The sequence below is a fragment of the Amycolatopsis sp. NPDC051373 genome, assembly GCF_040689465.1.
Lineage (GTDB): Bacteria > Actinomycetota > Actinomycetes > Mycobacteriales > Pseudonocardiaceae > Amycolatopsis.
The window spans coordinates 1-57,208 of record NZ_JBFBAE010000009.1 but is presented as its reverse complement, the minus strand read 5'-3'; the positions used below and the strand labels follow the sequence as shown (position 1 = coordinate 57,208).

Here is a 57,208-nt window from a genome sequence, read left to right as displayed (position 1 = left end):
CCCAGCTCGCGCCCGACGCGGTGTTGACCAGCGCGTTGAGCAGCGGCCAGTCGGCGATCGCGTCGGACCCGTCGGCCATGGCCTCGGTCTCCCGGTACGGCGAGGCGACGCTGCCGGAGTCGAGGTGGTCGCGCCCGATCACCACGGGCGCCTTGACCTCGCCGCTGGCCACCATCTCGTTGAACCGCAGGCCCGCCAGGTGACGCTCGCCGTAGCCGAGCCAGCAGATCCGCGCCGGCAGGCCCTGGAACGCCACGCGCTCGCCGGCCAGCTTGATCCAGCGGGCCAGGGACTCGTTCTCCGGGAACAGCTCCAGCATCGCGCGGTCCGTGGCCGCGATGTCCTCGGGGTCGCCCGAGAGCGCCGCCCAGCGGAACGGGCCGTTGCCCTCGCAGAACAGCGGGCGGATGTAGGCGGGCACGAAGCCGGGGAAGTCGAACGCACGCTCGCAGCCGCCGAGTTTGGCCTCGCCGCGCAGGGAGTTGCCGTAGTCGAAGACCTCGGCGCCGGCGTCGAGGAAGCCGAGCATCGCGTTCACGTGGTCGGCCATGGACTCGCGCGAACGGTCGGTGAACTCGTCGGGCTTCTTGGCCGCGTAGTCGTGCCAGTCGTCCACGCTGACGCCCTTGGGCAGGTACGACAGCGGATCGTGCGCGGAGGTCTGGTCGGTGACGATGTCGACCTCGACGCCGCGGCGCAGCAGCTCCGGCAGCACCTCCGCGGCGTTGCCGACCACGGCCACCGACAGCGGCCGGCGCTCCTTCTTCGCCGCGGTGACCCGTTTGATGGCGTCGTCGAGGTGGTCGGCCACCTCGTCGAGGTAGCGCGTCTCGACGCGGCGGTGCGCGCGCTGCGGGTCGCACTCGACGACGAGCGCCACGCCGTCGTTCATGGTCACCGCGAGCGGCTGCGCGCCACCCATTCCGCCGAGGCCCGCGGTCACGGTGAGCGTGCCGCGCAGGGTACCTCCGAACTTCTTCTTCGCCACGGCGGCGAACGTCTCGTAGGTGCCCTGCAGGATGCCCTGCGTGCCGATGTAGATCCACGAACCGGCCGTCATCTGGCCGTACATCGTGAGGCCCTGCTGCTCCAGGCGGCGGAACTCGGGCCAAGTCGCCCAGTCGCCCACCAGGTTCGAGTTCGCGATCAGCACACGCGGCGCCCACTCGTGCGTGCGGAACACGCCGACCGGCTTGCCCGACTGCACGAGCAGCGTCTCGTCATTGTCCAAAATGGTCAGTTCACGCGTGATCGCGTCGAAGCTCGCCCAGTTGCGCGCGGCCTTGCCCGTGCCGCCGTAGACGACCAAATCCTGGGGCCGCTCGGCAACCTCAGGGTCGAGGTTGTTGTGGAACATCCGCAGCGCGGCTTCGGTCTGCCACGACTTCGCGGTGAGCTGGGTGCCGCGGGCGGCACGGACGATGCGAGACATTCTCAGACCTCCAGACGGGCGGCGGCCAGGACAGCGCCGGAGCGGACGAGTTCTTCGGCGGCCGCGATCTCGGGCGCCAGGTGCCGGTCGGGGCCCGGGCCCGCGACCTTCGTGCGGAGCAGGTCGCGCACCGCGCCGGTGATCGGCGACGGTTCCAGCGGCGCGCGGAAGTCGAGCGCGCGAGCGGCGGTGAGCAGCTCGATCGCCAGCACCGTGTTCAGGCCTTCGACGGCCTTGCGCAGCTTGCGCGCCGCGGACCAGCCCATGGAGACGTGGTCCTCCTGCATCGCGCTGCTCGGGATGGAGTCGACCGACGCCGGCACCGCGAGCCGCTTCAGCTCGCTGACCACCGCGGCCTGGGTGTACTGCGCGATCATGTGCCCGGAGTCGACGCCCGGGTCGTGCGCGAGGAACGGCGGCAGGCCGGCCGAACGCGCCTTGTCGAGCATCCGGTCGGTGCGCCGTTCGGCGATGCCGGCGACGTCGGCGACCGGAATCGCGAGGAAGTCGAGTACATACGCCACGGGCGCGCCGTGGAAGTTGCCGTTGGACTCGACGCGGCCGTCGGCCAGCACCACGGGATTGTCCACAGCGGACCGCAGCTCGCGGTCGGCCACGAGCTCGGCGTGCGTGAGCGTGTCGCGCGCGGCGCCGTGGACCTGCGGTGCGCAGCGCAGCGAGTACGCGTCCTGCACGCGGTTGCAATCGGGCCCGCGGTGGCTTTCGACGATCTTCGAGCCCTGCAGCGCCGCGAACATCCGCGCCGCGCTGACCGCCTGACCGGGGTGCGGCCGCAGCGCCTGCAGGTCTGCGGCGAAGGCCCGGTCGGTGCCCAGCAGCGCCTCGACGCTCATCGCCGCGGTGAGGTCCGCGACGTCGAGCAGGTTGTGCAGGTCGGCGGCCGCGAGCAGCAGCATGCCGAGCATGCCGTCGGTGCCGTTGGTGAGCGCCAGGCCTTCCTTCTCGGCCAGCACGACGGGCGTGAGGCCGGCCGCGCGCAGGGCGTCGGCGGCGGGTTTGCGCTCACCTTCGTGGTCCACTTCGCCTTCGCCCATCAGCGCGAGCGCGATCGCCGCCAACGGCGCGAGGTCACCCGAGCAGCCGAGCGAGCCGTACTCGTGGACGACGGGCGTGATCCCCGCGTTGAGCAGGCCCGCAAGCGCTTGCGCGGTCTCCGGCCGCACGCCGGTGTAACCGCTCGCGAGCGTGCGCAGGCGCAGCAGCATCAGCGAGCGCACGACCTCCGCCTCCACCGCCGGCCCCGCGCCCGCGGCGTGCGAGCGGATGAGGCTGCGTTGCAGCGCGGTGCGGCTCTCCAGGGGGATGTGGCGCGTCGCGAGCGCGCCGAAGCCCGTCGAGACGCCATACGTGGGCGAGGTCGCGTGCGCGAGGTCCTCGATGTGCTGGCGGGTGGCGGCGAGGTTCTTCTCGGTCGCCTCGGTGAGCCCGACGTGCGCGTGTCCGCGGACGACGTCGACGACGTCGGACGCGGTCATCGGCTTCGAGCCCAAGAGCACTGGTTCCGGCATGTTTGCCATTGAAACAACGATCAGCGCCCGGGCGGGAGAGCCGAGTTGGCGCTAGTGTCTGGTATCCAAGACACAGCGAGGTTGGAGCTTCGCTGCGTGGCACGAGCGTCCCGCTCGTGCACCCTTCCGGAAGGTGGGTCCAGTGGAAACGTCTTCGCTCGGTGACACCGGGGTCGAGGTAACCAGGTTCGTCTACGGCGCCGGTTCCATCGGGGGCATCGGCAGCGCGGCGGCCACTCGGGGGCTGGGGATCGACGGCGTGGACGGGCTGCGCCGGCTCAGCGAGGCCTACGACCTGGGGATTCGCACCATCGACACCGCCGACAGCTACGGAGGTGGCGAGAGCGAGCGCACGGTCGGGCGCTGGCTGGCGGAGGAACCGCACGACGACGTGGTCGTGCTGACCAAGGTGGGCGGCCGCGTGCGCCCCGATCAGCCGGACATCGACCTGTCCGGGCCACACGTCGAACGGCAGCTGGCGGAGAGCATCCGGCGCCTGGGCCGCGTCGACCTCTACCTGTCCCACGCTCCCGATCCGCGCACGCCGATCGAGGAGACGCTCACCGCGTTCGCCGTCGCGCGGGAAGCGGGGCTGATCCGCGCTTACGGCGTCAGCAACGTCGATGCAGCGCTCCTGGACGCCATCCTGGACGTCGCCGCCAAGAGGTCGCTGCCTCGCCCGGTGTGCGTCCAGAATGGACTCAGCCTGCTCAATCGCGCTGACGAACGCGACCTGCTGCCGCTGGCCGCGGCGGAGGGCATCGGGTACCTGGCCTACTCACCCCTCGCGGGCGGCGTGCTCTCCGACCGGTACCTCGACGGAGCCGCGCCCGCGCCCGGGAGCCGCATCGCCCTCGCCGGGGATCGGTACTACGCGGGCATGCACTCGGCAGACAACCTCACCCGGGTCGGCGCGCTGCGGGATCTCGCACGGGACAACGGAATCAGCACGGCCGGGTTGGCGCTCGCCTGGCTGCTGGCACACCCTGCGGTGACCGCGCCGGTCGTCTCGCCCAGCACCGAGGCCCAGTGGCAGGCGGTCCGCGAGGCCGCCGGCGCGGACCTCGACGACACCCTGTTCGCCGCGGTCTCGGCCGTCTTCCGCTGACCCCCGCACCGACCGGAAGGAGCGACGTGAGCAGTTCGGACGTTCCGGCCCTGCGCAACGGCCTCGCTGTGCTGCGGCTGCTCGCGGGCCACGCCGGTCCCGTGTCCGCGGCGACCGTCGCCAGGGACCTGTATTTGCCGCGGTCGACGACGTACCACCTGCTCAACGAGCTCGTCGCCGCCGGTTTCGTCGCCCACCTCCCGGCCGAACGCCGCTACGGCCTCGGGATCGCCGCGTTCGAGCTCGGGTCGGCGTACCTGCGCCACGACCCGCTCGAACGGCTGGCCGCGCCGTTGCTGCGCAAGCTCGTGGACCGCGTCGGCCACACCGCGCACCTGGGTGTGCTGCACGGGAACGAGTCGCTGTACCTGATCAAGGAACGCCCGGCGCGACCGGAAACGTTGGTCACCGACGTCGGCGTGCGGCTGCCCGGGCAACTCACGGCGTCGGGGCGGGCGATCCTGAACCACCTGCCCGCCGCCCACGTCCGCGCGCTGTTCCCGATGGCGGCTTCGTTCGTGCTCAGGACTCAGCGTGGGCCGGATTCGCTGGCCGCGCTGCGCCGGACGTTGGCCGCGGAACGACGGCTGGGCTGGGCCGTCGAGGATGGACACGTGACGGACGGGTTCGCCTCGGTCGCGGCGCCTGTGTTCGACCACGGAGCGCGGCCGATGGCGTCGATTTCGGTGACACTGCGGCATCTTTGCCCTGACGACGGGCCGTGCGGCGAGACGTTTCCTGAGTACGCGGCGGCGGTTGCCGAGACGGCCGCGGAGCTGACGAGCCGGATCGGGGGCACGACGCCGCAGTGAAAAGGCCCGCTTCGCCGCCCCCGGAATCCAAGAGCGGCGAAGCGGGCCTTTCGTCGGGCGAATCAGCGGTGCGAAGAGATCACCATCGCCGAGGTGCCACCCCGGCGGACGGGTTCACCGGCCGCGAGGATCTTGCCGCCCGGCTTGAACTCCAGCCCGGCCGCGACACCGATGGAGCTGACCTGGCTGAAGCTCTGCCCCAGCGCTTCGAGCCCCTTCGTGGTGGGCAACGCGAGGAACGCCGGCTCCGCGTCGGACGTCTTCGCGTTGCGCTGCGACGCACGCGGCGCGGCGATCGCGTCCGGCAGGCTCATGCCGAGGTCGAGGCGGTTGACCAGGACCTGCAGCACGGTCGTGATGATCGTGGCGCCGCCCGGGGAACCGACGGCGAGCACGGGCTTGCCGTCCTTGAGCACGATCGTCGGCGACATGCTGGACCGCGGGCGCTTGCCGCCGGCCGGCAGGTTGGGGTCGGCCGCGGTGCCCTGGGTGGGCGTGAAGTTGAAGTCCGTGAGCTCGTTGTTGAGCAGGAAGCCGCGGCCCGAGACCGTGATGCCGCTGCCGGCGAGCTGCTCGATCGTGTTGGTGTAGGAGACGACGTTGCCCCACTTGTCGCTGACGACGAAGTGGTTGGTGTGCTGCTCGTTGCCGTCGGACGAAGCGGCGGGCGCGGTGGTGCAGCCGCCCTTGTGGGAGTACGGGTCACCGGGCGCGACGGGGCTCTGCCCGGCCTTGTTCGGGTCGATCTGGCACGCGCGCGTGGCCGCGAACTGCTTCGACAGGAGCTGCTGCTGCGGGACCTTCACGTACCGGGAGTCGCCGATGTAGCGGTTGCGGTCGGCGAACGCGAGGCGGCTGGCCTCCAGGTAGTGGTGCAGCGCCTGCGTGCGGTCCATCTTCGACAGGTTGTAGTTGCCCAGGATGTTCAGCGACTCCCCGACGGTGATGCCACCGCTGGAGGACGGGGCCATGCCGTAGACGTCGTAGCCGCGGTAGTTCACGCGCGTCGGCGAGCCGTCCAGTGCGCGGTAGGCGCGCAGGTCCGACAGCTGCATCGGGCCGGACATCGGCTTGATCGGCGCACCGTCGGCGACCGGCGGCTTCTGCACGGTCTTCACCAGGTCACGGCCGACGGAACCGCCGTAGAACACGCCCGTGCCCTCGCGGCTGATCTGGCGGTAGGTGTCGGCGAGCTCCGGGTTGCGGAACACCGTGCCGACCTTCGGCGCCTCGCCGCCGGGCAGGAACAGCTTGGCACTGGGCGCGAAGTGCGACAGCTTGTCCTTCAGCGACGCCGTCTCGGAGGAGAACTCGGGGTTCACCACGAATCCGCGCTCCGCGACCTGCACAGCGGGCTTGAGGTTGTCGGCGAGGCTGAACTTGCCCCAGCGCTGCAGCGCGCGCTGCCACGTGGCGAGCATGCCGGGCACGCCGACGGACCGGCCGCTCTCCACGGCGGTCTCGAAGTCGTAGGCCTTGCCGGTGGCCGGGTCGACGAACATGTCCGACCCGTCGGCGGCCGGCGTGGCCTCGCGGCCGTCGATGGTGGAGACGCGCTTGGTCTTGGCGTCGTAGTAGACGAAGTAGCCACCCCCGCCCAGCCCCGCGACGTACGGGTCGGTCACGCCGAGCGTCGACGCCACGGCGACCGCGGCGTCGGCCGCCGTGCCCCCCTTGCGCAACACGTCGATGCCCGCCTGGGTGGACTCGACGGTGTCCGAGACGACCGCGCCGCCGTACCCCTCGGCGACCGGCTGCTTGCCCCCTTGCTGCGCCTGGGCCGCGGGCACCGCGGTCCCCACGGCGACCCCCGCGGCCAGCAGAACGGTAAGTATTCGACGACGGCGCATGGCACTCCCTTTCTCAGACCACCCAGGGCCTTCCGGGACTCCCGACGAGATACGGACCACACCACGCACTCGCCGGTGAGCTTCGTGGTCGGAGGTTTACCACCCGTTGGGGTTCGACAGGAAGCTGACTTGAGGCGGATTTAGGGTGGTTGCTCCGTACGCCCACTCTCGTCCCGTCTGCCCCACGCCGCACGCTGGGCTCACTCCGCTTGAGCAGCCACCTCCTTGATGCCCTCAGCCAGAGCGAGAACGAGATCCGAACCGCGGGCACGGCGAACCTCAGTGGCCAATCGAGCCAATGCATCGTCATCGCCGACGATGTCGAGCAGCACGGCGACGCCCTCGTGGTCGAGCAGGCCAGGCATGTGTGAACCCAGAAGCCAGGCTCCCGCGAACTGGGGATCGAAGCCGTTCCGCTCGAGAACTTCGAGTTCCTCGTCGTATATGCGATCCAGGTATGGCCCGCACGAGTACCAGCCGATCATCATTCCGAGGTCGATGGCATCGTGCGTAGTCGTGAGGCGTCGATCCCACCAGGTCAGGAGCTTGAGCAAAGCCAAGGCCGGTACTGCGGGAACCTTGATGACGAGCTCGCCGGGCAGGCGCACCTGCTCGGCTGTTGCCACAGCTTCGCTCAGGCCGCGGACATTCATCCGGTGGTCGTCGGGCCAGAGGATGGTCCGATCTGCCTCCTCGATGCCGCCGTAAGGCACCACATCAACCTCGACGCCCTCCACGAGGAACGAATGGAAGCTCCGGTCACGCCGTTCGAGTTGGCTCACGAACCGTTCGAAGTCGTCCCAGGTGCCTATCGCAGCGGCGATGTCGATGTCCCGGGTGGCCCGTTCGGGTGGGCCACCGACCAGCCCGATCGACAGGATCGTGCGCGCTGTCGCCCCGACCACGAGATAGTCGACTTCTTCCCCGCGGGCGACGACATCCACCCGGGCCAGCACTCTCGCGGCGAGGAGAAGATCAGGTTCGGTCGATGCGCTTAAGTCGATCATCGCCCCTCCTGATCCGGTCTCCGTGCTCACGCTGGCGGGGGTCGCCGGACGCCAGCAGGTCTGCGTAAATCAACGGGGCCGGCACAATCCAGGACTCCGGCTCGGGCGACTGCCAGAATCGCGTCCGGATATGTACGTTTGCGTCGTTTTCCGCCCGAGCCAGACGGTGCCGGCCGATGAGCTTGACCGGCAGCCGGTCGGCGTAGAGCGTGAGTGAGGCGGGCCGCAGATGCCGATCGATGAGGCTCGCTCCCGCTTCCCCGCCGACCTGGACTCCCAGGGAGAGCATCTCCACTTTCGCCTTGCTCCACCACGAAAGGTCAGCCGTGACGAACTCGGCCAGGACGAGCGAGGAGTCCAGGGTGGTCGAGTAGGCCTCCGACCAACGATCGAGAAGCTCGGCTCCGTGAGCGAGCCGCCGCTCGTTCCGAGCCTCATACAGGTAGCCGGCATCGGAGAGCTCATCGATCACCGTCTTGACCGTGCCGAGCGAAACACCGCTTGTCTCAGCCAGCCGACGGTACGGAAAGGCGATCGCCTCCGGCCAGCTGAGCAGGGCAAAAAGGACCTGAAGTCCGGCCCGGCCAAACGCCCCCGCACCTCGCAACGAGGTTCGTCCGGCAGACTTGGCGGGCTTGCGGCGGCCCCGGACGTCGATCAGGACGTCGTCCCAAGCGAGGTGGGCATTGCCCGCGGTGTCCGCATAGTCGATCCCCCGGGAACGCAGCACCTCGGCGACCGGTTCGCCGAGGTGCGTGGTGAACAGCAGAGGCGGAAGGACCGGCGGAAAATGGACTGCCGTGGCCAGCTCCGCGGTCACCCGCTGCTTGGCCTCGACGACGTACGTCCGGGTGGCACCGGATGCCGTACTGAGCTTCACGACGGCATCCATCCGATGCCCTCGCAGCGCATCGGTCTCCCGCGCCTCGGTGTTCAGCACTTCGACCCGGAGACCCAGTTCCTTGAGTCGGGAACACACCTCGGCGGGCCAGCCCATCGCGTTCAGTAAGCCTTCATGTTCATTCGAATTGAACATGCTCATATTTTGAACGCGCCCGCGCCTTCCCGCAACCTGCCACGCCGGACAGACGCCCACCCGCACACAGCAACCAGCCCGCGGGCCAACGACGAAGCCCCCACCCCTGCCACCCGCACCCGCACCCGGCAACGCAACACAACCCACCACGATGGGGGTCCAGGGGGCGCAGCCCCTTGGCGGGGGTTTGGGGGTCCGACCCCCAAAAGACACCCGACACAAGAAAACCGGCTCACGCTCCCAGTGAGCATGAGCCGGCCATTCTTGTGGAGGTGCCGGGAATTGAACCCGGGTCCTCTAGCGTCTTGACAGGGCTTCTCCGTGTGCAGTCCACTCTGTCTCTACTTGGCCCCTTCAGTCACGTGAACAAGCTGAAGTGACGAGCCCAGCCACTGTTTGCTTCCCAACCAGGCCCCGTGACCGGGTCTGGCGGTAAGCCTCCTAGCTGATGCCGGCTACCGGGTCGGAGGCGATCCCGGGCCGACAGACTCACTCTGCTACTTAGGCAGCAAGAGCGAAGTCGCGCTGGCTATTGGCCTTGGCGCTTATTGGTTTGCGATGACGCTTGCGGTGGTCTCTCGCCTGCACCGACACGCTTCCCCTGACTCAACGTCCAGAGTCGAAACCGTTCACCCCCTTGTAGGTGCTACATAACCTGACCATCATAACGCGTCCGGCAACCTGGTTGATTCCCGGAGGCATGGGGCGGGGTGGGGTTGGCCCTACCCGGAACATGCCCGCGCGCCCCATTCAGGTGAGGGCCCGGCGAAGCGATGCTGAGCAGGTCGTTCGCTTGGAGAAGGAGCCCCGCCATGGTCACCGTGTCCGCCGCGAGGAGGCGCCACCCGCCGTTGGGTCGGGCGCTGGCGTTTCTGCTGCTCAACCTGCCCTTGGGCATCGTCTCGTTCACCCTCATCACGGTGCTGCTGTCGGCCGGCGCCGGGACGCTCGTGGTGTGGCTGGGAGTGCCGCTGCTGGGACTGCTCGTCCTCCTGGCCCGTGGGGCCGGCCGGATGGAGCGCGCGCGGGTGTTTTCGCTGCTCGACACGTACGTGGACAGCCCGTATCTGCCGCTGCCGCCCACCGGCCCGCGCGCTCGCTGGACCACGCGGCTGAAGGACGGCGCCACGTGGCGGGACCTGTCGTACTTCTTCCTGCTCTTCCCCGTCGGTCTCGTCGAGTTCGTGCTGGTCGTGACGTTCTGGGCGACGAGCCTGGGCCTGGTCGCGCTGCCGATCTACTACCGCTTCCTGCCCGAGGGCGCCTGGTACTTCCCGGGATACGATGTGCGGTGGCTCACCGTCGACTCGACGGTGAGCGCGCTGCCCTGGGCGGCGCTGGGGGTGCTGTTCGCCGCCCTGTCCGTGGCGCTGACCAGGGGCCTGGCGGCGCTGCACGGCGGGCTCGCCGTGGCTCTGCTGCGGCCCACCGTGTCCCAGCGCCGGCGCATGGAGCGCTCGTGGCTGGAACTCGACGAGACGAGCACGGTGACCGGATGAGCACGGAGCAGCAGCTGCCGGAGCATCCCCGGCCGAACCCCGCGCGCACGATCGTCTACATGATCACGAGCTTCGTGTTCCGCCTGGTCCAGTTCGTGCTCATCGTGGTGGGCGCGACGGTGGGCGTGGGCACGGTCGTGGTCTGGGTCGGATTCCCGATCCTGCTCGCGACCACGGCGTTCGTCCGCTGGTCAGGCGACGCGGAGCGCCGGTGGGCGCACACGATGCTGCGGACGCCGCTCACGAAGGTCGAGCGGCTGCCGCTCGAGGGCCAGTCGATGACGCGCCGCTGGCTTACCCGCCTCACCGACCCGACGACGTGGCGTGACCTCGCGTACCTGATGATCGCGTTCCCCCTGGCCTGCGTGGAGCTACCGGTGGCGATCGCGTCGATCGTGCTGCTCCCGATGGCGATCTGGGTGACGCCGTGGCTGGGCTGGCTCCACGGCACCCTCGCCCTGTCCCTCCTGGGCCCGAACCGCACGAAGAAGCTCGAGGAAAAGGCCGAGCACCTGCAAGCCTCCCGAGCCCGCGGCGTCGACGCGGCGGAGGCCGAGCGGCGACGCATCGAGCGCGACCTGCACGACGGCGCCCAGCAGCGGCTCGTCGCTGTCGCCATGAGCCTCGGACGTGCGAAGTCGAAGTTCGACAACGACCCCGCCGCCGTGCGCGACCTCATCGACGAGGCCCATGCCGACGCCAAACTCGCCGTCTCCGAGCTGCGCGACCTCGCGCGCGGCATCTACCCCGCCGTGCTCGGCGACCGCGGCCTCGACGCCGCGCTTTCGGCCCAGGCCGCGAAGTCGCCGATCCCGGTCGACGTGAGCGTGGACGTCGAGCCCCGCCCGCCGGCCGCGGTGGAGACCACCGCGTACTTCATCGTCGGCGAGACGCTCACCAACATCGCCAAGCACTCCGGTGCCACCGAGGCGGTCGTGAAGGTGTGGCGCAGCGAGACGCACGTGATCGTCGAGATCACCGACAACGGGCACGGCGGCGCTGAGGTGCGTCCCGGCGGCGGGCTCGCCGGCCTGGCCGACCGCGCCGCGACCATCGACGGCGTGATCACCGTGGTCAGCCCCGTCGGCGGACCGACCGTGATCCGGGCGGACCTGCCGTGCCAATGGTGACCCGCTCGTGAGTGAATAGCCCCGGAGCTTTTCTCTCACGAGCCTGGGGGCCTGATGCGAGTAGTGATCGCCGAAGACGCCGTGCTGCTGCGGGCGGGGGTCACGCGCCTGCTCGCCGACGAGGGCATCGAGACCGTCGCCGCCGTCGACAACGGTGACGACCTCCTCGGCGCGGTCACCGAACACCGGCCCGACCTCGCGATCGTCGACGTGCGCATGCCGCCGACGTTCACCGACGAAGGCCTGCGCGCGGCCCTCGCCGCGCGCACCGCTGTGCCCGGCTTGCCCGTGCTGGTGCTTTCGCAGTACGTCGAGGAGAGCTACGCCGTGGAGCTGCTCTCCGGTGGCGCCGGCGGGGTCGGTTACCTGCTCAAGGAACGCGTCGCCGACGTCGCCGACTTCCTCGACGCCGTGCGCCGCGTCGCAGGAGGCGGCACCGCGATCGACCCGGACGTGATCGCGCAGCTGATGGCCCGCGGGCGCCGCAACCCGCTCGACGCGCTCACCGCGCGCGAATCGGAAGTGCTGGGCCTGATGGCGCAAGGGTTGTCGAACACGGCGATCGCCAACCGGCTCGTGGTGTCGCACGGTGCCGTCGAAAAGCACATCGGCAACATCTTCTCCAAGCTCGGTCTCGAAGCCAGCTCGGAAGAACACCGGCGGGTGCGAGCGGTCCTGACGTACCTGGGCCGCTGACTGCCGTCACCCGTATTGGCGGCAGCACGCGCGTAAGCGCCTCGCTTACCATGGACCAATGTCTGGTGAGGAGTTCCCGGTGACCGACCGTAGCGTCCGCTTCTTCGGCGGTCCGCTCGACGGCCGTGTCCAGGAGCTCACCGACGAGGAACCGGTCCCAGGCACGATCGTGCGCCACATCCACCTCCACGGCGGCCCGAAGATCGAGACGCTGTACGAGCTCGGCATGACCGATCACGGCTGGGAGTACCGCGTGAGCGCCACCACGCACTCGGAACCCACGCACTCCGAACCCGAGTCCGACGGCCTGAGGTAGGGACAACCCCCGTATCGACCACGGGCTGGCCGGAGGTCGAACTCGGCGGCTCACCCCGCTGTCTCAAAAGCCCGCGGCGACCAGCCTTAGAGCCATGACGACGAGCCTGCTGCGGGTCAGCACACCGGTCGCTCCCGGCGGCCGCGACAAGTTCCTCGACGTGGTGCGGGCAGGCGCGATCCTGGCCGTGATCACGCAGCACTGGGTGATGCCGGTGCTCTCCTACTCCCACGGCACGCTGGCGACGGGCAACGCGCTCGCGACGCCCGGCTGGTGGGCTATTACCTGGCTTTCGCAAGTGATGCCGTTGGTCTTCTTCGCCGGCGGCGCGGCGAACCTGATCTCCTTGCGCCGCGCGGAATCCTCCCGCGCGTGGCTCGCCGCGCGCGTCCGAAGGCTGCTGGTGCCGGTGCTTCCGCTGCTCGCCGTGTGGCTCGTGGTGCCGGATCTGCTGCAGGGCATGGGAATTCCGGCGCAGCCGCTGCAGGTGGCGAGCTCGATCGCCGCGCAGCTGCTGTGGTTCCTGTCCGTCTACCTGCTCACGGTGCTGCTCACGCCGGTGATGGTCGCGGCGCACCGCCGCTGGGGCCTGTGGGTGCCGCTGGTGATGGCCGTGGCGGGCGCGCTCGTTGACGTCGCGCGGTTCGCCGACCTCGGTCTGATCGGGTACGTCAACGCGGTTTTCGTGTGGGTGGCCGTGCACCAGCTCGGTTTCGCTTACGTGGAAGGCCGGCTCGGTGAGCTGACCCGCCGTGGTGCGCTCGCGTTGTCCGCCGCCGGTTTCGGGGTCACGGCGCTGCTGGTCGCGTTCGGTCCGTACCCGGCCAGCATGATCGGCATGCCGGGTGCGCCGGTGTCGAACATGAGCCCGCCCACCGTGTTGCTGCTGTTCCTGGCCGTGGGTCAGCTCGGTCTGCTGCTCGCGTTCCGCCCGCAACTGGTCGCCCTGGCCACCCGGCCTGGTGTCGGCACCGCGCTGAGCTGGATCGGCGCGCGGTTCATGAGCGTTTACCTCTGGCACATGCCGGCCCTGATCGTGGTCTCCGGGGTGACGGTGCTCGGCCTCGGGTACGCGACGCCGACGCCCGGTTCGGTGCTGTGGGCCGTGATGGCGCCGGCGTGGTTCGCGCTGTGTGCGGCCGTGCTACTGGTGCTGCTGCGGCTGTTCTCCCGCTTTGAAACGCAGCGCGACGACGTGGTGATCACCGCTCGAACGCCGCAGCTCGTGCTGGCCGGGCTGCTCGCATCGGGTGGCCTGCTCGGGCTCGCCGCGCACGGGTTCCAGCCGCTGAGCGAAGGTTTCGCCCGCGGCCCGATCCCCTGGGTCGTGCTGCTCGCCGCCGGGTTCGCGCTGGCCGGCCGTCAGGTGTCGCTGACGCCGCTGCTCGGCCGGGCCGTCGCGATCACGGAGGCGGCGAAGATCAAACGCTGAGCAGCTTCGCGGGGGTGTCGTGCAGCACGGCCCGCAGGAACGGCTCACCCAGGCGATCGTCGGCCGCCCAGCCGGCGATCGCCTGCAGCTGCGTGGCGTAGGAGTACGGGATGTTCGGGAAGTCCGTGCCCAGCACCACGCGGTCGGCGAACTCGACGAGCCGGTCGGTCCAGTCTGGCGGCAGCGGCGACATCTTCTGCGCGAACGGCACGCCGACCATCGTGGTGTCGATGTGCACGCGCGGGAAGCGCGCCATCAGCTCGAACGCGCTGGTGAACTCGGGCATTGCCGCGTGGGCCAGCACGGCCGTGAGGTTCGGGTGCCGTTCGAGGACCTCGGCGAACACGTTCAGACCCGTGAAGTCGCCGCGCAGTGGCCCGTGTCCACAGTGGACGACGACGGGCACGCCCGCGTCGGCCAGCGAACCCCACACCGGCTTCAGCAGGTCGTCTCGCGGGTCGTACGCACCGACCTGCACGTGGGCCTTGAAGCACCGCGCGCCGGCGCGCAGGGTGGCGTCCACTGAGGACGCGGCGGCCGGCTCGGGGTAGAACGTGCCCGTGGGCACCGCTTCGGGCACCTGCTCGGCGAACTCCAGTACCCACGACGTGAGCCACTCCGCCATCCCCGGCTTGTGCGGGTAGACCAGCGGTGCGAACTGCGTCACGCCCAGCTCGCGCAGGGTCTGCACGCGCTCTTGCTCCGCCGTCCGGTAGTGCACCGGCCACTCGGTGCCGTAGTGCGACTGCGCCTGATCGAAGTAGGCCCAGACCTTGTCCATCACGGACTTCGGCAGGAAGTGCACGTGCATGTCGACGAGCCCGTCAAGGCCGAGGGCAGCGGTCCACCGAGCGACGTCGGCGTCCGAGGTGGGACCGAGTGTCACTCCGTGAACCGGCCCTTCAGCGCGCGGCCCATGGCCTTGCTGATGTCGCGTTCGGCGTCGCGTTTGGCCAGCGTCTGGCGCTTGTCGTAGGCCTTCTTGCCCTTGGCCAGCGCGATCTCGACCTTGACCTTGCCGTCCTTGAAGTACATCGACAGCGGCACCAGCGAGAGGCCGCTCTCCTTCGTCTTGCCGATCAGCTTCTCGATCTCGCCGCGGTGCAGCAGCAGCTTGCGCGTGCGCCGCGGCGTGTGGTTGGTCCAGGTGCCCTGCGTGTACTCCGGGATGTGCACGTTGCGCAGCCACACCTCGCCGTCGTCCACGGTCGCGAACGCGTCGGCGAGCGAAGCCTTGCCCTCCCGAAGGCTCTTCACCTCCGTGCCCTGGAGCACCAGTCCCGCTTCGTAGGTGTCCAGGATGGAGTAGTCGTGCCGAGCCTTGCGGTTCGACGCGATGACCTTCTGTCCACGTTCCTTGGGCATGATGTCAACTCTACGTGGTTTCGCCCACGCGAGCCGACAGGGTTTCTCCACGCCGGCCCGCTGGTCAGGACACCGCGCTGGGCCACCGATCCGGCACGGTGACCTCGTCGGCCAGGATGTCGCCGCGCAGCCTGAGCAGCCGCGGCGAAGGGCCCACGCCGAGCTCGCCTTCCAGGATCGTGTGCAGGTCGCGCAACGCCCGCACTGCGTCGGCCCGGCGGTCGCAGCACCTCGATCAGGCAGGAGGTGCGCTTGACGATTCGACCCGGCACGACAAACGCCGCGCGGGCCGGGTCGAACCCGGCCCGCGCGGCGTCTGCGGAATTTCGGCGTGAAGCTAGTGGCGCACGTACAGGCGGAGAGTGACGTACCCGGTGATCGCCGAGATCACGACCGACACGGCGAGCAGCATCGGCGCCACGGGGAACAGCAGCTCCAGCGTGGTGATCTGCGGGAAGACCTCACCCGTGAGCACGGAGTCGAGGAACGTGAGCTTGGCAGCCAGCAGGAACAGGATGCCGAGCACGGCACCGACCACGCCGGCGACCACCGCCTCCAGGAGGAACGGTAGCTGTGTGTACCACCGGGTCGCGCCGACCAGGCGCATGATGCCGACCTCCGTGCGCCTCGTGAACGCCGACACCTGGATGGTGTTCGCGATCAGCAGCAGCGCCGCGATGGCCATGATGAGCGCGATCCCGAACGCGATGTTGCGGATGCCGTTGAACACGTTGAACACGCGGTCGAGGAACTTCTTCTGGTCGTCGACCTTGCGCACACCGGGCTTGCCCGAGTACTCCGCGATGATCGCGGCGCTGCGGTCCGGGTCCTTCAGCTTCACCTGCAGCGACGCCGGCAGCGCCTCCGGGCCGGTGAGCTCCAGCAGCTCGGGCTGGCTCGCGAAGATCTTCTTGAACCGGTCGTAGGCCTGGTCGCGGTTCTCGTACACCACGGACTCGACGCCGGGGTTATTCTGCAGCGACTCGCGCAGCCCGCTGCACAGCGGCTGCGAGCAGTTCTTGTCGTTGGCGCTGATGTCCTCGACCAGACTGACCTGGACCTCGACCTCGGCGAGGAAGTTCGCCTTCATCTTGTCGATCGTCCGCACGGCCAGGAGGCCACCGCCGAGCATGGCGAGGGAGACCGCCGTGGTGAGGATCATCGCGATGGTCATCGTGACGTTCCGGCGCAAACCGGTGAGGACCTCGCTGAAGACGAAACTGGCACGCATCGCAGGTGTCTGTCCCTTGTTGGGTCGGGGCTGTCGGGGAAGGCGGGCGGCGGGTCGCTCAGCGACCGATGCCGTACACCCCGCGGGCGTCGTCGCGGATCACGCGGCCGAGCTGCAGCTCGACGACCCGGCGCCGCATCGAGTCCACGATGGAGTGGTCGTGGGTGGCCATCAGCACGGTCGTGCCCGTGCGGTTGATGCGCTCCAGCAGCAGCATGATGTCCTGGCTCGTGTCGGGGTCCAGGTTCCCGGTCGGCTCGTCGGCCAGCAGCACCAGCGGCCGGTTCACGAACGCGCGCGCGATCGCCACGCGCTGCTGCTCGCCACCGGAGAGCTCGTTGGGCAGGCGGTCGGCCTTGCCCTCCAAGCCCACGAGCTCCAGCACCTCCGGCACGACCTTCTTGATGGTCAGGCGCGGCTTGCCGATCACCTCGAGGGCGAACGCGACGTTCTCGGCCACGGTCTTGTTGGCCAGCAGGCGGAAGTCCTGGAAGACGCAGCCGATCGTCTGGCGCAGGCGGGGGACCCTGCGCCGCGCAAGCTTGGCGACGTCGAAGTTGGACACCATCACGCGGCCCTTGCTCGGGACCTCTTCGCGCAGCAACAGGCGCAGGAACGTCGACTTCCCGGAACCCGAAGGGCCGATGAGGAAGACGAACTCACCCTTGTCGATCTCGACCGACACCCGTTCGAGGGCAGGACGGGTCGAGGTCTTGTAGACCTTGGAAACCTCTTCGAGCCGGATCACGGTTCGGCATACTACCCATGGGCCTCGTTAAGCCCGGGTTGCCCGTGCCCCCGAAACGAGCAAGGGACCCCCGCCGTCGCCAAGCGTGGCGTTTGCCGCGCCGGACGGTAGCCGAAGTCCCTTGCCCCGGAATCGGTTCCGGGTGTCGACAGTGGATCCTGTCGCCCGTTCGTGGATCAGGCGACAGTGGACTCACGCAGCCGCGGACTAGGCGACCGCGGCCTGCTTGCGCCAGCGGATGCCCGCCTCCAGGAAGCCGTCGATCTCGCCGTCGAGCACAGCGCTCGGGTTGCCGACCTCGAAGTCGGTGCGCAGATCCTTGACCATCTGGTACGGGTGCAGCACGTAGGAGCGCATCTGGTTGCCCCAGCTGGAGCCGCCGTCCTTGAGGGCGTCCATTTCGGCCCGCTCCTCTTCCTTCTTGCGCAGCATCAGGCGGGCCTGCAGGACCTTCAGCGCCGCGGCTTTGTTCTGCAGCTGCGACTTCTCGTTCTGGCAGGAGACGACGATGCCGGTCGGCAGGTGCGTGATGCGCACCGCGGAGTCGGTGGTGTTCACGCTCTGTCCACCGGGGCCCGACGAGCGGTACACGTCGACGCGGATGTCCTTCTCCGCGATGTCGACGTGGTCGACCTCCTCGACCTCCGGCAGCACCTCGACGTGGGCGAAGGACGTCTGGCGGCGGCTCTGGTTGTCGAACGGCGAGATCCGCACCAGGCGGTGCGTGCCCTGCTCGACCGAGAGGGTGCCGTAGACGTAGGGGGCGCTCACCTTGAACGTCGCCGACTTGATGCCCGCCTCTTCGGCGTAGGAGATGTCGTAGACGTCGGTGGGGTAACCGTGGCGCTCGGCCCAGCGCAGGTACATACGCAGCAGCATCTCGGCCCAGTCGGCCGCGTCGACGCCGCCGGCCTCCGCGCGGATGGTGACGACGGCGTTGCGGTCGTCGTACTCACCGGACAGCAGCGTGCGGACTTCGAGCGCGTCGACGTCCTTGCCGAGGTCGGTGAGCTCGCCCTCCGCCTCCTGCATGCTGCCGGCGTCGCCCTCGGCCTCGGCCAGCTCGTAGAGCACGCCCAGGTCGTCGAGGCGCGAACGCAGGTCGGAGACGCGGCGCAGTTCGCTCTGGCGGTGCGAGAGCTGGCTGGTGACCTTCTGCGCCTCCTCCGGGTTGTCCCAGAGGGTGGGGCTGGAAGCCTGGCTCTCGAGCTCCGCGACCTGCGCACGCAGCGCATCGAGGTCCATCACCGACTCGATCTGCGTCAGCTTGCCGGTCAGGTCCTTGAGGGCCGCATCGAACTCATCACTCACGTTTACCAAGGTTACGGCAAAACCCACGACCGGTTGCGAACCGGTCGTGGGCTGTGGCGTGGGTCAGGCCGACGGGATGGCGTCGAGCAGCTTCAGAGCGGCCTTGGCCTGCGCCTGCGCGAACTCGGCGACAGCCTTGGCGTAGGGGCCGTCGGCCGACTTGGTGGCCGTCCTGGCCTCGTCGAGCTGCACCTGGTAGGTGCCGCGGGCGGTCTCGAGCAGAGCGGTGCGCTGCTTCGCCGTGAGCGAACCGGCGTGCACGAGCCGCAGGATGAGCGGGCTGCGCAGGTGGTCGGGACCGGCCTCGGACGTGAGCCACGTCTTGAAGGCCTTCTTGCCGGCCGCGGTCAGCACGTACTGCTGGCTCGAGCGCGGACCCTGCTTGCCCAGCCGGACGAGGCCCTCCTTGGACAACGCCGGGAGCTCGCGGTAGACCTGGCTGCGGGTGACACTGAAGAAGGCGCCGAAGCGCTCGTCGGCTCCCGCGACCAGTTGCCCGCCCGTGGCGGGACCGTCGTGGAGGAGACCGAGCAGAGCGGCGGCTGTTGCATTCAATTCGGACACACCTCTACGTTCCCACTTCTTCGGCGGTATGTCCACAGTGGCCTCGGGATCTGTCCATTGTGGCTAGTGTTATCCCCTCGTTCGGCCCAATCCGGAAGCGGGTCCACTGTGGACCCGGACACGCTCCGCAACCGCGAGGGCGCGAGTTCCGGCGCAAAACGACCAAGGGGCCCGAGCGCAACCACCACCCGAGCGAACCGGCAGGTCAGCGCACGAAAAAGCCCGGCTTGCATCAAGTGCAAACCGGGCTTTTCGACAGTAGCGGGGACAGGATTTGAACCTGCGACCTCTGGGTTATGAGCCCAGCGAGCTACCGAGCTGCTCCACCCCGCGTCGTTGTGTTTATAGATTACACGGGGGGTTAAGGGGTTTTCAGGCACCCCCACTTAAGGGCTTTCCGATGTCTCCACCTGCGACGATGGCCCGTCGAGCCACTGACGGGCGCCGGCGAGCACGATGGCCAGCCCATCGGAGAATCCGGCTTCGGGGTCGCCCAGCACAGCGGCGCCCGCGTCGTCGGGGCCGTAGCGCTCGTCCCGCCGGCCGCGCACCGGGTACACGGCCTGCTCTTCGACGGTGAACCCGATCACGAAGCTGTAAACGGCGAAGTGTGCCCGGGCGGCGCGCACGGGGTCGAGCCCGGCGTCGATCCGCTCCTGTAGCGGAGGCGGCCCGATCAGGCTCGTGTCGGTGAGGAAAGTGCCGGAGAAGACCTTCGCACCGTCCCGATAGGTCAGCAGCGCGTCGCGCAGACGCCTGGCCAGGTGCTCCAGGCGCTGCCACTCGTCGAGTCCGTCTGGCGGCACGCGCTCGGCCGCGGCGTCGGCGAGCATCTGTGTGGCCATCTCGTCGAGCAGTTCCTGCTTGTTCTTGACGTGCCAGTACAGCGCGGGCGCCTTCACGCCGAGGTCGCCGGCGATCAGGCGCAGCGTCAGCCCGTTGAGGCCCACCTCGTTGAGCAGGCGCAGTCCCGAGCGCGCGATGTCCCGCCTGGTCAGTGCCACGGGTTACCTCCTTGACAATTTAACGATGTTAAGGGCACTCTGGCGACGGGTCAATTTAACAACGTTAAGGAGCGGTCGTGAACGAGCTGCACGCCGATGTCGTCGTCGCCGGGGCCGGCCCGACGGGCCTGATGCTGGCGGCCGAGCTGCGCCTGGCCGGCGTCGACGCCGTTGTGGTCGAGCGGCTGCCCGAGCGCACCGGCCTGTCGAAGGCGCTGAACCTGCAGCCGCGCACGGCGGAGGTGCTGGACCTGCGCGGACTGCTGCCGAGAGCAGAGGAACGTGCGTTCGCCACCGTCCAGGAGGGACACTTCGCGGCGGTCCCGATCAGCTACGCGGGGTGGGACACGCGGCGCCCGTACCAGCTGGGAATCCCGCAGGCGCAGGTCGAGGAGCTGCTGGAAGAGCGGTTCGCGGAGCTCGGCGGCAAGGTGCTGCGCGGGCACGAGCTGGTGGGGCTGTCGCAGGACGCTTCGGGCGTTCGCGTGGTCACGCCGGAGCTCGTCTTGAGCTGCCGCTACCTCGTCGGCTGCGACGGCGGCCGAAGCACCGTGCGCAAGCTGCTGGACGTGCCGTTTGAAGGCGAGGACGGCAGCGGCTACGGCGTGGTCGCCGACGTTGTCGTCGACCGCGTCCCCGACCGCGCCGCCGGCACGTGGACGTCGATGCGCGGAATGGTCCAGTCCGCCGGCGCCACGGGCTTCTGCGGCCTCATCCCCCTCGCCGAGCCGCTCCTCTACCGCCTGACCTTCGGCGACCGCGCCCGGCGACCCGCGACGTTCGGCTCACCGGTCACCGAGGCCGAGGTCCACACGGCCTTCGCGGCGACCTACGGCCCGGCGGTGATCAAGGAAATCCGCTGGATGTCCCGCTTCTCCGACGCGTCCCGCCTGGCCGCGCAGTATCGCGTCGGTCGCGTCCTCCTCGCCGGCGACGCCGCCCACATCCACTTCCCCGCCGGCGGCCAGGGCCTCAACCTGGGCGTTCAGGACGCCGCCAACCTGGGCTGGAAGCTCGCCGCGGCCCTCAACGGCTTCGACGACGTGCTCGGCACCTACGAGCCCGAACGCCGCGCCGTCGGTGCCGCCGTGCTCGACAACGTGGCAGCCCAGAACGGCCTCATCCCGCAAAGCCGCGCCGGCCGCGCCCTGCGCGCCCTGTTCACCACACTCGCTGAGCTGCCCGAGGTGTCCCACCGCCTGTCCGGCCTGGTCTCCGGCCTCGCCGTCCGCTACCCCGCACCCCCGCACGCCCACCCCCTCACCGGCACCCGCCTCCCCGACTTCCGCCTCCCCGGCGGCGCTTGGGCCAGCACGCTGTTCCACACGGGCCACCACGTCCTGCTCACCACCCCGGGCGCCGACCTGTCGGGCCTGCCCGCGGTTCCGGGCCCACTGTCCACAACGGACCTCCCGGCCCTGCCGTTCGCATCCGCCGCGTTGGTCCGTCCGGACGGCTACTTCGCCTGGCTGCCGGTCACCTGACCGCGACCGGCATCGTTCGCAGGCTGTGCAACGTCACCGTCTCCGCCCACTGCGGCTTGCCGGCCGGCCGCAGCTCCGGAGCCCGGCGAGCTCGCGCACTACCACCGGCTCAGCTCGCCGGCCAACCGGTTCTCCAACACCTGCAACACCGCTCGCGCAACGGCTGCTTCGCCTGGCGGCCCGTCACCTGACCGCGACCGGCAGCGTTCGCAGGCCGCGCAACGTCACCGTCTCCACCCACTCCGGCTCGCCGGCCAACCGCAGCTCCGGCGCCCGGCGCGCGAGCTCGCGCAACACCGTCCGCCCCTGCAGCCTCGCCAGCGGAGCGCCCAGGCAGAAGTGAATCCCGCGCCCGAAAGCCAAATGCCGTCCCGGCGCACGGGTGATGTCGAACCGGTCCGGCTCCTCGCGCACCCGCGGATCCCGATTCGCCGCGCCCACCAACACGAGCACCATCGTCCCGGCCGCCAGCTCGACGCCGCCCAAGGTCGTGTCGGTCAGGACCGTTCTCGTCGTCAGCTGGATCGGCGAGTCGTACCGCAAAATCTCCTCGACGGCCCCCTCGGCCAACGCCGCATCGCGCGCCTGATCTCGAGCCAGAGACGCGTACTGGTCCGGATTCCGCAGCAACGCCAACACCCCGTTGCCGATCAGGTTCGTCGTCGTCTCGTGCCCGGCCACGAGCAACAACGTCAATGTGACCAGCAACTCCCCCTCACTGAGCCGTTCCCCCTCATCCGACACCGCCACGAGCGCCGACAACAGGTCGTCCGCCGGAGCCCTTCGCCGCTCAGCCGCCAACTCCCTGAAGTACGCCACGAACTCCCGCCGCGCCCCGGCCGCCGTCTCCGCAACCCCGGGCCCGAGCAGGAACCCGGGCTCCGCCGCCCGCGCCATCGCCCCCGACCACGCCCCGAACCGCTCCCGATCCTCGACCGGCACCCCCAGCAGCTCCGCGATCACCGTTACCGGCAACGGGACCGCCAGCTCCGCCATCAAGTCGCTCTCGCCGGCCTCCACCACCCGACCGACGAACTCCCCCACCAACTCGTCCACGCGCGGCACCAGCCCCTCCACCGTCCGCGCCGTGAACGCCTTCCCCACCAACCTCCGCAACCGCGTGTGATCCGGCGGATTCAGGAACGCGAACGCCCTCACCACCCGTCCGGCCTCATCCACCGGCAGATCCGGATCCCCACCCCCGACCACCTCCGGCTCCGGATGCCCGAACTCCGCCCCCGTCACCACCCGCTCGGCCTCCGCGAACCCGAGCACCACCACAACCCGATCCCCCACCCGCACCACCGGCGCCCTCCGCCGCCATTCCCCATACGCCCCATACGGATCCGCCCCCCTTGCCGCTCCAACCAACTCCCCCAACGTCAACGCCAACCCCACACCTTCACCCATCCCCGCACCCTATTCCCGCCCCACGGCAACGGCCCCCGCCGCTCGCGGGGACCGTCTGGCGTGGAGATGCGCGGACTGAGGGATCCAGGGTCCCGTCGAAGGGCCGCGTAGGGAGAGCCGGCGGGCTGGCCCGGATGTTGCACGGAATTCCAGCGGCCCGCGGCTGCGCAGCGGCCGTGCCGTGGGGCAATGAGTTGGGATGTGCGGCGAGCAGAAGGCCCTCGCTCAAGTGAGCTTCAAACCCAGCAACAACTCACCAACGGCCACCCCACAAGCGCGCCCAAGGCCGCCGCCACTCACCAACCCCCACCTCGGCAGCCAACTGACTCACCGAGGAAGCGAAGGGGCACAGCCCCTCTCACCAACCACACATCGCACCCCGGCAACCTCACCAGGAGTTCCAAGCGGCGCAGCGCAACGACCACACACCACATCCCCACCCAAGGTTGCACCACCACCGCGAGTCAGGACTTTCCCTCGCCCGCCCGGCCAACTCACCGAGCGCCCCACGACAGCCCCGCCACCAACCAGCGCAGAAACTTGACCCACCACCACCCACCACCCACCACCCCACCACCCAACGCAACTCACCGGGGGATCCAAGGGGGCGCAGCCCCTCTTGGCGGGGGCCCGGGGGTCCGACCCCCGAATAAAACGCGAAAGAGGCCCGTGCTTGCGAACTCCGCAAGCACGGGCCTCCTACCTCTGTAGCGGGGACAGGATTTGAACCTGCGACCTCTGGGTTATGAGCCCAGCGAGCTACCGAGCTGCTCCACCCCGCGTCGTGACACCTACCTTACGCCGGGGTTTCAGCCGGGTGCAAAGCAGGTGCCACTACCGTGCGCGAGGTCACCCGCCGGGTTGCTGCGGGGCGCCGCTGCCGGACGGAGGGGTGGCGTTTTTGGCGGTCTCGTAGGCCTTGGCCGCGACGTCGAGGGCCTGGAGCGCGGCGCCTTGGTCAGCGAAGTTGCCCGACTGTTGCGCTGTCTTCAGCTTCGCCAGCGCCGACTGGATGTCGGTCACCGCCTTGTCGAGGGCCGGGTTCGAGCCGCCCGAGTTGGGGGGCGGTGTGGTCGGCGACGTGGGTGTCGACGGGTTCGTCGGCGGGTTCGTGTTCGACGAGGGCGGCGGCGTGCCTGCCACCGGGGTGGTCGCCCCGGCGCCGGTGCCCTTGCCGAAGACCTGATCCAGCGCTTCGCTCAGCGTCGGCGCGTAGCCGACCTTCGAACCGAACGACACCAATACGCGGGCCAGCTGCGGGTAACTCAGCTGGTTGCGCTGCCTGATGTACACCGGTTCGACGTACAGGAACCCGTCGGCGACCGGCAACGTGATCATGTTGCCGTAGATGGGGATCACGTTGGGGTTGTTGAGCAGTGTCCGGTCCGAAGCGACCTGTGGATCACTTTGGAACTTGTTCTGCACCTGCACCGGCCCGTCGACTTGGTTCGCGCCAGTGACCGTGGGTAGTCGGAGCACGCGGATGGTGCCGTAGTCCTGTGGATCGGACGACACCGACATCCATGACGCGAGGTACTGCCGTTGCAGACCGGTGAGCCCGCTCGTCAGCTGGAACGTCGGTGTGCCTTCACCCGCCGCGTCGGCGAGCACGTAATAGCCGGGTTGGTTGGCGACGTTCGCCGCTGCCGTGGTCGCGCTGCCGTCTTCCGTCGGGTCCTGCGGGACGCTCCAGAACGACTGCTGCGCGTAGAACTGCTGCGGGTTGTCCACGTGGTACCGGGCGAGCAGCTCACGCTGGACCTTGAAGAGATCTTCGGGGTAGCGGAAGTGCGCGCGCAGGTCCGGCGGGATCTCGGAGCTCGGCTTCACGAGGCCCGGGAATACCTTCTCCCACGCGTTGAGCACGGGTTCCTTGTCGTCGATCGAGTACAGGGTGACCGTGCCGTCGAACGCGTCGACGGTCGCCTTCACCGAGTTGCGGATGTAGTTGATCGAGTTGTTGGCCTGGCGCGTGACGCCGTTGAGCGAGTCGTTGGTGGCATCGCCGAGCTGCGTCTGCTGCGCGTACGGGTAGTTGTTGAGCGTGGTGTACCCGTCGACGATCCACACGATCTTGCCGTTGACGACCGCCGGGTACGGGTCGCCGTCGAGCGTCAGCCACGGCGCGACCTTGCTGACCCGGTCGCGCGGGGTGCGGTTGTACATGATCTTCGAGCCGTCGCCGATGGCGTCGGAGAAGAGGATGTTGCGCTCGCCGTACTCGGCCGCGAAGGCGAGCCGGTTGAACCAGCTGTCGAGCGAAACGCCGCCCGTGCCGTTGTAGTAGTAGTTCTTCTGGTCCGGGGAGTCGGACTCGCCCGGGGCCTTACCGGGAGTGCCGCCGACGATCGCGTAGTCGTTCTGGTCGGCCAGCTCGCCGTAGTAGATGCGCGGCTGGTCGACCTTGATGCCGGGCTTGCCGCCGACCGCGCCGGCGCCGGTGGGGTTCTTCGTGTCGCTGGTGCCGATGAGCGGGTAGCCGGCGCTGCTCGTGTCGGACACGTCCGTGACGGCGCGGTTGATCGTGTTGGCCGGCGCGGCGACGAAGCCGTTGCCGTGGGTGTACACGAGGTGCTTGGTGATCCAGTTGGTCTGGTTGCCCGTGAGCCCGTCGGTCTTGATCTCCTTGGCGGCCACGATGTAGTCCTGCGTGGAGCCGTTGACGGTGTAGCGGTCGATGTCGAGCTTCTCGGGGAAGCCGTAGTAGTTCTGACCGCCGGCGAGCTGGGTGTAGGTGGCGGACAGCACGTTCGGGTCGAGGAGCCGGATGTTGGACACGGTGCCCGCGTCGGCCTTCACCTGGTCGCCGGTCGCCTGGTTGCTGCCCTGGTAGTCCTCGTACTTCACGTTCTGCAGCCCGAACGCCGCGCGCGTCGCGTCCATGTTGCGCTGGATCGACGTGGCTTCCTTGTCGTTCGCGTTCGGCTTCACCGAGAACTGGTCGAGGATCGCGGGCCACGCGACACCCACCAGCACGCCCGACAGGATCAGCAGCACGAGCGCGATCGCCGGCAGCTGCAGGTTGCGCAGGAACGCGCCCGCGAAGAACGCGATCGCGCAGATCACCGAGATGCACAGCAGGATCAGCTTGGCCGGCAGCACCGCGTTGAGGTCGGTGTAGGTGGCGCCGTTGAACAGCGGCATGTCGCGATCGGACAGAAGCAGGTTGTACCGGTCGAAGAAGTACTCGGCCGCCTTCAGCAGCACGAAGATGCCGACGGTGATGGCGAGCTGCGCGCGCGTCGGGCCCGCCAGCTGGCCGCCGCGGCCGGCGAGGCGGATGCCGCCGAAGATGTAGTGGGCGATCAGCGCGCCGAAGAACGAGACCACGACCGTGACGAACAGCCAGCCGAGCAGCCAGTTCACGAACGGCAGGGTGAACGCGTAGAAGCCGATGTCGATCCCGAACTGCGGGTCTTTCTGGCCGAACGACGTGCCGTTGAGGAACAGCTGGATCGTCTGCCAGTCGCCCATCGCGGACGCGCCGGAGATGAGTCCGGTGATCAGCGGGATGCCGATGCCGAACAGCCGGATGCGGCTCACGATCATCGAGCGATAGCGCGAGAGCGGATCGTCGCTGCCCGAGACGGGCACGAACACCGGACGCGTGCGGTAGGCGATGATGAGGCTGATCGCGAGCGAACCGCCCACGAGCAACCCGACGGCCACGAAGAGGACTATCCGCGTGAGGATTTCCGTGGTGAACACCGAGCGCGCGTGGACCTCGCCGAACCACAGCCAGTCGACGTAGGTGTCGAGCAGTCTCACACCCAGCAGCAGCGCCAGCACGATCACCGCGGCGATGATGAGGAGAATCCTGCTGCGGCGGGACAGCTTCAGGCTCACCGGGGGCCGAGTCGCCACGGCAACGCTCCTGTCTTCGTGAACACGTTCGCGGGGACGGCGTCGTCCCCTGACGGTCTAACTCTACGGATGGGTTCCCGAGTTCCCGGGACCGCCCGAATCGGACGTCGAAGGACGGCGCGGGGACCGGCCTGCGACGATGTCGCCATGCAGCCGAGTGAGCCGCCCGCCGCCAACCCCGTCGCCGGCCTGGCCCGGGAAGTCGAAGAGTTCGTCGCGTCCGGGGGCTGGGACCAGCCGCCGCAGCTGTTCGCGCTGGTGCCCACAGCGGCCCTGCTCGACGAGCAGCCCGAGCTGGCCGGCCAGCTCGACCGCGCGAACCCGCTGACGCCCGTGGCGCAAGAAGCGTTGCCAGAAGGTGACCTCGCCGAGTCGCTCGGCCGAATCGCCTGGCCCGAGATCGTGGTGGGCTGCGCGCTCGCGCAGGAGATCATCGTGCTGCCGCCCGACGTCGAGGCGGAGCTCGAAGGCCTCGCGGAGGCCGACGCCGAACGCCTGCGCCGCGCGGCGGCCGACCACCCGCGGCGCACGGAGGCGCGGCTCGTGGCGGCGGTGCTGCGCGAGGGCGACGTGGCTTGCGTGATGCGGCTGCGCGGGACGCGGCCCGAAGGTTCTTCGGCCGAAGCGGACGCCGTCGACGAGATCGTGGAGAGCCCCGACCTCGCGCCGAACCTGCTCGACGCGTTGAAGACGACCTTCTTACCCTGAGCCCTGCCCTCAGCCCCGTCGAGCCGGAGGCCTCCGCGTGGGGGCCTCCGGCTCAGGACAGGTGCTGGCACTTCTTCTTCCTCAGCAGTGCGCCGTGGGCCGGCCGGCCTTGAGGTTCTGGAGCTGGGTGAGCGCGTCGTCCAGAGTGGACACCTTGATCAGGTTGAGCCCGTCCGGCACAGCCGACTTCGCCTCGGCACAGTTGTGCGCCGGCACGAGGAAGTCGGTCGCCCCGGCCTCGCGCGCGCCCACGACCTTGAACGAGATGCCGCCGATCGGGCCGACCTCGCCGGTCTCGGTGATCTCGCCGGTACCCGCGATGTGCCGGCCGCCGGCGAGGTTGTTGTCCGACTTCCCGGGCGGGGTGAGGCGGTCGATGATGGCCAGCGTGAACATCAGGCCGGCCGAGGGGCCGCCGACGTCCTGCAGCGAGATGTTGACGTTGAACGGTGCGATCGCGTGGTCGACGGCCGTGAGGCCCATGAAGCCCTGCGTGCGGTCGTCGCGCTTGGCGAGCGTGATCGGCACGGTGCGTTCGGGCTGGCCGTCGGCCTGGAAGGTGATCGGCACGGCCTGGCCGGGCTTGGTGTTGGTGAGGGCCTTGGCGACGTCGGCGGCTTCGGTGACCTTCGTGCCGTTGACGGTGACGAGCTTGTCGCCGGGCGCGAGCACGTGGTCGGCGGGGCTGCCGGACACGATCTCTTTGGCGAGGACCTCCACGGGGTAGCCGAGGTGGCGCAGGGCGGCGACCTGGGCGTTGCTCTGGGAGTCCTGAAGCTGTTGGATGTTCTCCTGCTTGACCTGCTCGTTGGTCTCGCCGGGGCGGTAGTACTCCTCGCGCGGCGCGAGCGCGTAGCGGCCGCTGGCCCAGAGGCCGAGCGCGGTGAAGAGGTTGATCCCGTCGTTGAGCGACACGGTGGTCATGCGCAGCTCGCCGTTGGTCTGGTACGTCTCGTGGCCCTTGACCTGCACGACTTCGTTGCCCGCGGCGTCGCGACCGAGCGTGTCGTACGTCGGGCCCGGACTGATGGCCACGTACGGCACCTGGACCAGGAAACCGGTTACGACGAACACCAGGAACAGCGCGCCGCTGACCAGCAGGGTCCAGCCGCGGCGCGTCAGGCGGCGCTCGTCGCGCGCCGGTTCCCTCGACGGCTCGGTCCGGCTGCTCGCGGTCGCGGTCTCCTCGTCGGGTTTGGTCACGAGCGACAGCGTACGGTGACCGTGTTCGCTTCCCGGTGAAGGCCATGGTTGACGCGCTGGGAGAGGCCCTACCCGCGTACGGTGGACGTATGAGCAAACCCCCGTTCGGTTTCGGACCGCCCGATCCCGACAGACGAGGCGACAACGACCCCTCGGAGCAGCCGTCAGGCGCGGAGGCGTTCAACCAGCTCGGGCAGATGCTGAGCCAGCTGGGCCAGATGCTCAGCCAGGCGGGCTCGTCGAGCGGGCCGGTGAACTACGACCTGGCGAAACAGATCGCACTCCAGAACCTCAGCGGTTCGCAGGACGCGAAGCTCGGTTTCGCGTCGTCCACCGGCGACTCGTCCACGGCCGTGCGCGACGCCGCGCACCTGGCGGAGCTGTGGCTCGACGCGGCGACGATCCTGCCCGCCGGCGCGAACACCACCGTCGCGTGGTCCGCGCGCACGTGGGTCGAGAAGACGCTGCCCACGTGGCAGCGGCTCTGCGACCCGGTCGCGCAGCAGGTGTCCGGCGCGTGGATCCAGGCGCTGCCCGAGGAGGCCAAGCAGGCCGCCGGGCCGCTGCTGTCCATGATGGGGCAGATGGGCGGGATGGCCTTCGGCTCCCAGCTCGGCAACGCGCTCGCGCAGCTGGCCCAGGAGGTGCTGACGTCCACGGAGGTCGGCCTGCCGCTGGGCCCGGCCAACACGTCGGCGCTGCTGCCCGCGAACATCGAGAAGTTCACCGAGGGGCTCGAAGTCCCCAGCAGCGAAGTGCTCGTGTTCCTCGCCGCGCGCGAGGCCGCGCACCAGCGCCTGTTCGCCCACGTGCCGTGGCTGCGGCAGCGGCTGCTGGCGACCGTGGAGGAGTTCGCGCGCGGGATCACCGTCGACACGTCCGCGCTGGAGTCGCTGGCCGGCCAGATCGACCCGGCGAACCCGGCGAGCATCGAAGAGGCCATGTCGTCCGGGCTGTTGGAGCCGAAGACCACGCCCGAGCAGGAGTCGGCTCTGAAGCGGCTCGAAACCCTGCTCGCCCTGGTCGAGGGCTGGGTGGACGTCGTGGTCGCCGAGGCGATCGGTGACCGCCTGCCGGGCGCCGACGCGCTGCGCGAGACGCTCCGCCGCCGCCGCGCCACGGGCGGCCCCGCCGAGCAGACCTTCGCGACCCTCGTGGGCCTCGAACTGCGCCCCCGCCGCATGCGCGCCGCCTCCTCCCTCTGGAAGCTCGTGGGCGACCGCCACGGCATCGACAAGCGCGACGGCCTCTGGTCCCACCCGGACCTCATGCCGACCGCCGAGGACCTCGACGAGCCCCTGGACTTCGCCGACCGCCTCGGCGACACCCCGGTCCTGGGCTCCGACTTCGATCCGATCGCGGAGCTGGAGAGGACGGAGAAGCGCGAGGCGGCGGAGTCTGGCTCTGCTTCAGAATCTTCGTCGGCCTCGGGTTCAAACTCGGGCTCGGGCCCGGATGCCAAGCCGGACTCGGCCCCTGACTCGGACCAGGACAAGGGCGACAACCCGACCTCCTGACCCCTTCGGTCCAGCCCCGGTCCTCCGTCGCCTTCGCGCCGGAGGACCGGTTGCTTTCCGGGCTCTCAAAAGCTCCTTATTGGAGATCTTCAACGCGCGACGACCATTGACCTCGGGTACCGGCTGCTCGGTCTGGATCGCTCATCCCGATGAGGCCGCCGGCCCGCCGCGAACCGATTCCGACTCGGCAGGCTCGGCACTGGCTCGCCGGCGGTCCAGCGCCGAGACGCCTGCTCGTCGAAACCGCCCCGAGCCGGCGGTCGGCCAGATCCCGCTCCTGCGAGCCGGCCACGCCGTGCTGAACGCGACTTCGCGATGCATCAGTTCACTCGCGAGCCGCAGTCTCGGCCCCAGGAAAGGGACAGGCCCAGCCTTGCCGCGAACTCTCGATCGCACCAGCGTGCCGCCGAGCCTCGGGCCGCAGCCTCACCGCCTGCCCGCGCTCGCGAGCCACGGTCCCCGACTCAGGCGAGAGGCCCGCTCCGCTCAGTCCTCCTCCCCCGAAATCCCCCACCCGGCCGCCGCCGACAACCCCTCCAAATACCCGATCGCGCGTTCGGTCTTCGGGTACCGGTTGACCAGCGTCCAGAACGCCGCATCGTGTCCGGGTTCGCGCAGGTGGGCGAGCTCGTGGACCAGCACGTAGTCCAGGACCCACTGCGGCACGCGCCGCAGGCGGTCGCTGACGCGGATGGTCGCGTCGACGGGCGTGCAGGAGGCCCAGCGGGTGCGCATGGGCGGCACCCAGCGCACGCTCGCGGGTATCGCCCGTGGATCGACGTACTTCGCCGCCAGCACGGCGCAGCGTGCCAGCAGCGCGTCGTCCGAGGACTTCGGCGACGCGACTTTCCGCGGTTCGGTGCGCAGGAGCTTGCGCTCCATCTCCGCGACCCAGTGCCTCTCTTCCGCGCGGGTCATCCGTGCCGGGATGAGCACCACGAGGGTGTCGTCTTTCCAGTACGCGGTGACCGTCCGGTGCCGGCGCGCGCTGCGCCGCACCTCGACCTTGTGTTCAGGAGTGTCCGACGGGGGGTTCGTTCCGCCCCGGCCCCGCAGTGCGGGCATCCGTGCTTCGACCACCCGACAACGGTAAGGCCACCGACCGACAACTTGGGAGCGTCGAAAGGTCACAGCCCCGAGTTGTCCACAACTCGCCTTGCCTGTGGATAACTCGGCTTTGAGCGCCAGTCGGCCGCCGCGGGGGTGTCAAGCTGATCATCATGACGCTGTCGACCGTTCCCCCGCCGAACGTCCTCCTCCCCGCCTACCCGACCCTGCTCCCGGGCCTCCACGTGCTCGAACGCGGCAATAACGAAGTCCAGATCGGCCTCGATCCGCGCCACGGCGTGGTGGCCACCGGGCTGGCGCCGAGCGTCGTCGCGCTCGTGCGCCGGCTCGACGGCAGCCGCCGTCTCGACGTGGTGCTCGCCGAGAGCGAACACCGCGACCAGCTGCGCCTTCTGCTCAAACAACTCACCGCGCTCGGCCTCGTCACGGAGGCGCCGAGCCCCGCGTCCAAGCGCGTCGAGACCGGCTTCTGGTCCCTGCGCGCCCGCCACCACCAGACCGCGCTCACCGAGCGAAGACGCCAGAGCCTGGTGGCCGTCCGGGGCGACGGCCGGATCGCCGTGGCCGTCGCCGTGCTGCTGGCCAACGCCGGGGTCGGGCACATCGACGTCCGCTCAGGCGGCGTCGTCACCGAGGCCGACCTCGGCTCGGGCTTCACCGCCGCCGAGCTGGGCCTGTCGCGCCGCAAAGCCACTCAGAACGTGCTGGCCCGCGTCGCGCCCGAGGTCAGCACCGCCCGCAACCTGCAGCGCGCGCCTGACGTCGTGGTACTCACCGACGCCGTCGTGCCCGCCCCGGAACTGGTGGCGGAGCTGGTCGACGACGGCGTCACCCACCTGCCGGCCCGCGTCCGCGACGGCACGATCCTCGTCGGCCCTCTCGTCGTGCCGGGGCGAAGCACCTGCCTGCGCTGCTGCGACCTGAGCAAGACCGACCTCGACGACTCGTGGCCGCGCGTCGCGACCCAGCTCGTGGACGTCGACCAGCGGCCCGATCTCGGGTCCGTCCAGGCCTGCGCGTCGCTGGCCGTCGCGCAGGCCCTGCGCGTGCTGTCGCCGAGCGCCGAGCCACCACCGACGTGGAACAGCACGCTCGAGCTCGACCCGTTCGAAGGCCATCTGCGCCACCGCTACTGGGAACCGCACCCGGACTGCGATTGCGGAGCGCCCGAAGCACCACCGGAGACGTAGCCCACACCCCCTGGCAGGCTGCGGCCACCAAGGTCACCAAGGCAGAATCGGAGGGTGACCGACTCCGCAGACCGCGAATCCGCAATGCCGCGCAAAGGTGCGGCGCGCACCGCGAAACTCGCCAGCATTCCCCTCGGGATAGCCGGCCGAGCCGTCGGCGGATGGGGCAAGCGCCTCGCGGGCCAGAGCGCGGAACAGGTGAGCGCGACGCTGTCGGCGAAGGCCGCGGAGCAGCTGTTCGAGGTGCTGGGCACGCTCAAGGGCGGCGCGATGAAGTTCGGCCAGGCTCTGAGCGTCTTCGAGGCAGCGGTGCCCGACGACATGGCCAAGCCGTACCGCGAAGCGCTGACCAAGCTGCAGTCCGCCGCGCCGCCGATGTCGGCGCAGCAGACGCGCCGGGTGCTGGCCCAGCAGCTCGGCCGTTCGTGGGAAGGGCGGTTCAAGCACTTCGACGACGTCCCGGCGGCGTCGGCCAGCATCGGCCAGGTCCACCGCGCCACCTGGCACGACGGGCGCGAGGTCGCCGTGAAGGTCCAGTACCCGGGGGCCGACGAGGCGCTGCGCACCGACCTGCGCCAGCTGCAGCGGTTCAGCAGGCTGTTCCAGGCGTTCGTGCCCGGCACCGACGTGAAACCCCTGATGGCGGAGCTCGCCGACCGCATGGACGAGGAGCTCGACTACCTCAACGAGGCCGACAACCAGCGCGCGTTCGTGAAGGCGTTCGAGGGCGACCCCGCGTTCCTCATCCCGCGTGTGGTGGCGAGCGCACCGAAGGTCGTGATCACGGAATGGGCCACCGGCACGCCGTTGTCCAAGGTCATCGCGGGCGGCGACCAGGAGACGCGCAATCTCGCTGGTCGGCTGCTGATGGAGTTCCACTACTCGTCGCCGGCGCGGGCGCACCTGCTGCACTCCGATCCGCACCCCGGCAACTTCATGGTCACCGACGACGGCCGCCTGTGCGTGCTCGACTTCGGCGGCGTCGCGAAGCTGCCGAACGGCATCCCGCGCCACCTCGGCGAGATGACGCGCCTGGCCCTCGACGGCGAGTCCGACGACCTCATGCGGCTCCTGCGTGAGAACGGCTTCGTCCGCACCGACTCCGACCTCGCCGCCGACGAGGTGCTGGCGTACCTCGCGCCGTTCACGGAACCGCTGGCCACGCCGACGTTCCACTTCACGCGCCGCTGGATGCAACGCCAGGCCGGCCGCGTCGGCGACACCCGCGGCAGTGACTTCCGCGTCGGCCGGTCGCTGAACTTGCCGCCGGAGTACCTGATGATCCACCGCGTCACGGCGGGGTCCACGGGCATCCTCTGCCAGCTCGACGCGGAAGTCCCGGCGCGCGGCATCGTGGAGCGCTGGCAGCCCGGTTTCGCTCGCTGAGTTGTCCACAGGCCCGGCGGTGCCACGGGCCCATTTCACGGAGTTATCCACAGATCTGAAAAGCCGGTTCCACTCGGATGGCCGAGCGGTCATCCTCGAACCATGACGACTACCGCAAGCATCAGGGACGTGGCTCACCGTGACTCCACGTCGGTCGGCGTGATCGACCTCAAGAAACTGCGCAGCGCCGGGATCTCGAGCCGAAGAGCCGCCAGGCTGGCGCGGCCGGGCGGGCCGTGGCGCCGCGTGTACCCCGGCGTGTTCGTGATCCAGGACAAACCGCCGACCCGATTACAGCTGCTGCACGCCACGATCGCGCGCTACGGCCCCGGCGCCATCATCACGGGCACCGACGCGCTGCGCGCCCACGGCGTCACTCACCCGCTCACGGGCGAGATCCACCTGCTCCTGCCGCACTACCGTCGCCCGGGTTCCGAACCCGGCGTCCTGACCTACCGCACCGCCCGCATGCCCGAGCCCGTGATCATCGACGGCCTCCCCTACGCCGGGGCCCCGCGCGCCGCCCTGGACCTGGCGCGCCGAGAGAGTGATCCGAAGGCCGTCGAGCGCCTGGCAACGCTCCCGCTGTTCTGGGGCCTGTGCGACCGCACCGAACTCCTGGCCGAGCTGAACGCCGGCAACCAACGCGGGTCGTCAGCGGTCCGCGCCGTGCTGCGGGGATTGGACGACCGCGAAACCTTCACCCACGGCCAGGCCCTGCGCCTCCTCCGCGACACTCCCCTGCCGTCCCCCCAGTGGAACGTCACGGTCTGCGACCTGCGCGGCCGCCGCATCGGCATCGCCGACGCCTGGTGGGACCAGGTCGGCCTCGCCTGGCGCTACCGCACGGCCGCCGGCCCCACCGACTTCAGCCACCTCGCGCTGACCGCCACCGGCACCGTCCTCGTGCGCTGCACGCCCCGCCAACTCAACGACACCCCGGCCGACATCACCCACGAACTGGTCCGCGCCTACACCCAGGCCGCCCGTACACCCCGCCCGAAGGTCCGCGCGGTGCACCGCCGGGAGACAGCCGCATGACGCCGGGGTGACCACCCACGGCGGGACTGGCCGACGCGCGCCCGTCACGCCGGCCGGCCAGGCGGGCATGGCCTGCGATTCGCACGCCGGCCACTCCGGCCACGCGGGCATCGCCTGAGGTGCGCAGGCCAGTCACTCGGGCCACGCGAGCCTTGCCAGAGGTCCGCACGCCGATCACTCCGGCCACGCGGGGCATTGCCGGAGGTTCGCACGGAGCGAGGGCCGTGCCGAGCCTCCCCGCAAAGCACGGGCGGCCGGGCCAAACACCACGCGCGCACCGCCGAGCTGACCTGCCGATCGCCGGCCGCCCTGGAAGGTCCAGGCGGCGACGGCGGTGCCAGCGCCTCCGACAACAGCTCCCCGAGTCAGCTCCACGTCGATGCGCTGCCAGAGCGGCACTGCCCGACAACCAGCGAAACGAAGGTGAGAGCCACCCGAGGGGTCACCAGTACTCGTCGGGGAGTTTGGCTTCGATGTCGCGGACGTGGTCGCGGGCGCAGGTCGCGCAGAGCCACTGGGCGCGGCCGTTGTCCTTGGTCGAGACCCAGGACAGCGCGGCGAGCGGGTCGGGCTCGGCGGAGCGGGTGTGACCGCAGCGGGAGCAGGTGGGGTCCGGGGCGGTCACGGGCGGCGTCCACAGTGGACGGTCTTCGCGCCGGTGAGGTAGAGGTCGCGGCGGGCGGCGAGGTGGTGGGGGCTGTTCGGGTCGAGGAGGGAGGTGAGCGTTTCGCGGTCGTCCGGGGTGAGGTACTCGCCGCCGAACTCGAAGATGCGGGCGACGCGGTGGACGACGTAGTCCGCGAGCATGGCGGGGCCCGGAGCGGGGTGGTGCACGAGCGCGCCGAAAGAGTCGACGTCGGTGAGCCCGGCGCGCTCCAGCGCGACGGACCAGCCGTAAGGCATCGCGACGGCTCCCTCGATCCCCTCGCGCATGCCGATGAACCACTCGGCCTGCGCGGCGAGCAGCCGGTCCTCGAGCCCGGGCCTGCCGACGCCCAAATCCCAAGGCAGGCAACGGAAATCGAGCCCGCCCTCGGCCAGCGCGACCAGCCCGCCCGCCTTCGCGACCGCCGCGACCGTCCCCACGGCCTCCTGCTGGTCCGGCAAGTGGTGCACCACGCGCGACGCCCACACCAAATCCGCCGCCGGCAGCGACCCGGGCAGCCCGGCATCCGCGAGATCACCCCGCACCGCCCGAACCTCGACGGCACCGGAGGCTGCATTGGTCGAACCACCGTCCACGCGGTCATCCGGCGCCGGCCGGCGTCCTGCCGAACCAGTGCCCACAACGTCGCCGCGCGCGGCCTGCACATCGGCCGCACCGGCGCTGTTCGAGGCGGTGTCGACGGCTGCCCGGACCGACTTCTCGGCTTCGGCGAGCAGCTCCGGCGTCGCGTCGACGAGGACTAGGGTGCCGCCGCCGTGGGTGGCCAGGGCGCGGGCGAAGTGGGTGCTCATGCCGCCCGCGCCGCAGCCGAGGTCGACGATCGTCGGGGTCGGGGGCAGGGCGGCGACCAGCCGCCGGGCGATGGCCGAAAGGGCGTTGGCGTCGAGGGCGTCGGCCGTGCGGAGCTGAGTCAGCCGGTCGGCCCAGTCGATGTGGTCGTGCGTATGAGCGGACACGACTTCATTCAACACCCGAAGCCCCACCGGAACCGAACCGACAAACCGGCGGCGGCATCCGTCGAACGGAAATGCCGGAAGGCCGGTCACCAACATGGGTGACCGGCCCTCCACACAGACAACAAACCGAGGACTTCGAAGGCCTCAAAGGTCTCAACGCTTCAGAGCCTCAACGACCCCGAAGATCACTCAGTCCTCAAACCTCTTCGAGCGATCCGCCGCCCAGCGGGCGAGGCGGGACCACCGGCGGGCGGCTCGGGCGCGGCGCCAGGGGCGCAGCGCTTGGGATTCTTGGTAGAAGTCCCGTATTCGGGCCCGGGACAGTTCTTCGTGAAGCAACATTTCGCTGGTCTCCTGAGTATCGAGCTGTTCGGGTAGCGGGTGTGCGCGGTCGGGTTCGCGGGTGCGCGCTTCGTAGTCGCGGATGGTGATGAGTTCGACGGTCATGCGGCGGCGCTCCGGGCTGCGGCGGCGGGCTCGAGGGCGGCGTTCTTGCGCGGGCGGCCACGGGGCCGCTTGCGCGCGATGACGGCACCGCGCTCGAAGATCTCGCCACCCCAGACGCCCCAAGGCTCGCGCCGGGCGAGGGCACCCGCGAGGCAGGCCTCGCGGACGGGGCAGTCGGCGCACAGGGCCTTGGCGCGCTCGAGCTCGGCGGGAGACTCGGCGAACCAGAGGTCGGCGTCGCGGGAACGGCAGGGCAGGTCGAGCTCAGGGGCGGCAACCCCGTCGAGCAGGTCGCCGATACCGAGGTCGAAGCCCTCGGCGAAGGCGATGGCGGACGACATTTCCGTGCTCCTTCTTGTCGTTTCGGTGGTTTTGGGACTGTCGATCGAACTGGACAACTTGTTCCTCGTGGGGGTTGTGCAGCCAAAAAAACACGAAGGCCGCGGATCCGGTTACCGGTTCCGCGGCCTTCGTGAGCCTCGTGTCCTGACTAGGTCAGGAACTTCGCTCCCGTATCGACAACGGAACACGGAACTGCTTGATGGTCGGCAGATCGACGTCAACCTGCGGGTACGCGCCAACGAGGGCGGCGTTGGCCAGGGTGACCTCAACCGCGGTCCACGTACGCTCGTCAATCCGACGGAATCCGCCGAAGTGGGCGCTCGTGGACACACCGGTACCCTGGCGCGAAGCGGGGATGAGACCGCAGCCGGACAGACCGGTGCCAGGGTTCGAGAGCATCATGTTGCTGATCATTTCACCGGCACCACCTTCCGCTGTCCGGACGTTCGCCACCCGAGGCGGCGCGCGTCATGTGAATCCCCAGACCGGGGGCTTCCCACCCGGGTACGAGCAGATTATTGCCCCTCGCACACCGGGGCAACTTATTTTCCCGAAAACTCTCCGAAGCTACGAAGATCGCCTGCGAGCAGCGGGTTCGCCGCACCGATCAGGGTGCGGACGCGGTCAAGACCGCATCGAGGCGCGAACCACGTCGAGCACCTCCGCGCCGAAGCGTTCGAGCTTCGTCGCGCCGATGCCGGAGATCGACACGAGCGCTCCGTCGTCGGTCGGTCGCTGTTCGGCGATGGCCATGAGTGTCGCGTCGGTGAACACCACGAACGCCGGCACCTTCAGCTCCCGCGAACGCTCGCCGCGCCACGTCTTCAGCTTCTCCAGCAGCCCTTCATCCACTGTGGACGGGCACTTCGAGCACCGCCCCAGCTTCACCTCGATCGTCTGCAGCAGCGGCCCGCCGCAGAGCCGGCAGCGCGCCGTCTTCGAACCCGGCGCCGACGACGTCTGCTGCGACCGCGCGACGCGGGCGGCCGGGTGGTCCTCCGGGATCAGCCCGTAGAGGAAGCGGCTGCGGCGACGGTTGCGCCGGCCACCCGGCGTACGCGACAGCGACCACGAGAGTGACAGGTGCTCCCGCGCCCGGGTGACGCCGACGTAGAACAGCCGCCGTTCCTCCTCGATCGCGGCTTCGTCGTCGCCCGCGTGGAGGATCGGCATGGTGCCCTCGGACAGGCCGACGAGGAACACCGCGTCCCACTCCAGGCCCTTCGCCGCGTGCAGTGACGCCAGCGTGACGCCCTCGACCGTCGGCGGATGCTGCGCCGCCGCGCGCTGCTCCAGCTCCGCGACGAGCCGCGGCAGGTCGGCGTCGGCGACGCTCGCCGCGAGCTCCTCGGCCAGCTCCACCAGCGCGAGCAGCGCGTCCCACCGCTCCTTCGCCGCACCGCCGGCGGGCGGCTGCTCGGTGAGCCCGACGCGCGCGAGCACCGACCGCACCGCCGTCACCAGGTCGAGCGACGTCGGATCGGCCGACGCCACCCGCAGCGCCGACATCGCCTGCCGCACCTCGGCGCGTGCGAAGAACCGCTCGCCGCCGCGCACGAGGTACGGGATGCCGGACTCGGACAGCGCCTGCTCGTAGGCCTCCGACTGCGCGTTCACGCGGAACAGGACAGCGATCTCGCTCGCCGACACTCCCCCGTCCAGCAGTTCGCGCACGCGCCGCGCGACCGCCGCCGCTTCGGCCGACTCGTCCTCGTACTCGGCGAAGCGCGGCTCGGGCCCCGGCGGCCGCTGGCCGACGAGCTTCAGCCGCGACCCCGCCGGACGCCCGCGCGCCGCGCCGATCACCCGGTTCGCCAGCCCGACGACCTCGGGCGTCGACCGGTAGTCGCGCTCGAGCCGCACGACGGTGGCCTCGGGGAAGCGTCGCGTGAACTCCAGCAGCGGCCGCGGCGAGGCGCCGCCGAAGGAGTAGATGGTCTGGTTGGCGTCGCCGACGACGGTGAGGTCGTCGCGGCCACCGAGCCACGCGTCGAGCAGGCGCTGCTGCAACGGCGTGACGTCCTGGTACTCGTCGACCACGAAGCAGCGGTAGCGATCGCGGAACTCGACGGCGACGGCTTCGTGTTCTTCGAGCACGGCGGTGGTGTGCAGGAGCAGGTCGTCGAAGTCGAGGACCTGCGCGGAGTTCTTGATCTCCTCGTACAGCCGGTAGACCTGCGCGACCTGCGCCACCGGCGCCGGGGTGTCGCGCTGCGTGCGCGCGGCGACGGCCGGGTAGTCGTCGGGCGAAACGAGCGAGGCCTTACTCCACTCGATCTCGCTCGCGAGGTCGCGCAGCACCTCCGTCTCCGTGCTCAGCCGCGCGCGCTGCGCGGCCTGCGCCACGAGCCGGAACTTGTTGTCGACGAGATCCCACGGCCGGTCGCCGACCACGCGCGGCCAGAAGTACCGCAGCTGCCGGCGCGCGGCGGCGTGGAAGGTGAGCGCCTGCGCGGCGTCGACGCCGAGTCCGCGTAGCCGCGTGCGCATCTCGCCCGCCGCGCGCGTGGTGAAGGTGACGGCGAGTACTTGCCCGGCGGAGACGTGACCTGCGCCGACCAGGTGCGCGATGCGGTGCGTGATCGTGCGCGTCTTGCCCGTGCCGGCGCCGGCGAGAACACAGACGGGCCCGCGCGGCGCGGAGGCGGCGGCTCGTTGCTCGGGATCCAGCCCGTCGAGCAGGCCCTGGCGACTCTTCGGAGACGATGCGCTTGCCACCCCTCGATCCTCGCAGAGGGGGCCGAGGGATTCGTGGCAGGGCACGCGGCCGTATCCTGGTCAGATGGCGGGAAAGCAGGACAAGGAAGCGGCCAAGCTGGCCAAGCAGGAGAAGCGCGCGGCCGGCAAGGCGCGGCGCGGGCAGCTCTTCGAGGCGTTCAAGATGCAACGCCGCGAAGACCCGATGCTGATTCCTTGGATGGCCGGCTCGATCGTGGTCGTCGCGGGCGTCCTGTTCGGTGTCGGGTTCATCTTCAACGTGCAGTGGGCGCTGCTGCCGCTGGGCATCGTGCTGGGCGTGCTGCTCGCGGTGATCATCTTCGGCCGTCGCGTGCAGAAGACCGTGTACACGAAGGCCGACGGCCAGCCCGGCGCCGGCGCGTGGGCGCTGGAGAACATGCGCGGCAGCTGGCGCGTGACGCCGACCGTCGCCGCGACCACGCAGCTCGACGCCGTGCACCGCGTGCTCGGCGCGCCCGGCGTGATCCTCGTGGCCGAGGGCGCGCCGCACCGCGTGAAGGCCCTGCTCTCGCAGGAGAAGAAGCGGGTGTCGCGCCTGATCGGCGACACCCCGATCTACGACTACACCATCGGCAACAGCGAGAACGAGATCCCGCTCAAGAAGCTGCAGAGCACGCTGATGAAGCTGCCGCGCAACCTCAAGCCGCCGCAGGTCGACGCACTGGAGGCCAAGCTCGCGGCGCTCGGCAACCGCGGCGCGGCGATGCCGAAGGGCCCGATGCCGGCCGGCGCGAAGATGCGCAACGTGCAGCGGACGATCCGCCGACGCTGACCCTCTTACCGCTGAAAAGGCCTCCCGCTCGCGCTGAGCAGGAGGCCTTTTTGTTCGGGGACGGTCAGCGCATCCGGATCACGACGGTGCCGGTCACGCGGTCGAGCCAGCTGCGGCCGTCGGTGTTGCGGACGAGGGCGGGCACGATCACGACCGTCAGCACCATTCGCAACACCGCGCGCCAGGGGCCGACCATCGTGGCGCCGTCGAGGCGCGCGACGCGCACGCCCACGGCGCCCATGCCCGGCGTGAAGCCGAAGAACATCGCCGGCACGGTCGTGATGACGGCCCAGACGACGCCGGCCCACCGGTTGAACGTCTGCATCGCGGCGACGTCCTGCACGTCGTAGCGCACGAAAAGCGTGGTGATCAGGCCCGCGAGGACCAGGTCGATGACCAGCGCCAACAGCCGCGACCCGAAGCCGGCGACGGAGCCGACGCCCGATTCGGGCAGACCGAACGTTTCACCGGGCCACTTCGGCGCGGTTCGGTTTTCCGAGCCCGGGCCGCTGCCAGTCCCGGGGAGCCATTCGCCCGTCCATCTCGCCACCCGTCCAGGGTATGCCGGTGGCGCACACCACATCCGCCCTGGTCGGATGGCGCGTGTCACGCCACCCGTTAACGTGTGTGAAACATACGGGTGACGGTCGGGCAACACCGCACTCTTAGCGTGAGCCGAAGAGAGTACTGCCGAGCGAGCTCGATCGAAGAAGGAGTCACCGAGGGTGCCCACTACTCCAGACGACATCCAGCGCCTGATCGCCGACGAGAAGGTGGAGTCCATCGACGTCAGGTTCTGCGACCTGCCGGGCGTGATGCAGCACTTCACGGTGCCCGCGAAGGCCTTCGACCTCGAAGCCTACGAGGAAGGCCTCGCCTTCGACGGCTCGTCCGTCCGCGGCTTCCAGTCGATCCACGAGTCCGACATGCTGCTGCTGCCGGACCCCGAGACCGCGCGCATCGACCCGTTCCGCAAGGCGAAGACGCTCTCGCTGAACTTCTTCGTGCACGACCCGTTCACGCGTGAGGCCTACAGCCGCGACCCGCGCAACATCGCGCGCAAGGCCGAGCAGTACATCGCCGAGTACGGCGTGGCCGACAACGTGTACTTCGGCCCGGAGGCGGAGTTCTACATCTTCGACTCCGTGCGCTTCGACTCGGCCGAGCACGCGTCGTTCCACGAGATCGACTCCGTCGAGGGCTGGTGGAACACCGGCACCGACGAGGTCGGCGGCAACCAGGGCTACAAGACGAAGTTCAAGGGCGGCTACTTCCCCGTCCCGCCGGTCGACCACTTCGCCGACCTGCGTGACGACATCGTCCGCCAGCTGCAGGGCTCCGGCTTCGAGATCGAGCGCGCGCACCACGAGGTGGGCACCGCCGGCCAGACGGAGATCAACTACAAGTTCAACACGCTGCTGCACGCTGCCGACGACCTGCAGCTGTTCAAGTACATCGTGAAGAACACCGTGTTCGCCGCCGGCAAGACCGCGACGTTCATGCCGAAGCCGCTCGCCGGCGACAACGGCTCGGGCATGCACTGCCACCAGTCGCTGTGGAAGGACGGCCTGCCGCTGTTCCACGACGAGTCCGGCTACGCGGGCCTGTCCGACACGGCGCGCCACTACATCGGCGGCCTGCTCAAGCACGCGCCGAGCCTGCTGGCCTTCACGAACCCGACGGTGAACTCGTACCACCGCCTCGTGCCGGGCTTCGAGGCCCCGGTTTCGCTGGTGTACTCGCAGCGCAACCGTTCGGCGTGTGTCCGCATCCCCATCACGGGCAACAACCCGAAGGCCAAGCGCGCCGAGTTCCGCTGCCCGGACTCGTCGGGCAACCCGTACCTGGCCTTCTCCGCGATGATGATGGCCGGCCTCGACGGCATCAAGAACAAGATCGAGCCGCCGGAGCCCATCGACAAGGACCTCTACGAGCTCCCGCCCGAGGAGGCCAAGAACGTCAAGCTCGTTCCCGGCGACCTCGGCACGGTCCTCGACACCCTGGAAGCCGACCACGACTTCCTGCTCGAGGGCGGCGTCTTCACGCCCGACGTGATCGACACCTGGATCTCCTACAAGCGCGAAAACGAAATCGACCCGCTGCGGCTGCGTCCGCACCCGTACGAGTTCTCGCTCTACTACGACGTGTGATCCTGGAAGTCCGCACAATGTCCTGACCAGCGGAAACGCTGGCAGGCCACTTCCCAGGCCGTCTGAACGCGAAGTCATGGCCCGCCGACGCTCCGTCGGCGGGCCATGACTTTTTCGCTGTCACGACGCGAACGCCGAGCGCTTCAGGGGACTTCCTCCACGATGCCGCGTGCCACTGCTGCTCCTTCGCGATGGGTCGGGGCTCAGCCCCTAGGCTGTGCTTGTGCTCGCTTTGGACACGTTCGACCTCGGTGAGATCGCGGATGCCCGCTTTCCGCCGCTTCAAAGACCAGCCGTACAGCGACTATCCCGAACTTCCTTCCTTTGGCACGCCTTCCGCGACGTGCAGCGAGGACCGTGAGACCGCGATGCGCACGTATTTCGAGCTTGAAGACACCGACGCGTTCGAAGCGGCCAAGGCGCTGCTGATACGTCGCTGCGCGGCCTGGGCAGAGCACGAGGACGTCGATCCGGTGGCGCTGGAAGCGGCGTTGGAGTTCCGGCACTACAGCGTCGACGGACGCCTGGGGTACTGGACCACCGGCCTGGTCGAGGAATTTCTGCTGTCGCACACGCCTCGAACGCTGTCGGCCACCCCAGAGGACTCGGCCCATGTCCCGGAAGGCCTGCGGCTACTTCTGCGTTATCTGCACGCGACCGGACTGGCCGACCCGACCGGTGATCCACTGGCGGATCTCGAGGCGGCTGTGACGAAAGCCGGCGCCGAATTCGCTGCGGCAATGGCCGATGAACGCAACTTCGGCGTGTCCAAATTCTGGGTGATGAACGCGTTCCGGCACGGAATCGATCCCGCTGACGAAACCGCCATGGAGAGCTTCGTCAACGAGGTCCGCGAGGGCCGGGTCGACTACGACGACGAGGTGCTCAGCGAGATCGCCGCGCGACACGTCCTCGCCGGTGACAGCCGGCCCGAACGAGCAATGGCGCAGCTTCCGGTATCGCTTCCCCCCGATGCAGAACTCGCGGCAGCCGCCGAGCAGACGCCGGTCGTCACCTGGTTGCGCACATTGGTCGAATGGGCTGGCAACGGACGAGCGCTGACACCGACCGGCAACCTCAAACTGGCTGATGCACGCGAGCTCGTGACACTGCTGGACACCGGCGACGAGCTCGATCCGAGGATCGGGGACCGGACCTATCGGACCCAGAGCAGCGCCGATCTGCCCGTCTTGGCCAGTCTGGTCGAGCTCGCCAAGAAGATCCGCGTAGTCCGGGTGATCAAGGGCAAGCTGGTACGGGTGGAGAAGAACGCGCGGCTGCTGCGCGAAGGCCTGGCACTCTGGACCGCAGCGTTCGACGCACTACCCTCCTCCGACCTCGTCAGGCGCGGGCGTGGCTGGGTACCCGAGTACACCTTCATGCTCGGCAGCATCATCGACGAAGTGCTACCCGACGTCCTCAACACCCTCTACAGCTTTCCCGAACCGATTCCGGTGGTCCGGCTCGAAGAGAGCGTCTGGCTGTCGTTTGGCGAAGCGTTCTACCTCGACGAGCTGGATGAGACGACCGAGACGGCGTGGCGCGAGGGAGTCCTCGCGGACCTGCGCCGGCTGTTTACCACGCTCGCCGACTTCGGTGCGGTCAAACTCACGACCGGTGACCCCGATCCAATTTTCGGCGCGGACCTCGGACGGGACGGACCTGACGTGTTCCCGCCGGATGCAGCCGATCGCCTGCGGTCCGCGCTCTCCGCCGGCGCCGTGGACCTGATGACCCTGACGCCACTCGCCGCTCGGGCGGTACGCACCCGCCTGGTTGAAGCGGGCCGCCACGCGCCGCTGGTCGGGGAGCTGTCCAACGCCGAACCCGCCGGGCTGCTGGGTGCGCTCACCGAGCACTACACCCCGGAGACGGCGGAAGCGGAACTCGCCGGATGGCTGGACACCCACGGTGGTCTGGAGCGTGGTCTGTCTCTGCTGCTGGACGCCATCCGCAACTGCCCATTCCGTTCGCGCGCAGGCGCAACGCTCGACGTGTTGACCCAGGCCATTCCCGACGGTTCCACGTTCCTGCGGGGTCTGCGTCAGGACCGGCAGCTGGGCCCGATCGTCGTGCAGATCCTCGTCGGCAACGGAGAGCTCGCGGTGGAGGAGCTCAGCGACGAGGAAAGACTGTGTGCCATGGCTGAGCAGTTCATCCTCCTGCTTGAGGTCGGCGGCCCCGACGCCATTGCCGACGCCCTCGCCGCGATCCCTCCCGACGAGGCTCGCAGCCTGACTGCGGAACTGCTGGCCTGCGGCCATCCGAACGAGCCCGGGATAGCGGAGCTGCGGGAGATATTCACCAAACGGCGGTCTGGGCTTGCGACTGTGCACCCGCTGGCCGGAATGCCACGGCCGTCTCGAAAGGTCCGGGGGAAGCGGAAGAGCCGGTGACGTTGAGGGCGTTCGGCCACAAAGGAGCAGGTCCGCGCGGCGGAGTCGCTGTACCGCGACGTGTGCTGGGCGGCCCTGAACCGACGGCCCCATAGAACGCGCGGGACGGCGGCCGAGGGGAAACCCCAGCCGCCGTCCCGATTTTCACGCCCCCGCCGAAAAGCTCAGTCCACCAGCAGGTCCTCCACCATGATCGGGATGTGGCGGACCCGCACGCCGGTCGCGTTGTAGATGGCGTTGGCGATGGCGGCGGCGACGCCGACGGTGGCGATTTCGCCGATGCCGCGGGCGCCGACGGCGTTGTGGAAGGTGTCGGGGTACTGGACGAAGTGGACGTCGATGTCGGGGATGTCGGCGTTGACCGGCAGGAGGTAGCTCGCGAAGTCGCCCGTGGCGAAGCGGCCCCAGGTGTCCAGCTCGAGAGCCTCGTGCAGCGCCGCGGAGACGCCCCAGATCATGCCGCCCTTGATTTGGCTGCGGGCGAGCTTGTCGTTGATGATACGGCCGCCGTCGAAGACGCCCAGGAGGCGCGAGACGCGGGCCTCGCCGGTGAGGCGGTGGACGCGGACCTCGCAGAACTGGGCGCCGAACGAGCTGAACGAGTGTTTGGTCAGCTCCTCGCCCGGCGCTGAGGAACCCGTGGCGGACAAGGAATCCCGGCCGACGGCGCGCAGCAGTGAGCCGAAGGGCATGGTGTCCGTGTCGCTGTGGATGTGGCCGTCGGCGTAGGTCACCTCTTGGCCCGCGAAGGGGGCGCCCGGCGCGGAAGCCAGAGCCAGCAGCGCGTCGAGGACCTCGCTCGCCGCGAGCATGATGGCGGTGCCGACGCTGGCCGTCGCCGTGGAGCCGCCGGACATGCCGCCCGGGGGGAGCTTGGAGTCGCCCAGCCGAGGGGTGATCCGGGACGGCACGAGGTCCAGCGATTCCGCGCCGACCGACGACATCACGTTCAGCAGGCCCGTTCCCGGGTCGGCGCCGCTGGTGGCGACCTCGGCGGTGCCGTCCGCGTTAAGGGTGATGCCGACCGTCGCGGGGAAGCGCAGGGCGGGGAACATCGCCGTCGCCATGCCGACGCCGACCAGCCAGTCGCCGTCGACGCGGCCCTGCGGCCGCGGAGACCAGCCGAACTCGCGCGCACCGACGGCGAAGCACTCGTCGAGGTGTTTGCTCGACCACTGCAGGTCTTTGCCGGGTGGGGCGAGCGAGCTGTTGCGCACGCGCAGCTCGATCGGGTCCATGCCCAGCGCCACGGCCAGCTCGTCCATCGCGCTCTCCAGCGCGAACGAGCCCGGCGCCTCACCCGGCGCGCGCATGAACGTGGTCGGCGGGATGTTGAGCGGCACCATCTTCTGGCTGATGGACAGGTTCTTCGTGGCGTACCACTCGCGCGAGGTGCCGTGCGAGGTCGGCTCCACGAACGACCGGTCCATCGCCGTGCTGGACCACGAGTCGTGGCGCAGGCCGAGGATCGTGCCGTCGGCGTCGGCGCCGATGGTGACCTTCTGCAGCGTCGCGGCTCGCGTGGCCGTCGCCGTGAAGACCTGCTCGCGCGTCAGCGCCGCCTTCACCGGCCGGCCCAGCTCCTTCGCCGCCGCGGCCGCGAGGAACGCGGGCGTGGACGTGCGCCCCTTGCCGCCGAACGCGCCGCCGACGTAGGGGTTGATCACGTGCACGGCCGAGACGTCGAGGGCGAGCGCGCCGGCGAGCTCCATGGCGATGAGGTTGCTGCCCTGGTTGCCGGTGTAGACCGTGAGCTCGCCGTCGTCCCACACCGCGACGGCCGAGTGCGGCTCCATCGCGGCGTGGTTCTGCGTGGCCGTGCGATAAGCGTGGTCCACCACGAACGGCGCGGCGGCGAACACGTCCTCAATGGACTCGACGTCGTCGGCCAGCACCTCGATCTGAGGCGGGTTCCCGCGCGACTCCGGCGCGTCCTCGGCCGAGGCGAGCCCTTCGTCGAACGAAACCAGCGCCGGCTTCTCGTCGTACGTGACGTCCACCAGCATGGCCGCGTCGCGCGCCTGCTCGAACGACTCCGCGACGACGAACCCGATCGGCTGCCCGTAGTAGTCGACGTCGGTGTTGCGCAGCGGCACCCAGGTCTCGCCCATGATCGGCGACACCGGCGGCGTGCGCAGGTCCAACCGGTCGAACGGCGTGTAGACGGCGAGGACGCCCGGCGCCTTCTTCGCCGCATCGGAGTCCATGCTCTCGACCTGGCCGTGGGCCACAGTGCTGACCACGACGTAGCCGTAGGCCATGCCCGGGAAGTTGTGGTCCATCGCGTACTTCGCGCGCCCGGTGACCTTCAACGGCGCGTCGAGCCTGTCAGTCATCGACGGCTCCCTTCGGTCAGCTCCAGCAGCGCGCGCACGACGGTGCGCTTCACCAGGGACACCTTGAACGAGTTGAACGCCAGCGGCCGCGCGCCTTCCGCGGCCAGAGAAGCTGCCTGCTCGAACGACTCCTGCGTGACAGGCTTGCCCCGCAACGCTTCCTCCACCGCCGTGAGCCGCCACGGAACGGTCGCCACCCCACCGACGGCCACCCGCGCGTCGGCGATCACGCCATCCCGCACGTCCAGCGCCACCGCCGCCGACGCCAACGCGAACTCGTACGACTGGCGGTCGCGAACCTTGACGTAGGTGGAGTTTTCGGCCCAGTCCAGCCGCGGCACGCGCACCTCGGTGATCAGCTCGCCGGGGCGCAGGTCGTTCTCCACGTCCGGTGTTTCGCCTGGTGTGCGGTAGAAATCGGTGAGCTTCACCGTGCGCTTGCCGGTCTTGCCGGTGAGTTCCACCTCGGCATCCAGCGCGACGAGCGCCACCGCGACGTCGCTGGCGTGTGTCGCCACGCAGGAGTCGCTGGTGCCGAGGATCGCGTGCATGCGGTTGACGCCCGCCAGCGCGGAGCAACCGCTGCCCGGGTCGCGCCGGTTGCACGGCATAGTGACGTCGCGGAAGTACGAGCACCGCGTGCGCTGCATCAGGTTGCCCCCGATGCTGGCCATGTTCCGCAGCTGCTGCGAAGCACTCAGCAGCAGCGCGCGCGAGATCGCCGGGTACACGCCGGGGTGCGCGGCGATGTCGCCCATTCGTTCCAGAGCCCCGAAACGCAGGCCGTCAGTGGTGTCGATGCCGCGCAGCGGGAGGTCGTTGATGTCCAGCACCCGCTGCGGGGTGAGGACGTCGAGCTTCATCAGGTCGACGAGCGTGGTGCCGCCGGCGAGGAAGGTTCCGGACGCGTCGAGCGCGTCTTCGACAGTGGTGGGCGCGGTCAGCTCAAACGGTCGCATCGGCCCGCCTTGCCTGCTCGGCGGCCTGCTCGACTGCGGCCACGATGTTCGGGTACGCCGAACAGCGGCACAGGTTGCCGGACATGTACTCGCGGACGTCCGCGATGTCGTCGCGCACGGCGGCGACGGCCGACATCACCTGCCCGGACGTGCAGAAGCCGCACTGCAACGCGTCCTGGTCCACGAACGCCTGTTGCACGGGATGCAATCCGTCCTCAGTGGACAGACCTTCGACCGTGGTGACCGGCCTGCGCACGGTGGCCGCGAGGGTGAGGCACGACAGGACGGGTTTGCCGTCGACGTGCACGGTGCAGGCGCCGCACTGGCCGCGGTCACAGCCCTTCTTGGGGCCGGTCACGTCCAGGCGTTCGCGCAACGCGTCGAGCAGCGTGACGCCGGGTTCGACGGCGAGCTGTTCGACGCGTCCATTGATTTCGAGGGAGATGTCCACTGGAACTCTTTCCCGCAGGATGGGGTTGTGGTGGGAGAAGCCGGCCACTCGGAACGCGAGCGCCGGGTACGCTAGCGGATAGTCATCCGCTCAGACTCGCGTTTCGAGGTTATCGGATTACTATCCGCTTCGCAACGAGGTGCAGGTCCTGGAGCTGCTCCAAGCCCTGCACTACAGTCCTGAGCAGGGAAGACGCCGGCTGGAACGGGAGGAACGATGTCGACGGGATCGGTCAGCCCGCGACGTGCGGACACCCGGCGCAACCACGAGCGCATCCTCGCCGTCGCGGCCCAGTCGCTCGCGTGCTCGGGCGAGGTCTCGTTCAACGCCATCGCGAAGCAGGCCGAAGTCGGCGTCGGCACCGTGTACCGCCACTTCCCCACCGTGGCCGACCTCATCCTCGCCGTGTACGAGCGGGAGGTGTGCCAGCTCGTGAACGTCGTGCCGACGCTGCTGGAGCGGTGCCCGCCGGAACAAGCGTTCCGCGTGTGGGCGAGCGAGCACCTCGCGCACTACCTGATCACCAAACGCGGCCTCGCCACGGCCTTGCGCGCGGCCTCGAGCAGCGCCCAACTGCCGGCCCACGCGTACAAATCCCTGGTCGACGCCCTCGACACCCTGCTGAAGGCCAACATCGCCGCCGGCACCGTCCGCCCGGACATCTCGGTGGACACGGTGATGCGCGCCATGGCGGGCTTGCTGCTGCTCCGCCCGGACGAGGACTGGAAGGCGGCCACGGAAAGTCTCGTGGACTTCGTGTGGCGAGGGATGCGCGCGGACTGACGGCCGAGCTCAGCGACCGCAAATCCGCAGTGCCGGCCGTAGTCGCGCCAAGCGAGGCACTCTTCAACTACTGGGACTGACCTGCCCGCGCGATGACCACCGCGACCGGAACTCGGGCGTCCGGGTCGAAGAGCGTCTCCGATTCGATGGTGAAGCCCGCGGTGCGCAGGAAAGCCGACATGGTGGCGGGCCGGCGGCGGTGGATGTGGACGTGCATGGGGTGGCCGCCGTAGCCGGAGGTTTTGCACGTGGTCACGTCGCCGAGTGGAAACCGACCAGGGCCACGCCGCCGGGGCGGAGGGCCCGGTGGAAATGGGTCAGAACCGTCGGCAGGACGGCGTCGGGAATGTGGATGAGGGACCAGAAGGCGAGGACGCCGCCCAGCGAACCGCTGGGGACGGGGAGGTCCGTCATCGAACCGACGGCGAACGGCACGCCGGTGTGGGCGCTGCGGGCGAAGGCGATCATCGCGGGTGAGAGGTCGAGGCCGAAGGCGTCGACGCCCAGGGTGCGCAGGTGGGCGGTGACCCAGCCGGGGCCGCAGCCGATGTCGGCGACGCGGCCGTCGGTGAGTTCCGCGAAGAGGCCCAGCAAGGAGCGCAAGTGCGGCTTGCCGGCGAGGGTGTCGCGCAATTGGGCCGCGTAGCTGGGGGCGACGGTGTCGTAGGAGGCGCGGATATCCGACAGCCAGGAAGTCACTGCTCCCCCGTCGAGAGGACCTTGAGGTTCAGGCCGGCGCGTTCGAAGCGGCCGCGGGGGTCGTCGACGAGGCGGCGGGCCTCCAGATCCATCAGGCCTACCGTGCAGGTGATCTCGGCCGAGAGGGTGCCGTCGAGTTTGAGGATGCGGGAGGTCATCCAGAAGACCTTGCCGTCGCCGAAACGGGCGTCGCAGGTGACGTCGACGGTGTCGCCGCCGCGGAGTTCGCGGCGGTAGACGATGTGGGACTCCAGCAGGACCGGCGCGAGGTTTTCCTCGCGCAGCCGGGAATCGCCCGCGGATTCGAAGAGTTCGATGCGCGAGACCTCGCCGTAGGAGTGGTAGACGGCATGGTTGAGGTGGCCCAGCGAGTCGAGCTCGTAATGGCGCACCTTGATGCGGGTGCGGAACGGTTCGCGATCGGTCACGCGCCCACTCTAGATCTCGGTGAAAGCTAGGTCTCGTAGAACAGCTCCTCGACCACCGCGTGCGCGCGGCGTGTGACGCGGCGGTAGGTGTCGAGGAACTCGCCCGGGTCGTCGTCCACGGTGTAGCCGAACACGCGCGCCACGGCGGCCAGGTCCCGGCCCGAGCCGGGCACCTCGTCGACGGCCTTGCCGCGCACGAGCATCCCGGCGTTGCGCACGTGCGTGGCCAGCAGCCACGCCTCGCGCAGGTAGTCGACCGACTCCGCGGGCGCCAGACCCGTTTCCGCGAGCGCCGTCAAAGCGTCGAGCGTCGACGCGGTGCGCAGGCTCGGCTGCTCGTGTGCGTGCTGCAGCTGCAACAGCTGCACGGTCCACTCGACGTCGGCCAGCCCGCCGCGGCCGAGCTTGGTGTGGCGCGTCGGGTCGGCGCCGCGGGGCAGCCGCTCGGTTTCCACGCGCGCTTTGATGCGGCGGATCTCGCGGGCCTTCGTCGCGTCCAAGCCGCCCTCGGGGTAGCGGACGGGGTCGATCATCGTGATGAACCGCTCGCCCAGCTCCTCGTCGCCGGCGATGAACCGCGCGCGCAGCAGCGCCTGTGCCTCCCAGACCTCGCCCCAACGCTGGTAGTACGCGCGATACGACTCCAGCGTCCGGACCAGCGGCCCGCTGCGTCCCTCCGGCCGCAGGTCCGCGTCGACGACCAGCGCCGGGTCGGAGCTCGGCGCGCCCAGCATCTTGCGCACGGTCTCGGCCACCGACGAAGCGAACTTCACCGCGTCGGAGTCCGACACACCTTCCGCGGGCTCGCAGACGAACAGCACGTCGGCATCCGAGCCGTAGCCCAACTCCGCGCCGCCGAGCCGGCCCATGCCGATCACGGCGACGGTGGCCGGCGTGCGTCCCAGCTCCGCCTGCCGCTTCCGGTACGCCGCGGCCAGCGCACCCTGCAGCACGGCGACCCACACACTCGACAGCGCCTCGCACACGGCCGGAACGTCCAGCAACCCCAGCAAATCCGCACACGCCACGCGCAGCAACTCGTGCCGCCGCAACGAACGCGCTGCCGCCACCGCCGCGTTCAACCCGGGCTGACGCCGGACGGCCGCCCGCAACGACGTCGCCACCTCGGCCGGCTTCCGCCCCGTCAGCCGAGCCGGTTCTCCCAGCAGCTGCAACACTTCCGGCGCACGCACGAGCAGGTCGGGCACCAGCTTCGACGTGCCGAGCAGGAACGCGAGCCGCTCCACCACCGTGCCCTCGTCGCGCAGCACGCGCAGGTACCACGGCGTGTCCTCCAGCGCCTCGGACACCTTCCGGTACGACAGCAGCCCGCCGTCGGGATCCGGTGTGTCGGCGAGGAAATCGAGCAGCACGGGCAGCAGTGCCTGCTGGATCGCCGCGCGCCGCGACACGCCCGAAGTCAGCGCCTTGATGTGCTGCAGCGCGCCTTCCGGCGCCGCGTACCCGAGCGCGGCGAGCCGGCTCGCGGCCTGCTTTGTCGTGAGCCGCAACGCTTCCGTCGGCACGTTCGCCACCGACTGCAGCAGCGGACGGTAGAAGACCTTCTCGTGCAACCGCCGGATGCCCTGCGCGTGGCGGCGGAACTCGGCGAGCAGCTCCTGGCCCTGGCTCCGCCCGCGCACCGCGCGAATCCCGCACGCGCGCGCGAGGATGCGCAGCTCGTCGGTGTCGTTCGACTCCGGGAACAGATGCGTGCGCCGCAGCCGGCGCAGTTGCAGCCGGTGCTCGACGGTGCGCAGGAACTCGTACGAAGTCCCCATTTCGGCCGAGTCCGCGCGCCCGACGTATCCGCCCTCGCCCAGCGCCGCCAGAGCCTCCATTGTGGACGGTGAGCGCAGCTCGGGGTCCACGCGCCCGTGCACGAGCTGCAGCAGCTGCACAGCGAACTCGACGTCACGCAGCCCGCCGCGGCCCAGCTTCAGCTCGCGCTCGGCGTGCGCCGCGGAGACGTGGTCCTCCACGCGCCGGCGCATCTGCTGCACTTCGGTCACGAAGTTCTCGCGATCGGCGGCCGCCCACACCATCGGGGCGACCATCTCCGCGTATTCCTCGCCCAGCCCGGCATCACCTGCGACCGGGCGCGCTTTGAGCAGCGCCTGGTACTCCCAGGTCTTCGCCCACTTCTGGTAGTACGCCGTATGTCCCTCGAGCGTGCGCACGAGCGCGCCGCTCTTGCCCTCCGGTCGCAGCGCCGCGTCGACCTCGAAACACGCCTTGCCGACCACCCGCATCATCGTGCTGGCCAGCCGCGTCGCCACGCCGAGGTCGCCGGCGCCGACGAAGATCACGTCGACGTCGCTCACGTAGTTGAGCTCGCGCCCGCCGGTCTTGCCCATCGCGATCACGGCCAGCGCGCCCTCGGCACTCGCCCCAACCTCCTGTTCGGCCACGGCGAGGCCCGCCTTCAGCGCGGCCTCGGCCAGAAGCGTCAGCTGGTGGGTGATGTCCTTGAACGACGGGTGGTCGAGCCCCTCCTCCACGAGGTGCCCGAGGTCGACGGCCGCGATGCCGAGCAGCAGCCGCCGGTACGCCGTCCGCAGTGCCTGCTCGGCGGCCAGACCGGTGACGTACGTGCCGTCGTCCTGGCGCAGGTCGTCGCACAGCCGATCGGCGAACTGCTCGGGCACGGTGCAGCGGTGGTCGACAAGGCAGTGCCACTCGCCGGGGTTGGCGGCGAGGAAGTCGCCTAGCGCGGTGGACGTGCCGAGCACCCCGAGCAGGCGGCCGCGAAACGTCCGGTTGTCGCGCAGGGCCCGGTCCAGCTCGGGCCACGCGCCTTCGTCGGCCTCGCGGATGCGGTCGAGGCCCTGCAACGCGAGGTCCGGGTCGGCGGCGCGCGAGAGGGCCGCGAGCACGTCGGCGGTGCCCTCGACCGGTCCCGCGGCGTCCCACCAGCCCGCCGCACGCAACTGGGCGTCGGCCTTGTCGTCGGTGAAGCCGTACCGGGCCGCCGATGCGGCCGTCCGCGCGCGCTCTGCCATCTCCTTCACCGTAGCCGGATCCGCGTCGGCTGAGCAGGCAGGCACGCGTTCACTTTCAGGCGGCGAGGCGGTCGGGTTCCGTGTCGGCGGCCGAGGGCTCCGGCACCTGGAAGCTGTGCGCGGTGACGGGCCGGCGGCGTGAGAGCACGTAGATGCCGACGCCGATGGCGATGCCCACGACACCGACGCCGATGGTCCCCGCCGTGCCGAGCGACGCGAGCTTCCCCGCGGCCGCGCCGACGAGGGCGGCCGCCGGCAGCGTGAACAGCCAGGCCACGACCATGCGCCCGGCCATCCGCCAGCGCACCGGCGCCTCGCGACGGCCGACACCCGAGCCGACGATCCCGCCGGAGCACACGTGCGTGGTCGAGAGCGGGAAACCGAAGTGCGACGACAGCAGGATCACGGCGGCGCTGCTCGTCTGGGCGGCGAAGCCCTGCGGGCCTTCGATGTCGGTGAGGCCCTTGCCGAGCGTGTGCGTGATGCGCCAGCCGCCGAGGTACGTGCCGAGCGCGAGGGCCGACGCAGCGCTGATGATCACCCAGATCGGCGGCGCCGAGCCCGCGGGCAGGCCGCCGGCGCTGACCAGCGTCAGGGTGATCACGCCCATGGTCTTCTGGGCGTCGTTGGTGCCGTGCGCGAGGGAGACGAGCGACGCGGACAAGATCTGACCGACGCGGAAGCCGCGTCCGCCGCGCTTGCGGACGAACAGCTTGTAGACCAGATACGTGAAGCCGGCCGCCACCAGGCCGGCGATGATCGGCGACGCGGCGGCCGGCACGAGGACCTTGTCCACGATCTTGCCGAAGTGCACCGAGTCGGCGCCCGCCGAAACCCAGGTGGCGCCGATGAGGCCGCCGAACAGCGCGTGCGACGAACTCGACGGCAGGCCGACGTACCAGGTGACGAGGTTCCAGACGATCGCCCCGATCAGGCCGCCGAAGACGATCGACGGTCCGATCTTGGTGTCGTCGACGAGGCCGCTCGAGATCGTCTTCGCGACCTCCACCGACAGGAACGCACCGGCGAGGTTCAGCACCGCCGAGATGGCTACCGCGACCCGCGGTTTGAGCGCGCCCGTGGCGATGGAGGTAGCCATCGCGTTGGCCGTGTCGTGGAAGCCGTTGGTGAAGTCGAAGACGAGGGCCGTGCCGATGACGACGACGACCACTAGCGAGGGATCCACCCCGGTCCTCCATACCTACGGGAGCATCTCTCGCAAGGTACCCGACCGATCGAGTGAATCGTCAACGCTGCGTTAGTGATCCGTGCATCATCCGTTAAGCGAGCGGCAATGTGTGTTGACTCTCCGCCGCCGCGTCGAGCTCCCCGGCGGCCAATCGAACGAACCGGTGCGCGAACGGCCGCCAAGTCTCGGCGATGTCCGCGTGCACAGAGATCAGCCTCTCCGGCGTGAGCGCACCCGGTCGGGTGAGTTCCGCCATCTCGGGCTCGTCCTCGGCCCAGCGGCGCACGAGGTCCGGCGTCGTCTCGATGTGGAACTGCACGCCGTAGACGCAGCGCCGCAGGCGGAACGCCTGGTTTTGGTACAGCGGCGCGGACGCGAGCAGCTCGGCGCCGGGCGGGAGGCGCTTGATCACGTCGTTGTGGAACTGGATCACGTCCTGCATCAGCGGCAGGTCGGCGAACAGCGGGTCGGTCCAGGCGGCGTCCTTCTTGGAGACGAGCGCGGGGCCGACCTCGGGCCCGTCCTCGCCGACCACGACCTGGCCGCCGGTGGCCGCGGCGAGCAGCTGCGCGCCGAGGCAGATGCCGAGCGTCGGGAGCTGCTTGCCGGTGGCCTGGCCGAGCAGCTTGCGAACGTCGGCGAGCCACGGGTGGCGCTCGTCGTCCAGGGCACCCATGCCGCCGCCGAGGCAGACGACGCCCGCGTAGCCGTCGAGGTCGGCGGGCAGCTCGTGCTCCGGTGGGTTTCGGACCTCGAGCTCGGCGCCGGCCTCGGTCAGCCAGTCACCGAGCGGGCCGAGGGGGTCGCCGACGTCGGGTTGGATGATCAGCAGACGTGTCACCTCTCCAGGGTACGGAGTGGGGTGAGGTGCGCGGTCTCGGTGGGGTAGCCGGCGTTCTGCCACGTGGTGATGCCGCCGGAGAGACGCTTCGCCGTGAAGCCGAGGGCAGACAGGCGGAGCGCGCCCTGGGTGGCGGCGTTGCAGTGGATGCTTTCGCAGTAGCAGACGTAGACGAGGTTCTTGTCGAGGTCGCGGGTGCTGTCCTCGGTGATGTTCTTGTAGGGCAGGTGGATGGCACCGGGGATGCGCGCGCTCGCGTACGCCTCGGCCCCGCGGGTCTCGGCCAGGACGTACCCGTCGGTGCGGCCCGCGGCGAGGTCTTCTGCCAGGTCGACGGGGTCGACCTCGAAGCCGAGCTCGCGCCCGAAGTAGGTGACGGCTTGGTTCGGTGCCGGGGTCTCGAACTGGAGGATGCGGGGTTTCATGGGGTCAATCGTCGCTTGGCGCTGGGTGTTCGCCACAGAGCCGAACCCTGGTGATCGGGTTGGTTAGCCTGGGATTTCCTCGTTCGGGCCGCGCTCTGCCGGGAGTTTGTTCTGTGAACCATTTCGTGGACCTCGACACCGTCGACTGGCAGCTGATCGAACTCCTGCAGTCCGACGGCCGCCTCACGTTCTCCGAACTCGGCCGGCGGGTGTCGCTGTCCGCCCCCGCCGTGACGGAGCGAGTGCGCCGGCTCGAGCAGCGCGGGGTGATCACGGGTTATGCCGCTCGCATCGACGCGTCCAAGCTGGGCCTGCCGATCGAGGCGATGGTCCGCGTGCGCGTCCGCAGCCTCGACGGCCCACGGTTCCGCGCGACGATTCTGCCCCTGTCCGAGGTTGTCGCTGCCGACCACATCACGGGCGACGAATGCTGGCTGCTGCGCGTGCGCTGCCGTTCGACGGGCGAGCTGGAGACCTTCGTGGAGCGCGCCCAGCGCTACGGCGAGACGACGACTTCGCTGGTCTTCTCGTCTCCCGTGGTGAGCCGGCCGATCACCCGTCTTAGATGAGCCGGCCGGTCGAAAGGGTCTGGAAATAGAGTCAGGCCCCGGGAGAACCGTGAAGATTCTCGACCGGGGCCTACTCTAAGTAAGTTCGGCGGCGTCCTACTCTCCCACAACCCTTC

51 protein-coding genes, 2 tRNA genes, 1 other RNA gene and 1 pseudogene (1 of these 55 cut by a window edge) are annotated in these 57,208 nt (G+C 69.7%); 18 read left to right on the top strand and 37 right to left on the bottom strand.

Annotated elements, in window-relative coordinates; all coding sequences use genetic code 11:
- Positions 1 to 1,432: the 5' portion of a urocanate hydratase gene (gene hutU, locus AB0383_RS18025; RefSeq protein WP_366187926.1), read on the bottom strand. 221 nt of this gene lie to the left of the window's left edge; only the first 1,432 of its 1,653 coding nucleotides appear in the window; it begins with the start codon at positions 1,430 to 1,432; its stop codon lies off the left edge, out of view.
- A 2-nt stretch (positions 1,433 to 1,434) separates the two neighbouring features.
- Positions 1,435 to 2,961 carry a histidine ammonia-lyase gene (gene hutH, locus AB0383_RS18020; protein WP_364180602.1) on the bottom strand — a complete coding sequence of 509 codons (1,527 nt, stop codon included), beginning with the start codon at positions 2,959 to 2,961 and terminating at the stop codon, positions 1,435 to 1,437.
- 142 nt (positions 2,962 to 3,103) lie between these two features.
- Between hutH and AB0383_RS18015 the strand changes: the two genes are divergently transcribed.
- Together AB0383_RS18015 and AB0383_RS18010 are read left to right on the top strand one after the other, a co-directional pair.
- On the top strand, positions 3,104 to 4,069 hold the full coding sequence (locus AB0383_RS18015) for an aldo/keto reductase (protein WP_366187925.1): 966 nt from the start codon (positions 3,104 to 3,106) through the stop codon (positions 4,067 to 4,069).
- A 26-nt stretch (positions 4,070 to 4,095) separates the two neighbouring features.
- Complete coding sequence (locus AB0383_RS18010) at positions 4,096 to 4,881, top strand: IclR family transcriptional regulator (RefSeq protein ID WP_366187924.1); 786 nt, start codon at positions 4,096 to 4,098, stop codon at positions 4,879 to 4,881.
- Between the two features lie 62 nt (positions 4,882 to 4,943).
- Here AB0383_RS18010 and ggt read toward each other — a convergent pair whose 3' ends face one another.
- From ggt to ssrA, 4 genes are all read right to left on the bottom strand, one after another.
- Positions 4,944 to 6,731, bottom strand: a complete 1,788-nt coding sequence (ggt, locus tag AB0383_RS18005; RefSeq protein WP_364180596.1) for a gamma-glutamyltransferase — start codon at positions 6,729 to 6,731, stop codon at positions 4,944 to 4,946.
- Positions 6,732 to 6,931: 200 nt separating this feature from the next.
- Entirely contained in the window at positions 6,932 to 7,738 is an 807-nt protein-coding gene (locus AB0383_RS18000) for a hypothetical protein (RefSeq protein ID WP_364180595.1), read from the bottom strand.
- Positions 7,707 to 8,774 carry a type IV toxin-antitoxin system AbiEi family antitoxin gene (locus AB0383_RS17995; RefSeq protein WP_366187923.1) on the bottom strand — a complete coding sequence of 356 codons (1,068 nt, stop codon included), beginning with the start codon at positions 8,772 to 8,774 and terminating at the stop codon, positions 7,707 to 7,709. The genes AB0383_RS18000 and AB0383_RS17995 overlap by 32 nt, the downstream gene beginning before the upstream one ends.
- A gap of 264 nt (positions 8,775 to 9,038) precedes the next feature.
- Positions 9,039 to 9,411: a transfer-messenger RNA gene (ssrA, locus tag AB0383_RS17990) on the bottom strand.
- A gap of 175 nt (positions 9,412 to 9,586) precedes the next feature.
- On the opposite strand from ssrA, the gene AB0383_RS17985 reads away from it, so the two are divergent.
- The 5 genes from AB0383_RS17985 to AB0383_RS17965 all read left to right on the top strand — a co-directional run bounded on the left by AB0383_RS17985 (position 9,587) and on the right by AB0383_RS17965 (position 13,847).
- Positions 9,587 to 10,273, top strand: a complete 687-nt coding sequence (locus AB0383_RS17985; protein ID WP_364180592.1) for a sensor domain-containing protein — start codon at positions 9,587 to 9,589, stop codon at positions 10,271 to 10,273.
- Complete coding sequence (locus tag AB0383_RS17980) at positions 10,270 to 11,403, top strand: sensor domain-containing protein (protein ID WP_366187922.1); 1,134 nt, start codon at positions 10,270 to 10,272, stop codon at positions 11,401 to 11,403. The genes AB0383_RS17985 and AB0383_RS17980 overlap by 4 nt, the downstream gene beginning before the upstream one ends.
- A 54-nt stretch (positions 11,404 to 11,457) precedes the next feature.
- Complete coding sequence (locus AB0383_RS17975; RefSeq protein ID WP_364180588.1) at positions 11,458 to 12,099, top strand: response regulator transcription factor; 642 nt, start codon at positions 11,458 to 11,460, stop codon at positions 12,097 to 12,099.
- A gap of 79 nt (positions 12,100 to 12,178) precedes the next feature.
- Positions 12,179 to 12,415 (top strand): hypothetical protein, encoded by a 237-nt coding sequence (locus tag AB0383_RS17970; protein ID WP_364180586.1) that lies wholly within the window; start codon positions 12,179 to 12,181, stop codon positions 12,413 to 12,415.
- Between the two features lie 94 nt (positions 12,416 to 12,509).
- Positions 12,510 to 13,847 (top strand): acyltransferase, encoded by a 1,338-nt coding sequence (locus AB0383_RS17965; RefSeq protein WP_366187921.1) that lies wholly within the window; start codon positions 12,510 to 12,512, stop codon positions 13,845 to 13,847.
- Here AB0383_RS17965 and AB0383_RS17960 read toward each other — a convergent pair.
- The 9 genes and pseudogenes from AB0383_RS17960 to AB0383_RS17920 form a co-directional block, all read right to left on the bottom strand.
- Complete coding sequence (locus AB0383_RS17960; protein WP_366187920.1) at positions 13,837 to 14,733, bottom strand: amidohydrolase family protein; 897 nt, start codon at positions 14,731 to 14,733, stop codon at positions 13,837 to 13,839. The genes AB0383_RS17965 and AB0383_RS17960 overlap by 11 nt on opposite strands.
- Entirely contained in the window at positions 14,730 to 15,212 is a 483-nt protein-coding gene (gene smpB, locus AB0383_RS17955; RefSeq protein WP_220246577.1) for an SsrA-binding protein SmpB, read from the bottom strand. The genes AB0383_RS17960 and smpB overlap by 4 nt, the downstream gene beginning before the upstream one ends.
- Positions 15,213 to 15,276: 64 nt before the next feature.
- A pseudogene (locus AB0383_RS17950) lies at positions 15,277 to 15,429 on the bottom strand (hypothetical protein); the annotation flags it as partial.
- Positions 15,430 to 15,549: 120 nt separating this feature from the next.
- Positions 15,550 to 16,443, bottom strand: coding sequence for a permease-like cell division protein FtsX (gene ftsX, locus AB0383_RS17945; protein ID WP_220246575.1), 894 nt, complete (start codon positions 16,441 to 16,443; stop codon positions 15,550 to 15,552).
- Positions 16,444 to 16,501: 58 nt separating this feature from the next.
- A complete protein-coding gene (gene ftsE, locus AB0383_RS17940) occupies positions 16,502 to 17,191 on the bottom strand; it encodes a cell division ATP-binding protein FtsE (protein WP_220246574.1) in 690 nt (229 codons plus the stop codon).
- Positions 17,192 to 17,398: 207 nt separating this feature from the next.
- Positions 17,399 to 18,502, bottom strand: a complete 1,104-nt coding sequence (prfB, locus tag AB0383_RS17935) for a peptide chain release factor 2 (protein ID WP_354866860.1) — start codon at positions 18,500 to 18,502, stop codon at positions 17,399 to 17,401.
- A 63-nt stretch (positions 18,503 to 18,565) separates the two neighbouring features.
- A complete protein-coding gene (locus AB0383_RS17930) occupies positions 18,566 to 19,066 on the bottom strand; it encodes a helix-turn-helix transcriptional regulator (protein ID WP_220246572.1) in 501 nt (166 codons plus the stop codon).
- A gap of 259 nt (positions 19,067 to 19,325) precedes the next feature.
- Positions 19,326 to 19,399: transfer RNA gene (locus AB0383_RS17925), tRNA-Met, on the bottom strand.
- 53 nt (positions 19,400 to 19,452) lie between these two features.
- Positions 19,453 to 20,070, bottom strand: coding sequence for a TetR/AcrR family transcriptional regulator C-terminal domain-containing protein (locus AB0383_RS17920; protein WP_366187919.1), 618 nt, complete (start codon positions 20,068 to 20,070; stop codon positions 19,453 to 19,455).
- Between the two features lie 77 nt (positions 20,071 to 20,147).
- Here AB0383_RS17920 and AB0383_RS17915 point away from each other — a divergent pair, with 77 nt between their 5' ends.
- Positions 20,148 to 21,554 (top strand): FAD-dependent monooxygenase, encoded by a 1,407-nt coding sequence (locus AB0383_RS17915; RefSeq protein ID WP_366187918.1) that lies wholly within the window; start codon positions 20,148 to 20,150, stop codon positions 21,552 to 21,554.
- Positions 21,555 to 21,737: 183 nt separating this feature from the next.
- Here the strand turns inward: AB0383_RS17915 and AB0383_RS17910 are convergent, their stop codons facing one another.
- The 3 genes from AB0383_RS17910 to AB0383_RS17900 all read right to left on the bottom strand — a co-directional run bounded on the left by AB0383_RS17910 (position 21,738) and on the right by AB0383_RS17900 (position 26,810).
- Positions 21,738 to 22,850, bottom strand: a complete 1,113-nt coding sequence (locus tag AB0383_RS17910; protein WP_366187917.1) for a cytochrome P450 — start codon at positions 22,848 to 22,850, stop codon at positions 21,738 to 21,740.
- An 822-nt stretch (positions 22,851 to 23,672) separates the two neighbouring features.
- A tRNA-Met gene (locus AB0383_RS17905) sits at positions 23,673 to 23,746 on the bottom strand.
- Between the two features lie 67 nt (positions 23,747 to 23,813).
- On the bottom strand, positions 23,814 to 26,810 hold the full coding sequence (locus AB0383_RS17900) for a UPF0182 family protein (RefSeq protein ID WP_366188072.1): 2,997 nt from the start codon (positions 26,808 to 26,810) through the stop codon (positions 23,814 to 23,816).
- Between the two features lie 165 nt (positions 26,811 to 26,975).
- On the opposite strand from AB0383_RS17900, the gene AB0383_RS17895 reads away from it, so the two are divergent.
- Positions 26,976 to 27,536 carry a PPA1309 family protein gene (locus AB0383_RS17895; RefSeq protein ID WP_364180576.1) on the top strand — a complete coding sequence of 187 codons (561 nt, stop codon included), beginning with the start codon at positions 26,976 to 26,978 and terminating at the stop codon, positions 27,534 to 27,536.
- Between the two features lie 81 nt (positions 27,537 to 27,617).
- Here AB0383_RS17895 and AB0383_RS17890 read toward each other — a convergent pair whose 3' ends face one another.
- A complete protein-coding gene (locus tag AB0383_RS17890) occupies positions 27,618 to 28,739 on the bottom strand; it encodes a PDZ domain-containing protein (protein ID WP_364180574.1) in 1,122 nt (373 codons plus the stop codon).
- A gap of 89 nt (positions 28,740 to 28,828) precedes the next feature.
- On the opposite strand from AB0383_RS17890, the gene AB0383_RS17885 reads away from it, so the two are divergent.
- Entirely contained in the window at positions 28,829 to 30,256 is a 1,428-nt protein-coding gene (locus AB0383_RS17885; RefSeq protein WP_366187916.1) for a zinc-dependent metalloprotease, read from the top strand.
- Between the two features lie 486 nt (positions 30,257 to 30,742).
- On the opposite strand, the gene AB0383_RS17880 is transcribed toward AB0383_RS17885, so the two are convergent.
- Positions 30,743 to 31,255 (bottom strand): M48 family metallopeptidase, encoded by a 513-nt coding sequence (locus AB0383_RS17880; RefSeq protein ID WP_364180866.1) that lies wholly within the window; start codon positions 31,253 to 31,255, stop codon positions 30,743 to 30,745.
- Between the two features lie 221 nt (positions 31,256 to 31,476).
- On the opposite strand from AB0383_RS17880, the gene AB0383_RS17875 reads away from it, so the two are divergent.
- From AB0383_RS17875 to AB0383_RS17865, 3 genes are all read left to right on the top strand, one after another.
- Complete coding sequence (locus AB0383_RS17875) at positions 31,477 to 32,514, top strand: hypothetical protein (RefSeq protein ID WP_366187915.1); 1,038 nt, start codon at positions 31,477 to 31,479, stop codon at positions 32,512 to 32,514.
- A gap of 54 nt (positions 32,515 to 32,568) precedes the next feature.
- Complete coding sequence (locus tag AB0383_RS17870; protein ID WP_364180569.1) at positions 32,569 to 33,900, top strand: AarF/ABC1/UbiB kinase family protein; 1,332 nt, start codon at positions 32,569 to 32,571, stop codon at positions 33,898 to 33,900.
- A 102-nt stretch (positions 33,901 to 34,002) separates the two neighbouring features.
- On the top strand, positions 34,003 to 34,941 hold the full coding sequence (locus tag AB0383_RS17865; protein WP_364180567.1) for a hypothetical protein: 939 nt from the start codon (positions 34,003 to 34,005) through the stop codon (positions 34,939 to 34,941).
- A 442-nt stretch (positions 34,942 to 35,383) separates the two neighbouring features.
- Here the strand turns inward: AB0383_RS17865 and AB0383_RS17860 are convergent, their stop codons facing one another.
- The 6 genes from AB0383_RS17860 to AB0383_RS17835 all read right to left on the bottom strand — a co-directional run bounded on the left by AB0383_RS17860 (position 35,384) and on the right by AB0383_RS17835 (position 40,071).
- Positions 35,384 to 35,566: a hypothetical protein gene (locus AB0383_RS17860; protein WP_366187914.1), complete on the bottom strand. Its 183-nt coding sequence runs from the start codon at positions 35,564 to 35,566 to the stop codon at positions 35,384 to 35,386.
- Positions 35,563 to 36,564, bottom strand: a complete 1,002-nt coding sequence (locus tag AB0383_RS17855) for a methyltransferase domain-containing protein (RefSeq protein WP_366187913.1) — start codon at positions 36,562 to 36,564, stop codon at positions 35,563 to 35,565. The genes AB0383_RS17860 and AB0383_RS17855 overlap by 4 nt, the downstream gene beginning before the upstream one ends.
- 189 nt (positions 36,565 to 36,753) lie before the next feature.
- Complete coding sequence (locus tag AB0383_RS17850) at positions 36,754 to 37,011, bottom strand: hypothetical protein (RefSeq protein ID WP_366187912.1); 258 nt, start codon at positions 37,009 to 37,011, stop codon at positions 36,754 to 36,756.
- The gene (locus AB0383_RS17845) at positions 37,008 to 37,352 is read right to left on the bottom strand and encodes a WhiB family transcriptional regulator (RefSeq protein ID WP_255638685.1); all 345 of its coding nucleotides are present in this window, start codon (positions 37,350 to 37,352) and stop codon (positions 37,008 to 37,010) included. Before AB0383_RS17845 ends, AB0383_RS17850 begins: the two co-directional genes overlap by 4 nt.
- 154 nt (positions 37,353 to 37,506) lie before the next feature.
- A complete protein-coding gene (locus AB0383_RS17840; RefSeq protein WP_364180557.1) occupies positions 37,507 to 37,767 on the bottom strand; it encodes a hypothetical protein in 261 nt (86 codons plus the stop codon).
- 210 nt (positions 37,768 to 37,977) lie between these two features.
- Complete coding sequence (locus AB0383_RS17835) at positions 37,978 to 40,071, bottom strand: ATP-dependent DNA helicase UvrD2 (protein ID WP_366187911.1); 2,094 nt, start codon at positions 40,069 to 40,071, stop codon at positions 37,978 to 37,980.
- Between the two features lie 64 nt (positions 40,072 to 40,135).
- Between AB0383_RS17835 and AB0383_RS17830 the strand changes: the two genes are divergently transcribed.
- A complete protein-coding gene (locus tag AB0383_RS17830; RefSeq protein WP_220246559.1) occupies positions 40,136 to 40,864 on the top strand; it encodes a DUF4191 domain-containing protein in 729 nt (242 codons plus the stop codon).
- Positions 40,865 to 40,928: 64 nt separating this feature from the next.
- Here the strand turns inward: AB0383_RS17830 and AB0383_RS17825 are convergent, their stop codons facing one another.
- Positions 40,929 to 41,414: an RDD family protein gene (locus AB0383_RS17825; protein WP_366187910.1), complete on the bottom strand. Its 486-nt coding sequence runs from the start codon at positions 41,412 to 41,414 to the stop codon at positions 40,929 to 40,931.
- Positions 41,415 to 41,589: 175 nt separating this feature from the next.
- Here AB0383_RS17825 and glnA point away from each other — a divergent pair, with 175 nt between their 5' ends.
- Both glnA and AB0383_RS17815 read left to right on the top strand, forming a co-directional pair.
- On the top strand, positions 41,590 to 43,014 hold the full coding sequence (gene glnA / locus AB0383_RS17820) for a type I glutamate--ammonia ligase (RefSeq protein ID WP_364180551.1): 1,425 nt from the start codon (positions 41,590 to 41,592) through the stop codon (positions 43,012 to 43,014).
- Positions 43,015 to 43,277: 263 nt separating this feature from the next.
- Positions 43,278 to 45,410, top strand: a complete 2,133-nt coding sequence (locus tag AB0383_RS17815; protein ID WP_366187909.1) for a hypothetical protein — start codon at positions 43,278 to 43,280, stop codon at positions 45,408 to 45,410.
- Positions 45,411 to 45,574: 164 nt separating this feature from the next.
- Here the strand turns inward: AB0383_RS17815 and AB0383_RS17810 are convergent, their stop codons facing one another.
- From AB0383_RS17810 to AB0383_RS17800, 3 genes are read right to left on the bottom strand one after another with little or no spacing between them, the layout of a single operon-like run.
- Entirely contained in the window at positions 45,575 to 47,746 is a 2,172-nt protein-coding gene (locus tag AB0383_RS17810) for a xanthine dehydrogenase family protein molybdopterin-binding subunit (RefSeq protein ID WP_366187908.1), read from the bottom strand.
- The gene (locus tag AB0383_RS17805) at positions 47,743 to 48,705 is read right to left on the bottom strand and encodes a xanthine dehydrogenase family protein subunit M (protein WP_360588193.1); all 963 of its coding nucleotides are present in this window, start codon (positions 48,703 to 48,705) and stop codon (positions 47,743 to 47,745) included. Before AB0383_RS17805 ends, AB0383_RS17810 begins: the two co-directional genes overlap by 4 nt.
- On the bottom strand, positions 48,692 to 49,156 hold the full coding sequence (locus tag AB0383_RS17800) for a (2Fe-2S)-binding protein (protein WP_366187907.1): 465 nt from the start codon (positions 49,154 to 49,156) through the stop codon (positions 48,692 to 48,694). The genes AB0383_RS17805 and AB0383_RS17800 overlap by 14 nt, the downstream gene beginning before the upstream one ends.
- 216 nt (positions 49,157 to 49,372) lie before the next feature.
- On the opposite strand from AB0383_RS17800, the gene AB0383_RS17795 reads away from it, so the two are divergent.
- A complete protein-coding gene (locus tag AB0383_RS17795; RefSeq protein ID WP_364180545.1) occupies positions 49,373 to 49,939 on the top strand; it encodes a TetR/AcrR family transcriptional regulator in 567 nt (188 codons plus the stop codon).
- A gap of 67 nt (positions 49,940 to 50,006) precedes the next feature.
- Here AB0383_RS17795 and AB0383_RS17790 read toward each other — a convergent pair whose 3' ends face one another.
- The 7 genes from AB0383_RS17790 to AB0383_RS17760 form a co-directional block, all read right to left on the bottom strand.
- Positions 50,007 to 50,195, bottom strand: a complete 189-nt coding sequence (locus AB0383_RS17790; RefSeq protein ID WP_366187906.1) for a hypothetical protein — start codon at positions 50,193 to 50,195, stop codon at positions 50,007 to 50,009.
- Positions 50,192 to 50,638 carry a class I SAM-dependent methyltransferase gene (locus AB0383_RS17785; protein WP_366187905.1) on the bottom strand — a complete coding sequence of 149 codons (447 nt, stop codon included), beginning with the start codon at positions 50,636 to 50,638 and terminating at the stop codon, positions 50,192 to 50,194. The genes AB0383_RS17790 and AB0383_RS17785 overlap by 4 nt, the downstream gene beginning before the upstream one ends.
- On the bottom strand, positions 50,635 to 51,066 hold the full coding sequence (locus AB0383_RS17780; RefSeq protein ID WP_360588187.1) for an acyl-CoA thioesterase: 432 nt from the start codon (positions 51,064 to 51,066) through the stop codon (positions 50,635 to 50,637). The genes AB0383_RS17785 and AB0383_RS17780 overlap by 4 nt, the downstream gene beginning before the upstream one ends.
- Positions 51,067 to 51,092: 26 nt before the next feature.
- Positions 51,093 to 54,068 carry a bifunctional [glutamine synthetase] adenylyltransferase/[glutamine synthetase]-adenylyl-L-tyrosine phosphorylase gene (locus tag AB0383_RS17775; RefSeq protein ID WP_366187904.1) on the bottom strand — a complete coding sequence of 992 codons (2,976 nt, stop codon included), beginning with the start codon at positions 54,066 to 54,068 and terminating at the stop codon, positions 51,093 to 51,095.
- 55 nt (positions 54,069 to 54,123) lie between these two features.
- A complete protein-coding gene (locus AB0383_RS17770) occupies positions 54,124 to 55,254 on the bottom strand; it encodes an inorganic phosphate transporter (protein WP_364180538.1) in 1,131 nt (376 codons plus the stop codon).
- Positions 55,255 to 55,348: 94 nt separating this feature from the next.
- Complete coding sequence (locus AB0383_RS17765; RefSeq protein ID WP_366187903.1) at positions 55,349 to 56,098, bottom strand: type 1 glutamine amidotransferase; 750 nt, start codon at positions 56,096 to 56,098, stop codon at positions 55,349 to 55,351.
- Positions 56,095 to 56,523, bottom strand: coding sequence for a rhodanese-like domain-containing protein (locus AB0383_RS17760; RefSeq protein WP_364180535.1), 429 nt, complete (start codon positions 56,521 to 56,523; stop codon positions 56,095 to 56,097). The genes AB0383_RS17765 and AB0383_RS17760 overlap by 4 nt, the downstream gene beginning before the upstream one ends.
- 125 nt (positions 56,524 to 56,648) lie before the next feature.
- Here AB0383_RS17760 and AB0383_RS17755 point away from each other — a divergent pair, with 125 nt between their 5' ends.
- Positions 56,649 to 57,092, top strand: coding sequence for an Lrp/AsnC family transcriptional regulator (locus AB0383_RS17755; RefSeq protein ID WP_366188071.1), 444 nt, complete (start codon positions 56,649 to 56,651; stop codon positions 57,090 to 57,092).
- The last annotated feature ends 116 nt before the right edge of the window (positions 57,093 to 57,208 follow it).

Excerpts from the sequence above, each read along its gene's own strand:
- AB0383_RS17985 (WP_364180592.1), top strand. The coding sequence starts at position 9,587 with ATGGTCACCGTGTCCGCCGCGAGGAGGCGCCACCCGCCGTTGGGTCGG.
- hutH (WP_364180602.1), bottom strand. The coding sequence starts at position 2,961 with ATGCCGGAACCAGTGCTCTTGGGCTCGAAGCCGATGACCGCGTCCGAC.
- smpB (WP_220246577.1), bottom strand. The coding sequence starts at position 15,212 with ATGCCCAAGGAACGTGGACAGAAGGTCATCGCGTCGAACCGCAAGGCT.
- AB0383_RS17885 (WP_366187916.1), top strand. The coding sequence starts at position 28,829 with ATGAGCAAACCCCCGTTCGGTTTCGGACCGCCCGATCCCGACAGACGA.
- ftsX (WP_220246575.1), bottom strand. The coding sequence starts at position 16,443 with ATGCGTGCCAGTTTCGTCTTCAGCGAGGTCCTCACCGGTTTGCGCCGG.
- AB0383_RS18000 (WP_364180595.1), bottom strand. The coding sequence starts at position 7,738 with ATGATCGACTTAAGCGCATCGACCGAACCTGATCTTCTCCTCGCCGCG.
- AB0383_RS17795 (WP_364180545.1), top strand. The coding sequence starts at position 49,373 with ATGTCGACGGGATCGGTCAGCCCGCGACGTGCGGACACCCGGCGCAAC.
- AB0383_RS17865 (WP_364180567.1), top strand. The coding sequence starts at position 34,003 with ATGACGACTACCGCAAGCATCAGGGACGTGGCTCACCGTGACTCCACG.
- AB0383_RS17815 (WP_366187909.1), top strand. The coding sequence starts at position 43,278 with ATGCCCGCTTTCCGCCGCTTCAAAGACCAGCCGTACAGCGACTATCCC.
- AB0383_RS17850 (WP_366187912.1), bottom strand. The coding sequence starts at position 37,011 with ATGACCGTCGAACTCATCACCATCCGCGACTACGAAGCGCGCACCCGC.
- AB0383_RS17980 (WP_366187922.1), top strand. The coding sequence starts at position 10,270 with ATGAGCACGGAGCAGCAGCTGCCGGAGCATCCCCGGCCGAACCCCGCG.
- AB0383_RS17805 (WP_360588193.1), bottom strand. The coding sequence starts at position 48,705 with ATGCGACCGTTTGAGCTGACCGCGCCCACCACTGTCGAAGACGCGCTC.
- ggt (WP_364180596.1), bottom strand. The coding sequence starts at position 6,731 with ATGCGCCGTCGTCGAATACTTACCGTTCTGCTGGCCGCGGGGGTCGCC.
- AB0383_RS17775 (WP_366187904.1), bottom strand. The coding sequence starts at position 54,068 with ATGGCAGAGCGCGCGCGGACGGCCGCATCGGCGGCCCGGTACGGCTTC.
- AB0383_RS17895 (WP_364180576.1), top strand. The coding sequence starts at position 26,976 with ATGCAGCCGAGTGAGCCGCCCGCCGCCAACCCCGTCGCCGGCCTGGCC.
- AB0383_RS17995 (WP_366187923.1), bottom strand. The coding sequence starts at position 8,774 with ATGTTCAATTCGAATGAACATGAAGGCTTACTGAACGCGATGGGCTGG.
- AB0383_RS17845 (WP_255638685.1), bottom strand. The coding sequence starts at position 37,352 with ATGTCGTCCGCCATCGCCTTCGCCGAGGGCTTCGACCTCGGTATCGGC.
- AB0383_RS17975 (WP_364180588.1), top strand. The coding sequence starts at position 11,458 with ATGCGAGTAGTGATCGCCGAAGACGCCGTGCTGCTGCGGGCGGGGGTC.
- AB0383_RS17840 (WP_364180557.1), bottom strand. The coding sequence starts at position 37,767 with ATGATCAGCAACATGATGCTCTCGAACCCTGGCACCGGTCTGTCCGGC.
- AB0383_RS17830 (WP_220246559.1), top strand. The coding sequence starts at position 40,136 with ATGGCGGGAAAGCAGGACAAGGAAGCGGCCAAGCTGGCCAAGCAGGAG.
- AB0383_RS17965 (WP_366187921.1), top strand. The coding sequence starts at position 12,510 with ATGACGACGAGCCTGCTGCGGGTCAGCACACCGGTCGCTCCCGGCGGC.
- AB0383_RS17875 (WP_366187915.1), top strand. The coding sequence starts at position 31,477 with ATGACGCTGTCGACCGTTCCCCCGCCGAACGTCCTCCTCCCCGCCTAC.
- AB0383_RS17760 (WP_364180535.1), bottom strand. The coding sequence starts at position 56,523 with ATGAAACCCCGCATCCTCCAGTTCGAGACCCCGGCACCGAACCAAGCC.
- AB0383_RS17810 (WP_366187908.1), bottom strand. The coding sequence starts at position 47,746 with ATGACTGACAGGCTCGACGCGCCGTTGAAGGTCACCGGGCGCGCGAAG.